The organism is Methanococcus voltae, assembly GCF_017875395.1.
GTDB lineage: Archaea > AGJL01 > Methanococci > Methanococcales > Methanococcaceae > Methanococcus > Methanococcus voltae_C.
In genome coordinates this window covers 1-57,671 of record NZ_JAGGMO010000006.1, presented here as the reverse complement: position 1 = coordinate 57,671, position 57,671 = coordinate 1, and the positions used below count along the sequence as shown (strand labels likewise).

Annotated in this window: 42 protein-coding genes; 31 read left to right on the top strand and 11 right to left on the bottom strand. The window is 29.2% G+C overall.

The genetic code is table 11. The features are described 5' to 3' along the window. Window positions 1-306 precede the first annotated feature (306 nt). The gene (locus J2127_RS06895) at window positions 307-1,770 is read left to right on the top strand and encodes a methanogenesis marker 14 protein (protein WP_209732834.1); all 1,464 of its coding nucleotides are present in this window, start codon (window positions 307-309) and stop codon (window positions 1,768-1,770) included. Window positions 1,771-1,888: 118 nt separating this feature from the next. Here J2127_RS06895 and J2127_RS06890 read toward each other — a convergent pair whose 3' ends face one another. Further along, on the bottom strand, window positions 1,889-3,175 hold the full coding sequence (locus tag J2127_RS06890) for a transglutaminase-like domain-containing protein (protein WP_209732833.1): 1,287 nt from the start codon (window positions 3,173-3,175) through the stop codon (window positions 1,889-1,891). 111 nt (window positions 3,176-3,286) lie between these two features. Further along, complete coding sequence (locus J2127_RS06885; protein ID WP_209732832.1) at window positions 3,287-4,414, bottom strand: EFR1 family ferrodoxin; 1,128 nt, start codon at window positions 4,412-4,414, stop codon at window positions 3,287-3,289. A gap of 390 nt (window positions 4,415-4,804) precedes the next feature. Here J2127_RS06885 and msrA point away from each other — a divergent pair, with 390 nt between their 5' ends. After that, entirely contained in the window at window positions 4,805-5,326 is a 522-nt protein-coding gene (gene msrA / locus J2127_RS06880) for a peptide-methionine (S)-S-oxide reductase MsrA (RefSeq protein ID WP_209732831.1), read from the top strand. Window positions 5,327-5,427: 101 nt separating this feature from the next. Here msrA and J2127_RS06875 read toward each other — a convergent pair whose 3' ends face one another. Next, window positions 5,428-6,795, bottom strand: a complete 1,368-nt coding sequence (locus J2127_RS06875; protein WP_209732830.1) for an MATE family efflux transporter — start codon at window positions 6,793-6,795, stop codon at window positions 5,428-5,430. 286 nt (window positions 6,796-7,081) lie between these two features. Continuing rightward, window positions 7,082-7,726 carry a class III signal peptide-containing protein gene (locus J2127_RS06870; protein ID WP_209732829.1) on the bottom strand — a complete coding sequence of 215 codons (645 nt, stop codon included), beginning with the start codon at window positions 7,724-7,726 and terminating at the stop codon, window positions 7,082-7,084. Between the two features lie 514 nt (window positions 7,727-8,240). Between J2127_RS06870 and J2127_RS06865 the strand changes: the two genes are divergently transcribed. The 20 genes from J2127_RS06865 to J2127_RS06770 all read left to right on the top strand — a co-directional run bounded on the left by J2127_RS06865 (window position 8,241) and on the right by J2127_RS06770 (window position 34,429). Beyond that, window positions 8,241-9,194: a hypothetical protein gene (locus tag J2127_RS06865; RefSeq protein WP_209732828.1), complete on the top strand. Its 954-nt coding sequence runs from the start codon at window positions 8,241-8,243 to the stop codon at window positions 9,192-9,194. 268 nt (window positions 9,195-9,462) lie between these two features. Then, the gene (locus tag J2127_RS06860; RefSeq protein ID WP_209732827.1) at window positions 9,463-9,960 is read left to right on the top strand and encodes a MarR family transcriptional regulator; all 498 of its coding nucleotides are present in this window, start codon (window positions 9,463-9,465) and stop codon (window positions 9,958-9,960) included. 327 nt (window positions 9,961-10,287) lie between these two features. Continuing rightward, window positions 10,288-10,980 carry a class III signal peptide-containing protein gene (locus tag J2127_RS06855; protein ID WP_209732826.1) on the top strand — a complete coding sequence of 231 codons (693 nt, stop codon included), beginning with the start codon at window positions 10,288-10,290 and terminating at the stop codon, window positions 10,978-10,980. Window positions 10,981-11,317: 337 nt separating this feature from the next. Beyond that, entirely contained in the window at window positions 11,318-13,342 is a 2,025-nt protein-coding gene (locus J2127_RS06850) for an ATP-dependent DNA helicase (RefSeq protein ID WP_209732884.1), read from the top strand. Window positions 13,343-13,556: 214 nt separating this feature from the next. Further along, complete coding sequence (locus J2127_RS06845; RefSeq protein WP_209732825.1) at window positions 13,557-14,519, top strand: RsmD family RNA methyltransferase; 963 nt, start codon at window positions 13,557-13,559, stop codon at window positions 14,517-14,519. A gap of 647 nt (window positions 14,520-15,166) precedes the next feature. Next, entirely contained in the window at window positions 15,167-17,200 is a 2,034-nt protein-coding gene (gene fdhF / locus J2127_RS06840; protein ID WP_209732824.1) for a formate dehydrogenase subunit alpha, read from the top strand. 115 nt (window positions 17,201-17,315) lie between these two features. Continuing rightward, complete coding sequence (locus J2127_RS06835) at window positions 17,316-18,449, top strand: Coenzyme F420 hydrogenase/dehydrogenase, beta subunit C-terminal domain (RefSeq protein ID WP_209732823.1); 1,134 nt, start codon at window positions 17,316-17,318, stop codon at window positions 18,447-18,449. 666 nt (window positions 18,450-19,115) lie between these two features. Further along, window positions 19,116-20,000 (top strand): rRNA adenine N-6-methyltransferase family protein, encoded by an 885-nt coding sequence (locus J2127_RS06830; protein ID WP_245326503.1) that lies wholly within the window; start codon window positions 19,116-19,118, stop codon window positions 19,998-20,000. 214 nt (window positions 20,001-20,214) lie between these two features. Further along, complete coding sequence (gene nifH / locus J2127_RS06825) at window positions 20,215-21,051, top strand: nitrogenase iron protein (RefSeq protein ID WP_209732822.1); 837 nt, start codon at window positions 20,215-20,217, stop codon at window positions 21,049-21,051. Window positions 21,052-21,358: 307 nt separating this feature from the next. Further along, on the top strand, window positions 21,359-22,399 hold the full coding sequence (locus tag J2127_RS06820) for a protease inhibitor I42 family protein (protein ID WP_209732821.1): 1,041 nt from the start codon (window positions 21,359-21,361) through the stop codon (window positions 22,397-22,399). A 212-nt stretch (window positions 22,400-22,611) separates the two neighbouring features. After that, the gene (locus J2127_RS06815; RefSeq protein ID WP_209732820.1) at window positions 22,612-24,147 is read left to right on the top strand and encodes a radical SAM/SPASM domain-containing protein; all 1,536 of its coding nucleotides are present in this window, start codon (window positions 22,612-22,614) and stop codon (window positions 24,145-24,147) included. Window positions 24,148-24,614: 467 nt separating this feature from the next. Beyond that, complete coding sequence (locus tag J2127_RS06810; protein WP_209732819.1) at window positions 24,615-27,425, top strand: right-handed parallel beta-helix repeat-containing protein; 2,811 nt, start codon at window positions 24,615-24,617, stop codon at window positions 27,423-27,425. 362 nt (window positions 27,426-27,787) lie between these two features. Beyond that, window positions 27,788-28,150, top strand: coding sequence for a NifB/NifX family molybdenum-iron cluster-binding protein (locus J2127_RS06805; RefSeq protein WP_209732818.1), 363 nt, complete (start codon window positions 27,788-27,790; stop codon window positions 28,148-28,150). 73 nt (window positions 28,151-28,223) lie between these two features. Then, window positions 28,224-29,135, top strand: a complete 912-nt coding sequence (locus J2127_RS06800) for a P-loop NTPase (protein ID WP_209732817.1) — start codon at window positions 28,224-28,226, stop codon at window positions 29,133-29,135. Next, on the top strand, window positions 29,132-30,055 hold the full coding sequence (locus J2127_RS06795; protein WP_209732816.1) for an ATP-binding protein: 924 nt from the start codon (window positions 29,132-29,134) through the stop codon (window positions 30,053-30,055). The genes J2127_RS06800 and J2127_RS06795 overlap by 4 nt, the downstream gene beginning before the upstream one ends. A gap of 285 nt (window positions 30,056-30,340) precedes the next feature. Continuing rightward, window positions 30,341-30,694, top strand: coding sequence for a hypothetical protein (locus tag J2127_RS06790; RefSeq protein ID WP_209732815.1), 354 nt, complete (start codon window positions 30,341-30,343; stop codon window positions 30,692-30,694). 123 nt (window positions 30,695-30,817) lie between these two features. Continuing rightward, window positions 30,818-31,150, top strand: a complete 333-nt coding sequence (locus J2127_RS06785; protein ID WP_209732814.1) for a NifB/NifX family molybdenum-iron cluster-binding protein — start codon at window positions 30,818-30,820, stop codon at window positions 31,148-31,150. A 262-nt stretch (window positions 31,151-31,412) separates the two neighbouring features. Next, on the top strand, window positions 31,413-32,492 hold the full coding sequence (locus J2127_RS06780; protein ID WP_209732813.1) for an ATP-binding protein: 1,080 nt from the start codon (window positions 31,413-31,415) through the stop codon (window positions 32,490-32,492). Between the two features lie 89 nt (window positions 32,493-32,581). Further along, window positions 32,582-33,595, top strand: a complete 1,014-nt coding sequence (locus J2127_RS06775; RefSeq protein WP_348635422.1) for a VWA domain-containing protein — start codon at window positions 32,582-32,584, stop codon at window positions 33,593-33,595. Between the two features lie 66 nt (window positions 33,596-33,661). Continuing rightward, entirely contained in the window at window positions 33,662-34,429 is a 768-nt protein-coding gene (locus J2127_RS06770; protein WP_209732812.1) for a sugar phosphate isomerase/epimerase family protein, read from the top strand. Window positions 34,430-34,680: 251 nt separating this feature from the next. On the opposite strand, the gene J2127_RS06765 is transcribed toward J2127_RS06770, so the two are convergent. Continuing rightward, window positions 34,681-36,051 carry an ABC transporter substrate-binding protein gene (locus tag J2127_RS06765; protein ID WP_348635421.1) on the bottom strand — a complete coding sequence of 457 codons (1,371 nt, stop codon included), beginning with the start codon at window positions 36,049-36,051 and terminating at the stop codon, window positions 34,681-34,683. A 355-nt stretch (window positions 36,052-36,406) separates the two neighbouring features. On the opposite strand from J2127_RS06765, the gene J2127_RS06760 reads away from it, so the two are divergent. Both J2127_RS06760 and J2127_RS06755 read left to right on the top strand, forming a co-directional pair. Beyond that, entirely contained in the window at window positions 36,407-37,450 is a 1,044-nt protein-coding gene (locus tag J2127_RS06760) for a FecCD family ABC transporter permease (RefSeq protein WP_209732811.1), read from the top strand. 26 nt (window positions 37,451-37,476) lie between these two features. Continuing rightward, a complete protein-coding gene (locus tag J2127_RS06755; protein ID WP_209732810.1) occupies window positions 37,477-38,643 on the top strand; it encodes a FecCD family ABC transporter permease in 1,167 nt (388 codons plus the stop codon). Window positions 38,644-38,768: 125 nt separating this feature from the next. On the opposite strand, the gene J2127_RS06750 is transcribed toward J2127_RS06755, so the two are convergent. The 3 genes from J2127_RS06750 to J2127_RS06740 all read right to left on the bottom strand — a co-directional run bounded on the left by J2127_RS06750 (window position 38,769) and on the right by J2127_RS06740 (window position 42,722). Next, a complete protein-coding gene (locus J2127_RS06750) occupies window positions 38,769-39,584 on the bottom strand; it encodes an adenosylcobinamide amidohydrolase (RefSeq protein WP_209732809.1) in 816 nt (271 codons plus the stop codon). A gap of 94 nt (window positions 39,585-39,678) precedes the next feature. Beyond that, window positions 39,679-40,923, bottom strand: coding sequence for a nitrogenase component 1 (locus J2127_RS06745; RefSeq protein ID WP_209732808.1), 1,245 nt, complete (start codon window positions 40,921-40,923; stop codon window positions 39,679-39,681). Window positions 40,924-41,048: 125 nt separating this feature from the next. Further along, on the bottom strand, window positions 41,049-42,722 hold the full coding sequence (locus J2127_RS06740; RefSeq protein ID WP_209732807.1) for a nitrogenase component 1: 1,674 nt from the start codon (window positions 42,720-42,722) through the stop codon (window positions 41,049-41,051). 435 nt (window positions 42,723-43,157) lie between these two features. On the opposite strand from J2127_RS06740, the gene J2127_RS06735 reads away from it, so the two are divergent. The 4 genes from J2127_RS06735 (at window position 43,158) to J2127_RS06720 (ending at window position 49,051) form a co-directional block, all read left to right on the top strand. Then, on the top strand, window positions 43,158-47,333 hold the full coding sequence (locus J2127_RS06735; protein ID WP_209732806.1) for a cobaltochelatase subunit CobN: 4,176 nt from the start codon (window positions 43,158-43,160) through the stop codon (window positions 47,331-47,333). A gap of 91 nt (window positions 47,334-47,424) precedes the next feature. Continuing rightward, complete coding sequence (locus J2127_RS06730) at window positions 47,425-48,393, top strand: radical SAM protein (protein WP_209732805.1); 969 nt, start codon at window positions 47,425-47,427, stop codon at window positions 48,391-48,393. A 97-nt stretch (window positions 48,394-48,490) separates the two neighbouring features. Then, window positions 48,491-48,631, top strand: a complete 141-nt coding sequence (locus J2127_RS06725; protein WP_209732804.1) for a hypothetical protein — start codon at window positions 48,491-48,493, stop codon at window positions 48,629-48,631. A 102-nt stretch (window positions 48,632-48,733) separates the two neighbouring features. Then, complete coding sequence (locus J2127_RS06720; protein WP_209732803.1) at window positions 48,734-49,051, top strand: YbjQ family protein; 318 nt, start codon at window positions 48,734-48,736, stop codon at window positions 49,049-49,051. A 77-nt stretch (window positions 49,052-49,128) separates the two neighbouring features. On the opposite strand, the gene J2127_RS06715 is transcribed toward J2127_RS06720, so the two are convergent. Continuing rightward, window positions 49,129-50,187, bottom strand: a complete 1,059-nt coding sequence (locus tag J2127_RS06715; protein WP_209732802.1) for a hypothetical protein — start codon at window positions 50,185-50,187, stop codon at window positions 49,129-49,131. Window positions 50,188-50,877: 690 nt separating this feature from the next. Here J2127_RS06715 and J2127_RS06710 point away from each other — a divergent pair. Further along, on the top strand, window positions 50,878-52,995 hold the full coding sequence (locus J2127_RS06710) for a transglutaminase-like domain-containing protein (protein ID WP_209732801.1): 2,118 nt from the start codon (window positions 50,878-50,880) through the stop codon (window positions 52,993-52,995). A 135-nt stretch (window positions 52,996-53,130) separates the two neighbouring features. On the opposite strand, the gene J2127_RS06705 is transcribed toward J2127_RS06710, so the two are convergent. Together J2127_RS06705 and J2127_RS06700 are read right to left on the bottom strand one after the other, a co-directional pair. Continuing rightward, complete coding sequence (locus J2127_RS06705) at window positions 53,131-54,075, bottom strand: nucleoside recognition domain-containing protein (RefSeq protein WP_209732800.1); 945 nt, start codon at window positions 54,073-54,075, stop codon at window positions 53,131-53,133. A gap of 162 nt (window positions 54,076-54,237) precedes the next feature. Next, window positions 54,238-55,191, bottom strand: coding sequence for a nucleoside recognition domain-containing protein (locus J2127_RS06700; protein WP_209732799.1), 954 nt, complete (start codon window positions 55,189-55,191; stop codon window positions 54,238-54,240). Window positions 55,192-55,458: 267 nt separating this feature from the next. Here J2127_RS06700 and J2127_RS06695 point away from each other — a divergent pair, with 267 nt between their 5' ends. Together J2127_RS06695 and J2127_RS06690 are read left to right on the top strand one after the other, a co-directional pair. Beyond that, on the top strand, window positions 55,459-55,875 hold the full coding sequence (locus tag J2127_RS06695) for an ATP-binding protein (protein WP_245326501.1): 417 nt from the start codon (window positions 55,459-55,461) through the stop codon (window positions 55,873-55,875). A 459-nt stretch (window positions 55,876-56,334) separates the two neighbouring features. After that, window positions 56,335-57,671, top strand: a 1,337-nt coding sequence (locus tag J2127_RS06690) for a HAMP domain-containing protein (protein WP_209732798.1), incomplete at its 3' end; no start/stop codon positions are given.

Genomic DNA, 57,671 nt, shown 5'->3' with positions numbered 1-57,671 from the left:
AGCTTATCGTATATAAATCTATTGAATTAAATTTATTCATCGCCCTCTAATTTTATAAATCGGCAATATTTTAAGATTTTTAATTTAAGATTTTTAATGTAACTATTTTAAAATTAAATTAAATAGATATTTATACTTTTTAAACCTATTTTATTATGTTATTATATATTATTGTCGTTTAAGTATATACTTAAATATAAATTATTAAGTATACCTTATTTGATTATGTACGATTAATTAAGAATTAAGAATTAAGAATTTTCTAATTATTTTATTTTCTATATAGCGGTATTTGGAAGTGATACTATGGGTATTATGGACTCTATAAAATCCATATTTAACAAATCTAAAAAAGTAAATTACTCAATGTCTAAAACAGTTGATTTAATGGACTTAAATCCCCGACAAGTGGGTCCAAATCAACACGTAAAACCTTATTATGTTGTAGCTTCTGTTGAATTAGGTAATACGACCACCAAAGCGATTATAACAGCAACGGATATGGAAGAAGGTATTACCTACTTAGTAAGTAAAGATGTAAGAATGACCAGGGACGTAAGAGGCCCTAATAAAGGCGAAAATGTATTCGGTACTACAATTTGGGGCATAGAATTAACCAAAGAAGCTGTATCCGATATGGTTAGGGATGTATTACTAGGAGCTTTAGAAAAGGCGCATTTAACACCTGACGATATTCATTTCGTAGTTAGAAGTACCGGGGTTACTGCAGGCTTTGCATCTCCTGAGGAAGTTGGAAATATGATAGTTGCACTTGCCGAAGGTTGCAGAAACGCAGGAATTCCAAATTCAAAGATGACCCCAATCATGACTAAAAAGCAACTCCCAGAAAAATTGCAGGATTACTGTTTAGTTGATAAAGTAATGTTTGATGGTGCAGTAACTGGTGTAGTACCTCCAAAAGGTAAGGAAGCCGTAGCAAACGAGATGGAAGGGGAATTGGTAACTGCAGGTTTAAAATCTGGTTCAAAATGGACAAATGTGGACTTTAGAAACCCATGTATATCCATTGATTTCGGTACCACACTCGCAGGTAGGGTTATAAATGATGAATTACCTTATGCAAAAGTTGTCGGTAATTTATGTGGTTTAGCGGGCGCCATTCCTGACGCACTTGTTCGGGGTACTGGACTCGTAAGTAAAAAAGGTGGAGCCGTTTTAGATATCAAAAATAAAACTGGTAAAGTAAATAAACAACTAGCAAAAGAATACTCTGACAAAGTTCATGAAATTGTAAGCGTTGAACGTGTACCTATGGGGCGTACAAGATACGGTACAGTACCATTGGATACAGAAGCCGCTGAAAAAGCAGGTACTTACTTAATCGGGTGTGATGTAGGGGAAAACGGTAGTGATTTAATAAAATTAGAATCCATTGGTAAAGAATTATACGAAAAATCAAATATTAACACATTACTTTACTGTTTGGATTTAGTATCTGCTAGAGTGGCTTGTAGGGTCATAAAAATTGCTAAAGACAATGGTTTAGTTAATGAAAAGTCTGCAGTAGGTATAACTGGAAGGGCAGGTATAACCGGGGAAAAACCTGAGGTTTTAATCGAAATGCTAAAATCTTTGAACATATGGGATGAACCAAACGACCACGTCGTATTTGTTGAGGATGGTTTAGCACTGGGTGCAGGCGTAATGGCAAGATGTATGAATTGTTTAGGAACCCCAAAACACCCAATCGGTGGAAATAGGGGCGGTCCATGTATCTTAAAACAAAGAATTCAACGCCAAAAAAGATAAAATATAAAATATAAACCATAATATATAATCTATAATATATAATTTATAAACTATAATTTATAAACTATAATTTATAATTTATAAATTAGAAATTAAAAAAATAATATTATTTCTTTTTTTATTCGGTATAATCTTTATTATTAATCCATATGTTGATTAATAATTCATTTTTATTGATTTCACTCTTAAATATTTCGATATTTGATATTTTAGAGATGTTACTTCCAAATTTTTTCCCAATTTCCAAATAAAGCATTCTTAAAATGCTGTATTCTATAACCTCATCAATTTCACGAATATAGTACTTCAAGGTAATGTTAAAATCTGGCTTTTTATTTAAAATTGGTTTTGGATTACAATTTAATAATTTTAAAAGCTTATTTGACATATCATCATAATTTAATTCTCGATATAAATTTGCATCATGGTCATAATCTCTATAAATCGTATTTATGTCTTCTAATTCTATTTTCAAATATTCGTCATGATTCGGATTTTTAGAATCCAAATTACGGTTCATATGGTTCATATTGTTTAAATCAGTAACGTCTATAAATTTTAACTTATAAGCGTCTACATTTTTACGACCGACCTTATATAACCAATCATTTAATGATAGTATGGGTAGCCTTTGGTCTAATACATAGTATTTATTATTTAATTTTAAGCCGGTTGCAACGTGTCCAATTATCGTAAAGTAATATATATCTTTAAAACCTGCTTTATTCAATAACATCGCAGTTATTTTTGCATATTCTCTGCAAATGGCTACTTTATATCGTAAACTACTTTCAATAGGTAAATTTAGCTTAAATAGTGATTTTATAGTATGGTATGCTAATATTTTATCTCTTGAAATTAACCTATATTTGAGATATACATAAGTCATTATTGCCAATATACCTCCAATACAGGCAGAATAAAGGACTACTGAGTCCAAAAATCCAAATATATAATACAAATAGTAATTGAACAATATTGAAGCGATAAATATACCAACTATAAATTTATTGTACAAATTATTCGTATAAGCTAGATACAATACCAATAGTAAGAACATAATCGAATATACTGGATACAATAGACTGCCATAAATTCCAAGTAATAGTGCGGAAATAATGGTTAGTATATTGGTAATCGAGATACTTGCAAGCCCCAAAAATAGTATCGTAATAATTGCAAATACTATTCCCCTTTCAAAGGTGTATTCGATATTTAAATTTTGAAATTCCAAGATATTTGATAAAATTGCCTTGTCATACATGCTATTTTTGGGAGCATCATGATTATGGTTATTATTTAAATTAATTATATTATATATTTTGTTTAATTCTTCCATATTTTCGTCATTAACACCCATTTGACCATTTAAATACATTTTTTTCAAATTTTTAGTAAATCCCATGATAGCCAACCCCCTATAATGACACAATACTAATAATAATACTAATAGTAACATTTATAATATGATTTCAAATTTAAAAAAATAAAATAAAATATAATATATTTTAATGTCTTAATGCTTTATTATCCCGTTATTGGCTTCAATTAACTCCTTAATCTCAACTCGTGGGTTAAAGTAGCTTTTTCTCTTAGCACTCTTTCCATATATAATAGCACGAGTTGGGCAAGTCTGTATACAACCCATACATTCTTGACATTTATGTTTATAGATTATTCTATCGTTATTTTCCAATTTTTCGTTATCTACTATCTCTATATTATTAACCGGGCAGATTTCAACACAGGTGCCACAAAGATTACAAGCTTTTGATATTTTGAACTTTTCATCAAATTTATACAGGCTCTTTTTCCAGAATGGATAGAATGCTCCAGTTGATATTTTAGCAATTAGTGAGTCCATTGCATCATTTTTTTCATTAGATTGTATTAAAGTTCCTAATTCTTTGATTCTTATGTCCGTATCATCTAAAATTTCTATTATTTTAGATTGGGCGGGTGCATTAAACGCTAAAATATAATTACTAGGCATTTGAATCGTATAACCTGCATTTAATTGTTGTTTTTTCTCTTTTAACAATTTATCTACGTGGTAATGGACACCTCCTGCCATTTTTCCGCAAGTGGCTATACTATATATTTTAGGGTTTCTTTCGATATTTAAACGTTTTATGAACCTTTCAACTATTTCGGGTACTCCAAAACCATAAACTGGGTATACAAATATGATTTTATCGGAACCACAGGTTATTTGCTCTTTTTTTATCTCATTTGCAATGGGAATAATTTTGGTGTTAGTGTTATTAGCTTTACTATTTTCATCCTCATTGCCGTTATTTTTGTTTGAAAGTACTTTAGCGAGCTCTCTTGCAACATAATAAGAATTACCGGTGCCCGAAAAGTAATATATGACATTTATTTCTTCTTTGAGGCTACTTTTTATTTCTTCTTTGATTTTAGCTAAATCTTCAACAGTGTTTGGTTTTGTTTTTATTGGTTGCATTTTTTCAATAGTTTCCGTATCTTTATCCAAATTATCCAAATTATCCGCATTATCCTTATTATCTATATTATCTTTAGTATCTTTATTACATTTATCCTCGTTATTATTTTCGTTAATCTCGATTAATTTATCATTTTCATCGTATTCCTTAATTTTACCACTATCAACATCATTGTTCAAATTTTCACCCCTATTTTAAATCAATATCAAATATCAAATATCAAATATCTTAAATTGAATTAAATAATGAATTAAATAAAGTTAAATTAGTTTTATAGATAATAATTATTTATTGTCTAAGTTATTTATATGTACATTATTACGGATAAAGTATTGTAAGTATTAAGGTTGTCCAATTTAGCTAAAAATATCTATTTATAAGTATGGATTCATAAATATATATATGAATATATACTAATTAATTTTAAGTACATCCATTATTTTGAATATAACTTAATTTATACTTAATTTAATATAATATACTTAAATTAACTTAATCCACATAATTAATTTATTTAGCCAATACCTATCTTGTTAAGTTGTTAATATACACATGGTGCGGGTGATTATATGGGTGTTGAAACTAACTTAAAAATAAGTAATCCGAATTATGATATTGCAATATTTGGAATGGGCTGTTTTTGGGGTTCCGAGGAATTATTTAGAACTGTTGAGGGAGTTTTAGATACTGAAGTAGGATACATGGGCGGTAAAACCAAATACCCGACTTATGAAGAAGTATGCAAAGGTGACACAGGACATATCGAAGTAGTTACCATAATTTATGATATAAACATAGTCAATTACGGGGATTTATTAGATACATTTTGGATTAATCACGACCCCACCACCCTAAATCGGCAAGGATGGGATAGAGGCGAGCAATACGCATCTACAATATTTTACACGACGGAAAAACAGTATAAATTAGCTAAAAAGTCTTTAAGAAAAATGCAAGACACCCTTAAGGACATGAAAATCGATAAAAAGATTGTTACACGAATTAGAAAAGCTGGAGAATTTTATAAGGCTGAAGAATATCACCAAAAATATTTAATGAAAAAAAATAAAAAATTTTTAGAGTTATTTTAAGTATTATATTCAAACTCTAAATTTATCCTATTTTGGTATATTTTATTTATTTACTATTTTAATTATTATTTTAATTATTATTTTAATTATTATTTTAATTATTATTTTTCTTTTAACTGGTATTTAAAGGCTCTATGTATAAAGAAAGAACCTGTAATCAATGTTAATAGTCCAGAAAGCGGTTCTGCATACCATACACCTATAACGCCCCAGTACATTGGTAATATATATAATAAAGGCAGTACAAATCCAAAAGATTTGAATATTGCTAATGTATTGGCTACTTTACTATCCCCTACAGATTGGAAATAGATGATTATTAAGAATACTGGCCCCAATACTAATGTAGCAAATGAAAATATGCTTAATCCTGTCGTAGCAGTTTCAATTAACGCCATGTCCGTGGAATTAAATATGTTAATTAAATACGTAGGGAATAGGTTGTATAGTATAAACGAAATTATACCTATAACGGCAGATAACGCCCCTGTGATTTTTAATATCTCTTTTACCTTGTCAAATCGTTTAGCCCCATAGTTATAACTTATAAGTGGCTGTACACCACTACATAATCCCATAACAGTCATAAATAGGATTATAAATAAGTATATAACAATACCGAATGCGGAAACGTACAAAGAACCGCCATATTTTAAGAATTGGGTACTGTAAACCAAAGAAACGATTGCAGAAGAAAATTCCATTACAAATGGCGATATACCGGTTAAAAGTACTAATTTTAAAATATTTTTGTCGTATGTTTTAAAATTAAGTATATTTTTCACTCGATAACCTAAATTTTCTATTTTTAAGTTAGATTTTTTTGTTATAAAGTGATGCAAAAATATTATTGCTCCGAGTGTTTCCCCCATCAATGTGGCAATTGCTGCACCTGCAACCCCCCATTGAAATACAATTATAAACAATGCATCAAATACGATATTTACTAAGGCACATATAATCATTACTTTCATAGCTTTTTGTGGGAATCCATCGTTTCTAATGATGGGTTCGAGTCCGACGTTAAATAATGAACCCATTGAACCAATAAGTGCAATGCCTAAGTAAGTTAACGATAAATTCAATAAATTTCCTTCGACTCCGAAGCTCGATAGTAATGGTTCTATTGCCAATAATCCAACAACTGTTAGGACTACGCCTAAGAGTAATAAAATACAAAAAGCATTTTTAAATATTTCCTCAGCTTTTTTAGGGTTCTGTTTGCCCAAACTAATAGATATATGTGCAGAAGCTCCTACTCCAATCATAATTGCAAAAGACAATATCATTAATTTTATCGGGAACGAGAGTGTAATGCTCGCAATAGCTTCAGAACCCACCCAATGACCTATAAATATACCGTCTATAATGGTATATACTCCATTAATTACGAATCCAATTATCGCGGGGATACTATACCGAGCTATTAATTTGGGAATCGGTGTAGTATTCAAGTCGTAATTAGTCATAAGTTCACCTGTGTGTAAAGTAATTTCTTACTAATGTAAATTAATATTTAGGTAATCCCTAAATAATAGTACTAAGATAAGACTTTTCGGTATAAATACCTATCTAAATAAAAAAATTTGGAAAAAATAATAAAAATAATATGAATTAAGTAAGTTAAATGGCAAAATGTTTAATTTAAAATTATATATTGGATAATATCACTTATATTAAAAAAATAATCAAATATAATGATTTTAAATTTAATTTTAACTATTTAATAGTTAAAAAAATAGAATTTAAAAGTTTTTATTCTTGGAATTCAAGTATTCCATCATAATCATGCGGTAAAGTATACAATATAATATCTCCGTTATTGAATACTTTAATATGTAAGATTCCATCTTCTGAGTAAGTAGTGGCTTCAAAACTTCTTTCTTGGTAATCCTTTAGTTTTTTGTTATTTATTGCAATTTGGTAATTTTTATTGTATAATGGATCTAAGGATATTTTTTTAATATCATAAAGTATGTAATGATTACCAAAATACCTAATTGACGAACCATCACTAGCTATTAAATCCCCATCTTGTATCGTATAAATGACACCATAAGTATCTGTCGCTTGGAAATTAGAATTTGACGAAAGGGGGCTATATATTAAACAATTTTTAATTCGTATCTGACCTTCATATTTTTCTTTTGGATCTAAGTCAGAATCTTCATCATTATCATCGGTTTCATTAGGGTCTCCAGTATCTATATTACTAGAGTTACTGGGGCCACCCACGGAATAACCACTTATTACAGAGGTATTGGCTAAGATGGCAGATGTTTCTTCAACTCCATTAATGTATGTATATCCTAATATTGATACAGAACCTAATACAACCAAGGTAATAATTATCATTTCAAGAGATATTTGTCCTCGTCTCAAAGTATCACCTTGTAACATAAATTCACTATAATTAATATGATATATATTTATGATAATATATATTACCTACGCCATATATTAGACTATCGAATGCAAACATAACAACAATATAAAAAACGGGTATTTAAAATCCTAATTAATTTTTAATTAATATTTTTTAGATATTTTAGAATTTAAAGGTTTTAATTTTTTTAATTTAATTAATAGTTATGATACAATTAAAACTATATATAGTCCTAGATACATAATATTATAATACATTTATAAAGTAATATCCTCGAATAATAATCATAATACAAAAAAAGAATATTTCGTAATTATTTTAATTACTTTAGATATATTAACTATTTTAAACAATTTAAACAATTTAAAGTTGAATATAACTTTAGCATATATTTATTATAATGTAACATGATAACTTTAGCAGATATAATCATAAATTAAAATAAATTAAAATAAATTAAAAATGAAAACTTACGAATAAGTATAAATAAATATAGATTATTGAATTATCCCCAAAAATGATGATACTATGAGCATAGAATATATTTATGGTTTTTTTTGCATAATTGCAGGACTATACTTTGAATTAAGAGGAAAGAAATTTTATGATATCTTTTGGATATCCATGCTTTATTTAGGCGCTATAATTCACTTTAACAGTATTGAATTTTTAGGAATATTGGTATTAACAATTGCAAATTACATGAAAAGTCACACCAAAATACTTGCAAATTTGGGTATACTTTTATTTATTACGTCTTTTGTAATATCCGGTTCGTATTACGCATTATCGTTAATAATGTATTACTTTATTGCTTTGGCACTTTACCATGGTAATTTGATGGATGGACAAGAAACAAAGTATTTAATAGGGTTATCCTATTTGGGAGGTTTCCTTATTTCTTCATCAATATTTTTGGATTCTGTGCTTTTTGTAATCCCTATTCCTATCTATTTCCTAATTGCAAATTACAAAAATGATCCGTCTGATTATGACGACCTTAACTTACAAAGTTTTGCAAGGTTGGCAACATCTATTAAAAAAAGCGAGAAGGATATAAAGCCTACGGATAATGTAACATGTTACGATAAGAAGTCTTTGATAAACGCAGGATTTAAAAATAAGGCTAAAAATCCATACATGAATAATTTAAGTAATTTAAATAGTCTTAACAATACAAATAGATTAGAAAATTTTGATTCAAATATCGAAAATGAAACAAATTTCAATGAAGATAATAATACGATACATAGAAATAACGAAAATTATATTGATATTTCAGAAATTGGCGAACTATCAACTAGCATGAAGCATAAACTTAGCTATGATAACGCACTATTGCAAAATACACAAGGCTATGACAAAAAAGTATGGGTTACGCCTCACATTCCATTTATGTTATTTATTACAATGTCTTACATAATATTTTGGTTTGTAAAAAAACCTATATTATTCCTACTTATAGATAATTTAGTTCATTAAGTGACGGAAATAAAAAATAAATGGTACGATAACCATATCTATGACTAAAACATATAACTAAAACGTTAAATAACAAATGAGTATATGATTATATATTAATTAAATATGTGTTAAATATATGATGAATCAAATGGTTATATTATTTAAAATTATTTAAAATTATTTAAAAAATTAAAAGTGGGATAATACGGCTAAAAATAATAAACTCATAACCGAAGAAAATAAGGTTATTAAAGATGTTAATTATAATGTTACGGTTCACGAATCAATGGTGGAAGATTTTGGAATATTTTTGCATATGCTAATGGGTCGACAAATTGAAATATCTAAAAAAAATTTTCCAAATATTGAAGAAGAGTATTCGAAGCTTACAATAATACAGTTGGATTATTTATATGCAATAAATACGTTAAATAGTCCTTCTTTTTCAGATATTGCAAAACATATGAACGTTGCGAATTCTTCTGTAACGGAAATGTACCATAGATTGCATAAAAAAGGCTACGTGTGTAAATCGCGGTCTGAAAAGGATAAACGGGAATATCAAATTCATTTAACGTTTAAAGGCAATAGATTAATATATAAGGATTTAATGGCTTCAATATGCTTATCCAAGGAAATTTTCGAGAAAGCTCCTCAAGATAAGTTATTGGGTGTATATGAGCTATTAAAAGAATATCTTTACACCATTAAATCTGAAGAGATTGAACAGTATTTTGTAAAGTACAGCGAATATAAGAATGTTGAAAACAATTTTTTAGATTAATTTACCAGCCATATATTTTTATTATATTTTTATTATATTTTTATTTTATTATATTTTATTTTTATTATCTTTTTTACTTTATTTTTAAATATTCTAATTTTTTAATTTTTCTAGTTTTTTATATTTTTAAAGGTTTATATGATAAGTTATATATAATATTTTTAATAAAGTAAAATAAGTTGGAATCATAAATATTTAATTGTTAACATACTACTAATTTACTAATTACGTATTTTGATAAACATTGTATATTTTTAATATGATTGTTATATGTTCGTATATTCATACATTATATTTTATAAATTATTACATTTTAAGAGGGTTAATTTGAAACGAGGACAAATATCTCTTGAAATTATAGTATTGGTGGTTGTAGCGATTGCTGTGGCGTCTATAGCAGGTTATACTTATGTTTCAGGAGTTAAGGAATCTATGGCTCCAGTAAATAGCACGAAATTTGTCGACGGTTTTTTTAATCAAACAGATGATTTAATCTCTAATAATGATACTATCGAGAATCCTGTAAATAATACAAATAATACAAATAATACAAATCCAGGTGGTGATATACCAACACCTCCGACAAATAACACCAATAATACTAATGATACTTTAGGGCCGCCTTCTGCTTCATACACTGGAACATTATGGATGGGTCATTGTAAAATCTATGATTCTTCGAATCCTGTTGATAGCAAGTTTAAGGCAGTGGATAGCAATGGTATAACCTACACTATTGTGGAAGGAAACGTCATATCTAGCGATGGTAGGGTATTTTCTAAGAAACGTGATACACTAATACCAAACATCGTAGAATTTACTGCAGAACCTATTCCAACTTGGGTTTATGTAGTAATTGTGGATATTTGGCCAGTATCTATCAGGCATATGGATGATAAGTTTGTAGCAACATCAACTACCGGCTCTGGATATATCCATATTTCAAACTTTAATGATGGTAATCTCTACGTAGAAACAAATCCGGCCGAATATCATGGTACTATCAAATTCTACGAATAAAATATCTTTTATTTTTTTATTATTTTATTTTCATATCTAAATCTTTTTATGTATATTTTAAAACAATTAGACAAATTTTTATACGATATATTCAATATTTATTTAATCTACATTTGCATAATACTTTATTATTTAATGCAAATGGCTTATTTGATAACTTAATTAATATGCTAATTTCAATATTTTAATTATCGGTGATTTAATGAATTATAACAATAATTTAGATACATATACAAAAAATTCCAATGATTACGGCTCTAAATCTTACAATTCATCTAAAAATTATGATTTTTACGAATTTAAGGAATATATTAATGATAAATTCCCGTACAATAGTATGAGACCTCAGCAAATAACTTTTATGGAAAATATATATAATTGCATTGTAAATAATAGGAAAAATGAATTAGATAATGCTTTAAAGTCAAAAGATCATAATTCCAATGACAAACCCGAATCGGGTTCAAAACCATCTAATTTAAAAATTCATAAAAATTTAGTGGTTGAAGCACCTACGGGGGTAGGAAAAACATTATCATATCTTATACCTTCGTTATATTTCGCAGAACGGGGTAATAGGATTATAATACTCACCGAAACAATAGATCAACAAGAGCGTATATTGGAAGATTTAAATTCATTAAAACATGATTTAAAAGTATCATTTATGATGGGAAAAGGTAATTTCTTCTGTAAATCAAAAGGGGACAAAGCAAATCGTCTATACTGCCAATTAAATAGACACTGTAGGTACAGACCAAATCGAAAGCCAATTTGTGAATGCGGAACAAAAAAAGAAGAATTACGATTAAATGACGATTACGTTAGATATTATTGCCCAATATGTGCTTGTGAGTATCAAAAAGTAAAAATAGATTGTTTAGACGCTGATATTGTAATTATGAACAACAGTATCTATTACTACTTAAAAGAGGAAATCGACAAAAAGAAGAAGACTAACATAGTAATTGTAGATGAAGCCCATAAATTAGAGGGTAGTATTAGGAATTCGGCTACAATAACCATTAATCCAAAAATGGCACTTGGAAGACTTAGATATATGGCTTATAACTATGCACCGCTTAGGATTAGAAAAGCAATTGATAGGTACGGTTATGGAGATGAAGGCGCTTCAGATAAACAATTTTGGGAAATAATAGAAAATTACGTACACACTTTTGGAAAAGACAAAGATTTCAAACAATTTTTGGTACACAATGGTGAAAAAATCACATCTTTCGGAATGAAGGAAGATGTAGCAATTTTAGGCACATTGCTTGAAGGATATTACGAAATTAGCGATATTCAAAAGAAAATTAAGAAATTTGAAGAAAATGTTGAATTAGATAGAAAAGACTTTAAATTTAAAATAGAGAATAATGCTTTAATTCCTCTAGAGTTGCAGTTCATAACTGAAAAAAGAATAAACGATATGCCACTTTCGGACTTTATTGATGATGTAATGGGATTAAGAAACGTAAATAGTAACTACGTAATTTATAGAAACGAAAATAAGGTTTTATGTGAACCAGTACTAGTATCTTCCATATTGAAGAATTTATACGACGGAGCGTCAGTAATACACTGTTCTGCTACCTTGGGTGATTTAAATGTACACGGAATGAAAACAGGAATGGGTAAAACCACTAATTTAATACTAGATAGTCCTTTTTCCAAAGAAAGGCGAAAGATAATTGCATTATCAGATGGCGTAGACATGAAATTTAAATCACGCGATGATAATATAACAAATCGTAAAAATTCTAATGAAAATCTGTATAATTTGGTAAAAGCTTGTAATGGTAACACCTTAATACTTTTTAAAAGTTTTGGAGACTTAAATTCAGCTTACAATTACTTTTTAATGAAAGGGTATAAAAACAATATACATTGTTACCAACAGGGAATGGATGGTAAAGAGGCCAAAAAATTAAAAAGTGACTTCGAAAAATACGGCGGTTTGTTACTTGCAACGGGTAGATTCGCCGAAGGTGTTGATATACCGGGAGAAGCTCTCACTGCAGTAATAATCGATAGTTTACCGTTCCCAGTACCTACGCCACTTTTAAATAAAGAGCAAAGTTTAATAGAAAATAAATTACAAAGAAGAGTCCCAAATGCACATTGGCGGGCATTTTTAATGACTTCTTTCCATATAATGTCTAGAACGGTTGTCCAAATGATAGGTAGATTAATAAGAACTGAAGAGGACTATGGGGTTGTAGTAGTACAAGACCGCAGATTTGCTGAATGGGTGGGCAAAGAAATGGTAAGTCGTAAATATCTTAAAAATGGATTTATGACGCTTACAAAAAAAGATGCAATCAATTTTATTCCGGAATTTATGAATAAATACCGATAATTACTTTTTTACTTTTTTTATAATTTTTTGTTTTGATTTATTTTATTTTATTTTATTTTTATTTATATAGTTTCTCAATTGATTTATTTAATAATATAAATATAACTGTTTTTACAAAATTATAGTAATTCAATATTTAATGTAACTTAATTTGTATTATTGATTTTTTGTATTATTTATTTATTAATTTATTAATTTTTTAGGGTGGGAAATTATGATATCGAGGGGCGAAATCATACAAAAAATAAAGTCATATAAACCGTGTGACGAGTGTAATACTCCAATTTCAAAGACTATTCCAATAAAAAATCTTAATTTAACCGAAAGGAAACGAAACTGTCACTGTGGGCGTGCTCAGATAGATGACGTAATGTTAGATGTGGCTAATGTAATAATAGACTATAATGAGTTACCAAATGGTATAACTAAAGATACAATAGCGTTAAAAGATGTTGGTATGCCGATGATTGAAGCAGGTTATCCTTTAAAATATGCTCCTGTTTTATCAAAAAATGACTTAGTTTTGTTGAATAATTACGTATCAAAAGAATGTGCAAACGAAATTATAAAAATACCAGAAATAAAGTCTGTTATATCAAATTTAAACGAAAATTCAACTGATAAAAAAGAATACACGCGTATAAAAACCGTAAATAATTCGGAATATACAAATAATTTAATTGCAGGGGATGACTTCCGATGTGATATCTTCCCGGTGAAATCATTATCCACATGTGTAATATCCTGTAAAAATCAATCAAAATTACATATTGAATTTCCTAGGCCATTTAACCCAAAAATAAATAAGATAGAGCGATTAAATTTAAAGGATAAAGTGGTATTGGATGGTTTCTGCGGTTGTGGTACGTTAGGAATGGTAGCTTTAAAAAAAGGTGCAAAAAAAGTCATTTTTTCAGACATAAATAAAATAGCACTTTATGATTTAGAGTACAATTTAAAAATAAATTTTGGTGAAGAAATCTTTGAAAATAATAGAGTTGAAATAATTCATTCGGACTTTATGAATTTAAATTTTAGCGATATAAATTCTGATATTAATAAGTCTAATGTCTCCAATTCGATTGATATATGTTTTGTAGACCTTTTTCCTAATATGGAACCCGAAAAATTTTTAGAAAAAGCTAAAAAACTATCAAAAGATGTAATTTTAATATAATACTTTTTAAAACTTTTTAATATTTCAAAAAAACAAATTTATTCATTTTTAAAGTTAAATACGCTTAATAATCTATTTTTATAAAAAAATGGTTAACTATATATACTTACGTTGTATATGATAATAATCATATATAGTTACATCTTGTATTTAAACCTTTTTTTTTAAATTAATTCGACATTTGGATATATTATAAATAACATATGTGAGGGTAGTGTCCCACAAGACCACTATATTCACACATATATCGTATGTGTTTAAAATAACATTTGATGAAGAATATAAAAAAATAATGAAAATAGAATAAAATACAAAATAACATCTAAATTAATTAATCTTTGATAAATAACAATTAATAAATTGCTAAAATTAATTTAACAACCCATATGTGAATTATTTTCTTAAAATCTTTTAAATTAGTTAATTCAAAATACTATAATGGATAATACGAACCTTAAAAATATAAAATAAAATAAAAATAGGCATAAAATATTTTTATATTGTAATTCAATCCCTAAACGAGTTGTAATATAAATATATAAGGTCATATGCTTTATTAATGTTTTATTTTTACGTATTATCGTAGGTTATACCTTCGAATTTTTAATTTAACTTTTTTAAGAACTATTCATTTAAACGGTGATATAGTGACTGAATTTAAAGTAGTCCATACTGTATGCCCTTACTGTGGTACTGGTTGCGGTATTGACTTAGTAGTTAAAGACGGCAAACTTGTAGACACCCACCCTTTTAAAAGACACCCTGTAAACCAAGGGAAAGTTTGTATAAAAGGAAACTACTGCTACGAGTTTGTACACAGCGAAGATAGACTTACTGTTCCTTTAATCAGAAAGAACGGCGAATTGGTTGAATCAACTTGGGAAGAAGCATTAGACTTAATCGCAAGTAAATTAAAAGGATACAACCCTGACGAAGTAGGTTTCTTCTCCTGTGCTAGAGGTGCTAACGAAGAAAGTTACGCACTCCAGAAATTTGCGAGAGTGGTCATGAAAACTAATAACGTAGACCACTGTGCACGTATATGACACGCTCCTACAGTTACAGGACTTGGCGAATGCTTTGGTTCTGGTGCAATGACCAACTCCATCGGAGATTTGGCAGAAGCAGACGTATTATTTATCTACGGCTCCAATACTTTTGAAGCACACCCATTAGTTGCAAGAAGTATCGTGAAAGCTAAAGATAATGGAGCAAAAATTATAGCAATTGACCCTAGAAGAACACACACTTCAAAAATGGCAGATATCCATATGAAGTTAATTCCTGGTTCAAACATTGATTTAATGAACGCTATAATGAACGTTATCATTACAGAAGGTTTAACAGATGACGAGTTCATCAAAAATAGAACTGAAAACTTCGATGAATTAAAAGAAGTAGTTTCAAAATACACGCCTGAAGAAGTTGCTAAAATTTCAGGAATACCTGCAGAAACTATCAGAGAAGCTGCAAGATTATACGCAAATGCGGATAAAGCAGCGATCATGTACTGTTTAGGTGTTACTGAATATACATTCGGTGTAGATAACGTTAAATCATGCTGTAACCTTGCAATGATTACTGGTAACCTCGGTAAAAGAGGAGCTGGTGTTAACCCATTAAGAGGTCAAAACAACGTTCAAGGTGCATGTGACATGGGTGCATTACCCAATGTATACCCAGGTTACCAAAAAGTAGGCGAAATGACCTCAAAATTAGAAGAATTATGGGGCGTTGAAGGCTTAAGCCCAGAAGTAGGTTTAATGGGTCCTGAAATGTTCGAAAGAATGGGTAAAGGATTCAAATACTTACACATCGTGGGTGAAGACCCAATGGTAGCAGATGCTGATATAAACCACGTTGAGCACGCTTTAAAAGAGTTAGATTTCCTTGTAGTTCAAGATATCTTCTTAACTGACACTGGAAAATTAGCTGACGTAGTTTTACCTGCTGCTTGTTGGGCTGAAAAAGATGGAACTTTCACAAACACTGAAAGAAGAGTTCAAAGAATCAGAAAAGCTGTAGAAGCTCCTGGTGAAGCTGTTCCTGATTGGGTAGTTGTTAAAGAACTTGCTCAAAGAATGGGATACGGCGATAAATTTGCTTTCGAAAGTGCAAGTGATATATTCGACGAAATGGCAAAAGTAATCCCACAATATGCGGGAATGTCATTCGAAAGATTAGGTATCGATGGTTTACAATGGCCTTGTAAAACTCCGGACCATCCTGGAACTCCATTCTTACACGAAGGTAAATTCTTAAGACCTAACGGATTAGGTAAAATTTGCCCTGTTGAGCACAAAGACCCAGCAGAAATGGCAAGTGAAGAATATCCATTCATATTAACAACTGGTAGAATCATATTCCACTATAACTCAGGAACTATGACCAGAAGATGTGAAAGCATCACAAAAGAAATCGATGAGAACTTCATTGAAATGAACATCGAAGACGCTAATAATTTAGGTATTAAAGCTGGCGAAACTGTTAAAGTTTCATCAAAAAGAGGCGACGTAAAAGCTATTGCGAGAGTATCTGACGATATTGTAAAAGGCGTAGTATACATGTCATTCCACTTTAATGAAGAACCTACTAACAAATTAACGAATTCTGCATACGACCCAGTTTCAAAAACCGCAGAACTTAAAATATGTGCTGTAAATGTTGAAAAAATTGAATAATTGAAAATATAATATTGATTATTCAATTTAAAATTTCAATAAATTATTCCACACATATTTTAATCTAAATAATTTACTCATATTTTAACATAATATCAAAATCAAAGGTGATAATATGGATTATCTTCTAATTAAATCAACTGACGAAGATATTTTAAAATATGGTGAATGTGGTGGAGCTGTTACTGCATTATTCAAGTATCTTCTAGATAGTAAAGTGGTTGACGGAGTTTTAGCACTCGAAAAAGGAGCAGACGTTTATGACGGAGTTCCTACGCTTATCAACAATTCAGAAGAACTTGTTAATAGCTGTGGTTCCTTACATTGTGCTCCTACAATGTTTGGAAGCCTTATTCATAAGCACTTGAATGATATGAACCTTGCAGTAGCTGTAAAACCATGTGACGCCATGGCAATAATAGAATTAGAGAAAAGACACCAAATAAACAAAGACAACGTTTATACAATTGGTTTAAACTGTGGTGGAACTGTTCCACCAATGGTTGCTCAACAAATGATAGAATTATTCTATGAAGTAGACCCATTCGACGTAATCAAAGAAGAAATAGACAAAGGTAAGTTTATCATTGAAATGAAAGACGGAACCGAAAAAGCTATTAAAATTGATGAGTTAGAAGAAAACGGCTACGGTAGAAGAGAAAACTGTCAAAGATGTGAGCTTAAAATCCCAAGAAACGCAGACCTTGCATGTGGTAATTGGGGAGCTGAAAAAGGTTGGACTTTTGTAGAAATTACATCTGAAAAAGGCAGAAAATTAATTGAAGATGCTGAAAAAGCAGGTTACATTGAAACAAAAGAACCATCTGAAAAAGCATTGATTATTCGTGGAAAAATCGAACAATCAATGATTAAGCTCGGTAAAAAATTACAAGCTAAATACTTAGAAGCTGAATATCCAACTGATGAAAAGTGGGATGAATATTGGGATAGATGTGTAAAATGTTACGGTTGTAGAGACGTATGTCCAGTATGTTCCTGCAAAGAGTGCGTTTTAAACCAAGATATCCTCGAAAAAGGTATGATGGCACCTGAACCTTCGTTCTTCCAAGGTGTAAGGTTGTCTCACGTTGCAATGAGCTGTATAAACTGCGGTCAATGTGAAGATGTCTGTCCTATGGAAATACCTATTTCTAAATTATTCCATAAGTCACAGTTAAAGTTAAGAGACGCTCTTGGTTACGTTCCAGGTGTAGATCGTAAAATGCCATTTTTTGGTAATAGCAAGTAAATATACCTAAATATCGAATAAAATAAAGATAGTACAACATAAATCATAAATATAATGTTTGGATCGTATAGTTTTATGATCCAAACCAATTCCCCCAATCTCAATCATATAATTCATAATATTGGTAATATTAATAATATGTTGAAAATTATATTATAAAGTTATTAGACATAAACCTAAACTAAATATTGCCTAATAAGTCACAAATTAGTAATCTACAAACGGAAATTAAATAATTTTAGAAAATATACATATTTAGCACACTAATATATATAATATACAAATATATCTATTTTTTTTGTGAATTAATTTTGTTTTAGTTAGTTATTATTGGGTATAATCCATTATAATTTGTTGCTTTATTTTTAGTTATATTTTTAGTTATATTTTTAGTTATATTTTTAGTTATATTTTTAGTTATATTTTTAGTTATATTTTTAGTTATATTTTTAGTTATTTTACTAACGTTTGCCCAAATATCATATAAGTAATTATTAATAGGAGTAAATTAAACAATATCTAAGAGTAATATTAATTTATCAAATAGTATTATTATCATTATAATATTATTATCATTATAATATTATTATCATTATAATATTATTATACTAACTTACCTAATTCAATTAAAATATTGTTGTTGAAGTTTGACATACGGGTGTAATTATGAACTCAAATTCAAATGATAAAATGGATTTAATAAATTTTAACTGGTCAGAGTACTGGATAAATAATTATTCAGGCATTAACCATAAATCTAAGGAAGATTTAGTAGATTTTTGGGATAAATTTTCAGAAAATTATGCAAAGCACATTCTTACAAATGAAAATTTAAATGGAGATATAAAAAGAAATGTAGAAAAATTTAAAGAAATTTTTAAACTCGATAAAAATACGACTATTTTGGAGATAGGCCCAGGACCAGGTACTTACACAATACCTCTCGCAAAGATTGTAAAAAACATCACTGTTATAGAGCCATCAACCGGAATGTCGGAAATACTTTTAAAAAGAGCTAAAGAAGAAAATATCGATAATATAACAGTTATTAATAAAAGATGGGATGATGTAGAGTTACATAAGGATTTTGAAAAACATGACTTGGTATTTTCATCGTATTCATTAGTCGTGGAAAACATGGGTGAAAGTCTTTTAAAAATGAACGAATCAAAAAATAAATATTGTGGAATTCTAACTTTTGGAAATTTGCCAGTCCATAAAGACATATATGTTAAAATTGGCGATTTATTGAATATCGAAAATACTAAAAAGGGCGACTTTGGTCTTAATTATATTTTAATAAACAATATATTAAACCAATATGAAATCTATGCGAACATAAATATTCACGAAAAATCATTTTGCCAGTATTTCAATAACGTAGAGGAAGCTTTTAAAAAATATAAATCGGGATATACTAAAACAAGAGATTTGGAGCTGTCTGAAAATCAAATTAACGATATTAAAGAACTTTTAGAAGGTATACTTACAAAAACCGAAGATGGCTGGACATACAATACAGAATCAAAAGAAGCTTTCTTATGGTGGTAATATTAAAATTCAATTACCTATTTTTTTTATATTATTATAACTAAAAGTAACTATAATTAAATTTAAATAAACATATTTTTATAATAATTAAAGTAACTTTTATTAACGTTATTGATATTATTCGTATTATTAATATTATTATATAATATAACTTACTATTAATTTTGATATTAAAATAGAGTATATTAAAATAAAATAGATATAAGGTGTGATTATGAGGAAATTTTGTATATACGGTAAAGGTGGAATCGGAAAATCCACAAACGTTGGCAATATGGCGGCTGCTTTAGCAGAAGACGGTAAAAAAGTTTTAGTAGTGGGTTGTGACCCTAAAGCAGATTCTACGAGAACATTAATGCACGGAAAAATAAATACCGTTTTAGATACTTTTAGGGATAAAGGTCCCGAATATATGAAAATTGAAGATATTGTTTACGAGGGTTTTAACGGCGTTTACTGTGTTGAAAGTGGTGGTCCTGAGCCAGGTGTTGGCTGTGCGGGACGTGGTGTTATCACTGCGGTTGATATGTTAGATAGGTTAGGTGTTTATGACGAACTAAAACCTGATGTAGTTATTTACGACATCTTGGGAGATGTAGTCTGTGGCGGTTTCGCAATGCCACTCCAAAAGAAACTCGCAGAGGACGTGTATATTGTAACAACTTGCGACCCTATGGCTATTTACGCGGCAAATAATATTTGTAAAGGTATCAAAAGATACGGAAACAGGGGTAAAATAGCACTCGGAGGTATTATATACAACGGTAGGAGCGTTGTAGATGAGCCAGAAATTATCAATAATTTCGTAAAAGGGATAAACTCTCAAGTTATGGGTAAAGTACCTATGAGTAATATCATAACAAAAGCGGAACTTAGAAAACAGACTACAATAGAGTACGCCCCTGACTCTGAAATTGCAAATAAATTCAGAGAACTTGCAAATGCTATTTACGAGAATAAAAAAACTACTATTCCAACTCCATTAAGTGAACAGGGTTTAGATGAATTAACAGAAAGTATTGAAGAATTAGTTAGAAGAAAATATGAATAATTTATTATTTATTTTTTACTAGTTATTTACTAATTATTTAATATTTATTTTTTATTTATTTATTTTTAAATTATTATCTTTTTTGGCTTATTTTTATTTTTTATTTTATTTTTTATTTTATATTTTTATCCAAATTATTTTAATCAATTAATTCTATACTTTACATATTTAAATATGCAAATCTAAAAATATGACAAATTATATAACGGTATTATTTTATAATATTTAATGGGCTTAAAAGAGGATTGACGGGACATATTTGCCTAATTGAGAGGTTCAAATAATATAAATTAAATAGGGGGAAAAGATGGAGAATAAGAAAATTGGAGATATAAACACAAAAGCAAAAGAAAGGTTTAAAGTTGACCTTTATACAAATGGGGGTATTCCATATGTGTGGGGCATATCGTATATTCCTGATTTTGTAACTTTCGTGGACAAAACTATAACCGTTATTGACCAAAGACCTGGTGGGCGGGTAAAAGTAACATTTGAATTTTTAGCAATGGAAAAAGGTCAAGATTATTTGGGATTCAAACTTGTACAACCTTTTGGGGATTTTGAAGTGGCAGAAGAAGTTTCTTATGCTTTAATCGTTGAATCAGCAAGTACTAGCCGAGCTAAAAATGAAATGAAAAGTTTAAACGCTGCTATAGGGGACAGCAAATTCTTAAAAATTGCTCCTGAAGCACTGAGCACACTTGTAAATGAAAAAAACATTCAAGCCTATAAGGACCCTGAAACAGGCGGTATAATTGTAGTCTATGGAGCACCAACGCCACCAGACCCTGTAACAGATTATGGAGTACCTTGTTTGACTGCAAACGCTGATACGATACCTCCATTACTATATGGAATACCTTGTCTATCTGCACAAACAAATATATGTATTCCACCTTATGGATTTTCAAGACAATTTTACGACCCAATTGTAGCATATGGCGTAAATTGTGCGCCTAATACGGCAGTTGCAAATGTAGGAAGTACACAAACACAAATGTTGTATGCTGCGCCTATGGTAATAGAAAGCAAGGAAAATTGTCTACTTAAATATGGTACACCATGGGGCATCTCTAGAAATTCTGAAGAATGTATTTTAAAATACGGAGTTCCAATATTTGACTGTGAAAATGCACAAGGCGATGATTGTATACTAAAATACGGATTCCCTGTGCGTATTGAAAAAACTACTGAAGATTCAGAACGTTGCGTTGTAAAATACGGAACTCCAAGTGGTATTGCTAAGAATGCCAATGAATGTAATTTGAAATACGGATTCCCAGTGGGTTTCATTGAACATCCAAACTGTATAGTTAAATATGGATTCCCAGATGGGACGTACAAATAATAAAATAAAACTTTAATTAATTACTTATTAACTACCATATTTTTTAAATTTTAAATTTTAAATTTAAATTTTTAAGTTTAATCTTTCTTATTTATTTAATAATATATACTAAAATAATAAAATAATAAGCTAAAATATACTAGAATGGTAAAATAATAATAAAATAATAAAATAATAAAATAAATGATAATCAAGATTATTAGGGGGATATTTTGGAATATAAACCAATAACGGCAGTTTGGGAAATTACTATGGCTTGCAACATGCGATGTAAACATTGCGGTTCAAGTTGTAAAGAGCCATTACCTGATGAATTATCAACAGCGGAAGCAGTAAAGTTATCTCAAGAGATTGGGGATTTGGGGTTGAAATGGATAACTTTATCCGGGGGAGAACCTTTAGTACGAAAAGATTGGCCAGTAATAGCCCAGGAATTAACTGATAATGGTGTTATCCCAAATATGATTACTAACGGTTGGCTTTTTGATGACGATATCTTAAAAAAAGCTGAAAAGACCGAAATAGGCACCATGGCTATAAGCCTCGACGGTTTAAAAGAAACTCATGATTATATGCGTATGAATGGTTCATACGATAGGATTATGAATGCTTTTGAACTTATGCGAGACTCTAGTGTTACCGCAGGTGCAATAACAACAATTCATAACAAAAATATAAATGAACTTGAAGAACTTAAAAATGTGTTAATCGATAAAGGGGTAAAACTTTGGCAAATGCAGATAGGTTTACCGATGGGTAACTTTGTAAACCATCCTGAATTAATTATGAAGCCTGAAGACGTTAACAGGATAATTGATTTTGCACATGACTCTTTAAAAGACGATATTGTCATATTCCCGGCTGATTGTATAGGTTATTATAACCTTAAAGAACTAGAAGTTCGTAGAAAAGCTTATCCCGCAGAATACGACGTTACGTGGAAAGGTTGCACTGCAGGTAAGCGTAGTTTTGGTATATTACATAACGGTGAAATTTTGGGTTGTACATCCATTAGGGATCGAGAATACATCGAAGGAAATGTCCGTGAAACTTCATTAAAAGATATTTGGGAGAATAATGATAATTTTTCATGGAGTAGAAATATGGAAAAATCCAAATTGGGCGGACTATGTAATGAATGTATTTACGGGCAAATGTGCTTAGGCGGTTGTCCAAATACAAGATTAACAATGAATGGTACGATTTATTCAGAAAATAATTATTGTTCATACGTTGTAGCAATGAATAAGGCATTAAAATGGTTGGATAGTATAAATGATTTTGATACTTTAAAAAGTATGGCTGGTAACTTTACTCGTGCGGGCGATTATCAAATTGCTAGTATGGTATTAGACAAGGCACTTTCTATTAATCCAGAAGACACCGAATTATTAAGTTATCAAGGCTTCGTAAGTTTTATGTTGGGTAACTACGAAAAGTCAAAAATGGTTAACGAAAAAGCTCTTTCAATCGCTCCTGATGACGCATATCTTAATAAAGGCATGGGTTTATCCCTTTCAAAATTGGGCAAACTTGACGAGGGTATGAACTATCTAAATAAAGCTATGGATTTAGCAGATGAAACTTATTTAGACCCTTATTACGATACTGCAGTTACATTGATAGAATATGGTAAATACGAGGATGCTTTAAATGTTATAAAAAAAGCTACGGATAAATATCCTCAATTTGAACCTACGGGCAGGTCGTTAAAAAATATGATTAGGGGCCATAAATCAATGACTTAATTTTCTTTAGTTTATCTATTATTTTTTATTTCTTTTATTTCTTTTAATTATTAGTTTATTTGTATTTTATTTATATTTCTATTCTTTTTATTTCTTTTATTTCTTTTTATCCCATCTTTTTTATTTTGTTTTATAGGCCATACTTTTTTATCTTTTAATTTTTTAGTATTACTTTTAAATATTTTTTAATCCTAAATAACTTAATCATAGTCTAATTATTATTAAATTAATTATTTAGTATCCAATATTATAAAAATGTATTTTTATCGTGTTATTTATGAAAATATTAGTTTAATATTGCATATTTGCTTTTATGTGGATATAATGGCAATAAATAAATATTATAAAACATAGATATGAAACTATTAAATTATATTATAAATCTAAATAAAATAGACTATTATTTAGCATATTAACTAATCAACTAATCATTTTTGATAGGTGAAATCATAACAATCAATAAAAAATTGTTTTTAGTAACGATGTTTTTTCTGTGTGTTTTTACAGTAGGTAATGTACATGGAGTTACGGCTACGCCACAAACATACGTACTAAATGCAGAAAACTTAACGAGTACGTATACAATTACCTTACCGGGAGTTTACGTAATAAATTGTAATCTTTCAGATATAAACGTTCCAGGTAATTTAATTAATATACGTGTGGATAACGTAGTAATCGATGGAAATAACAACTGGTTAAATAATACTAAAGGGTTATCGTCTACACTTATTTATGTTGACGCTGCAGGTGCAACAATTAAAAATGTTAAAGCCAAAAACTGGGCAATTAATGTTTTTGCAACTAAAGACGACATCACGGTAGTTAATAATAAATTTTTGGATACCATTAACTTTGCAATACTTACCGCGGGTGCTTTTCCAGGTTTAGAGAATATGAACGTTTCCAATAATATTATAAATAATGTATCATATACGCCAATAAAACTTCAATCATTTAAATATGCAACAATTTATAACAATACCATTACTAACTTTGGCATAAATGGAATTGAGGGATTTAATAGTTATTATATTAATATAACTCATAATACAATAGTGAATAATAGTTTTACGAGTATAGGATTGGGAGGAGATGGTTTTGGAATATCTCTTTCAACACATGGTTCAATAATTGCATACAACACAATACAAAATAATTCTTATGGGGGAGCTTTATACCTTAATACGGGAAATTCTCCTGAATATAATTATATATACTCAAATAATTTCATAGACAATAGAAGAGCTGCTAAAATTGATTCTTATGAAGGTAATGAATTTTACAGTCCAAAATCTATAAGTTATACATATAAAGGTCAAAAATATGACGGTATAATGGGTAATTATTGGGATAATTGCACAAGCCCTGCAGACACAGATGGTAATGGAATAAGAGACGGAAATCACTCTTTAGTTATAATGGGCGTTCAAGAAAATGATACTCATCCATTGGTTGAAAAATGGGAAAATTATTTCAGTAGTGGTAGTGTAACACCCGTAGAAAATAAAACAAACAAATCCTCAATAATTCACATCAATAGTTCAACATACGATAATAATAGGACAATAATTGGTCCTGGAACTTACATATTGGATGAAGATATCACAGATATTACAAATGGTATCGTAATTCAGTCAAGCGATGTAGTAATCGATGGAAATAACCACAAACTTGGTACAGATTCAACTGCTTTGGACGTTATACAAGTTTACAAAAGCGGTAAAATCTTCGATAACATTACAATCAAAAATTTGAAAATAGAAACTCCATTAAATTACAAATGTAATGGAATTATGATAAATTCTTCCGTAAATAATCTTACAATTGAAAATTGTGACATAACATTACATAATGGTACTTACGGAATTGGATTTAGTCCAAATGACGTAGAAAAATCTTTAAATTCACCTATAATCAATAATAACAATATCATAATTAAAAATGGTATAGATATTGTAGGAATTGGTACGGATAAAATAAACTATGTAATAATAAATACTTCAAATAATTCAGATTCAAGAATTTCAAATAACAATATAATTATAAGTGGAAATCATAGCAAAGCTATTAACTTTGGATATTCAAACGTACCAATGGAAAATTTAAACATATATATGGATGTTTTAAATAATTCGGGTGAGTTAATTTTTATACAAGATATAGAAAATACTCATATAAAAGACTGTAATTTCAAAATGACGGGTAAAAATAACAGTACGGGAGTATTGCTATATACTGTTACATTAAAAAACATGTTAGTTAGCAATTCCACGTTTAATATTACCACAGACGTATATGGTGTATGTGTATGGAATTGGCACGGTTCAGATAATATAACACTCGTTGGAAATACATTTTTCGGAGTAGATAGTAAAGACCCTAATAATATCCCCGCATTTGGATTTACGATGGTAGGTCCAATTACAAATAGTACAATATATTTAAATGACTTCTTGGCTGGTCACATGGTTGCCTGGGGGGCTTTAATAAACTGTACGTTTGAATCACCAAACAGTATCAGATATCAATACAAAGTAGATGGCAATGTATACAACAGTAAATTTGGTAACTATTGGTTTAACTTCAATGAATCAGTGGGAAAAGAAAATCCTGTAGATAATGGTAAAGGATTCACAACAAAGCCATATTTTATTAGGGCATTTACTGATAATTATTCAAGATATGCTACATTAGATAATTACGTATTAAATTATAAGGGAAATAATAAAACAGATTCCAATAAAAATACTAATAATAACAATAATAAAAATTCTGCTAAAAAAATGATTAAAAAAGCAGAACAAGAAGGAACCAAAAACGGTTTTAATTCAAAAAACATAAGGGACACCGTAACAAATTCTAGAATTATTGCAGATGACAAATTTGATAAATCAATTGCAGAAGATAATTTAAAGGAAAATATCCAAGATTCTGAAGATGTAGGACAAGAATTAGACGAAAGCCTGGATACACTTACTGATGATGTGATAGTTGTTGGAGGTCCTGTAGTTAACAGATTTGCAGAAACACACAATAATAAGTTCTTAAAGCCTATAAACAATGAAAACCCTGGAGAAAATAAAGGAGTTATTCAAGTTTTAAAGGTTCAAGATGTTAGTTCAAACATTGTAGCAAGTCACTACGTGATTTATATTGCAGGTTCTGACAGATATGGAACACAAGCAGCTTTAGAATACTTTAAAACATTAAATGAATTGCCAGAATCACCAATAACTATCCAATGGACAAATGAGGGACCAGTTTTAGTGGAGTAACCTTTTGATGAAACTTTTTCTAAAAGTTTCATGGACAAATGAGGGACCAGTTTTAGTGGAGTAACCTTTTGATGAAACTTTTTCTAAAAGTTTCATGGACAAATGATGGACCAGTATTGGTTGAATAATTTTTAGTATAAATTATAATTAAATAATTTCTTTTTTCTTTTTTCAATAATTTTATTATTAATTTTATTAATCCAACATTAAATCATTAAATCATTAATCTTTTAACATAATATCAATATAATATCAATATAAAATCTATTTTTGCACATATGTGCATAATTATATATATGACAATTTACAGACTAAAAACTGAATATAATAATAAAAATAAAAATAGAAAACGAAGTGATATTATGAAAATATGTATTACAAGTACAGGGAAGGACTTAAACAGCAATTTTGAACAAAGATTTGGAAGAAGCTCATATTTTATAATTTATGATACCACCGCCAAAGAATTCGAAGCAGTGGACAATGGCAATACTTCATCAGCACACGGGGCAGGCATTGGTTCAGCACAATTGATAATCGAAAAGAAGGCAGAAGTTTTAATAAGTGGTAATATAGGTCCAAATGCTAAATCAGTTCTTGAATCAGAAGGTATCAAAGTATTGAAAGGTACTGAAAGTACAGTTAAGGATAATATCGTTAAGTTTGAAGAAAATGCTTTGGAAGAAATAAAAAAGGCAGGAATGCCACATCAGGGAATGAAATAATCAAACTATCGTTAAAACTCTATAAATTAATAATATAATCACTAAAAAAATAAACATGAAAAATTGTGAAATCATGAAAATTTCAATACTAAGTGGAAAAGGGGGAACGGGCAAAACGACTATTTCCACTAATTTAAGTTATTACATGGCTTTAAAGAATTATAATGTACAATATTGGGACTTTGATATTGAAGAACCAAATGGCTTTATATTTTTAAATCCCAAAATCGAAAAAAACGAAACCGTAACTTCAAAAGTGCCGGAAGTAGATGAAAATTTATGCACAAAATGTGGAGATTGTGCAAAGTACTGTAATTTTAACGCTTTAGCAATTACAAAAAACAAAGTAATGATTTTTGAGAAATTATGTCACGATTGCGGACTCTGTTATGAAGTATGCCCAGTAAATGCAATTAGTGAAATTTCAAGATCCATTGGTAAAATTAAAATGGGTTACTCGAAAAAAGCTAATCTAAAAGCTACAAGTGGTTTTTTAAATATACAAGAGCCTACAGGGGTTCCAATAATTAAAAAAATGAAAGAAATCATGGATTTTAGTACTTCAGGTACTTCAAATACTATAACGTCAAATACTATGGATACGATACACATATTAGATGCACCTCCAGGTAGCTCTTGCAACGTTTTGAACACCGTAAAGGATTCTGATTTTTCACTTTTAATTACAGAACCTACAAAATTCGGATTACACGATTTAAATATAGCAGTAGGTGTTTTAGACTATTTAAACATTCCCTACGGTGTAATAATAAATAAATCTAACGAATATGATAATATAATCGAAGATTACTGCAAAACTAAGGATATTGAGATTATTGGGAAAATTCCTTTTTCAAAAGAAATTGCCAAAAATTATTCAAAAGGAAATCTTTTAATAATGGATACCAAACTTACTAAGTCAAATTTGTTTACCAAAAATATGGATATAATTTTCTCAAACCTCAAAAGGAGGTTAAATTTATGAAGAAAATAGTAGTTTTAAGTGGAAAAGGGGGGACGGGTAAAACAACAATTTCTTCATCTTTTGCAAGGCTTATGAATAATAAATATCACAAATTAAATATTGCAGACTGTGACGTTGAAGCCCCTAATCTTCATTTAATGTTTAAAAATGAATTAATTAATCAAGAAGAATATTATGGTTCAAAATCGGCCATTATAAATTACAATATTTGTAATAATTGTAAATTATGCTATGAAAGATGTAGATTTAACGCAATAGCTATGAAAGATGATTTAGTCACCATTAACGAGTTGGATTGTGAGGGTTGTGGACTTTGTGAATATATTTGTCCAGTAGATGCAATATCTTTAAATGATGAATTAACGGGATATATAAACGGCTCCAAAATTGGAAATGGGTGTTTATCATATGCTAATTTAAAAATAGGTGCAGAAGGTGCAGGTAAAGTTGTAACGGAAGTTCGAAAAATGGCTGAAAGTTACAATTTAGATGAGAATACAGACGACAATCAAAATTCCAATTTCCCGTATCTATTAATTGACGGTTCACCGGGAATTGGCTGTGTGGTTATTGCTTCATTAACCGGCTGTGATTATGCCATTGTTGTAACTGAACCTACGCAATCGGGTTTAAATGATTTAAAAAGGGTTTTAGAATTGATTAAATTTTTTGATATCCCTTGTTACATTATTATTAATAAATATGACTTAAATGAAGAAAAAACAAATGAGATAGGGGATTATATCAAAATTGTAGGAAATTCTACAAATGATATAGTAGTTATTGGAAAAATACCGTTTGATAAATTGGTAAATGAATCAATACAGAATGAAATACCTATCGTAGATTATAAAAATAGCGAAGCGGGGCTTGCAATAATCAAAGCTTGGAATGAGCTAATATCAAAAATCCATAACTAATATAACTAATAATTAAATAACTAATATAACTAATAATTAAATAACTAATATAACTAATAATTAAATAACTAATATAACTAATAATTAAATAAAAAATTTAAATTAATTTATTTTTAATTTTATTCATTATTTAAAATCTTCTAGATTTATTTTTTTTGAATTTTGAGATAATATGGTAAAATTTATATGCAATGAATAATATATTATATTTTACACATATGTGTAAAATAAATATTAGATTTATTTACTAATTAAATTGTAAAATTGAGTAGTATTGGTGAAAATATGGACTTTAGATTGCACAGAAACTGCATATGTGATAAATTAGGCCTAGAATCTTCAGAGAGGGGTTTAGGTGTTAGACGATTGCTTGCAATGGGCATGACGATTGATGAAATTAAGGAAAAATTTGCTACTAAAAATAATACAATTACTGAAAACGTAGAAAGCACTGCAATCACTGAAATCTTTGACGATAGCGAAATAATCGACGCAAGAGGATTTTACGGTCGAAATTTCAATAGTGCTACGGGTAACCGTGGTTTCGGAAGAAGATGTGGTGCAGGTCGTGCAGGTCGTGGTTTTAACAAACCCGGCAGAGGAGCTGGTTTAGGTAGTGGTTTCGGAAGAAAATTTTAATTTTTTGAATTTCCTTACTTTAAATATAACCATTTAATGAATATTTAATGAATATTTAAGTAATATCTAATTACTACTTAATTACTACATATTTTTAATTTAAAATAAAAAATCGGTGAAAAAATGAAATTAGCAATCCCTATTATAAATGAAAAAGTTTCAGAACACTTCGGAAAATCAGAATACTTCATTTTATACGAAATTAACGAAAATAACGAAGTAGTAAGCTCCAAAAAATTAGAAAATACACCTTGCGGTGACGGTACCCATTCAGGACACGGTAGCACCGTACAATCATTAATGGTAGAAAATCCAGACGCTGTTTTATTTATAAACATGGGTCAAAGAAGTTTAACTGCTTTAGATGGAAAAACAAGTTTGTACAGAGCAGAAGATTTGGATGTAGAAAACACTTTAAAAGAATTTTTAAACGGTAATTTACAAAAAATCCAATAATTAATTACTAATTATAAATTTATCTTTCTATCATAGTTTTTTATTTCTAATTTTAATTTCTTATTTTTTTATTTTTAGATTATTATACCTTTATTTAGTTGTTTAATATTTTTAATTCCCCTATTAAAGTAAATTTTATTTTTATTAAACTTATGTTAAATTTATATAATAGTTCATATAATTACTATTTAAAATAATTTACAGTATTTACCCTAATTTTAATACTAAAAAAGTTTACCAACGGCATATGGAGGCGAATCAAATGGCAAAAAATTTCCATTTCCCATTCACTGCAATAGAAGGACAAGAACAGATGAAAAAAGCGCTACTTTTAAATGCTATAAACCCCTCAATAGGTGGCGTTTTGATAAGGGGTGAAAAAGGAACTGCAAAATCTACAACTGTTAGGTCTTTAACTGATATATTGCCAAAAATGGAAGTTATGGACGGCTGTATATTTAGCTGTGACCCAAAAGGTAACATGTGCGATGAATGTTTATCAAAAAATAAGCCTTATAAAACAGCTTTTAAGGAAATGAAAGTTGTTACATTACCCATAGGCAGTACTGAAGACAGAGTAATTGGTACAATCGATATAGAAAAAGCAATAAAAGAAGGTATCAAATCATTAGATAAAGGTATTTTAGCAGATGCAAACAGGAATATATTATATTTAGACGAAGTAAACCTTTTAGATGACCACATAGTGGATATATTACTTGATGCAGCAGCTATGGGTTGGAATACCATTGAAAGAGAAGGTATTAACATAAGACACCCGTCTAAATTTATATTGGTGGGCACTATGAATCCTGAAGAAGGGGAGTTAAGACCTCAGATATTAGACAGATTTGGGTTAATGGTTAATGTTGATGGCTTAATGGACGTTAAAAAAAGAGTAAACGTAATTAAAAAGGTTGAAGAGTTTAATTTAAATCCTAAAATGGTTTTAGAAGAATATTCAAAAGAGCAAAACCTTTTAAAAGAGCAAATAAGCAATGCGAGAAAAATTTTACCAACCGTTAAAATTGAAAATGATTTGCTTGAGTTTATCTCACAAATATGTATTGAAATGAACATTCCTACAAATAGGGCAGATATTACAGTCGCAAGGACTGCGAAAACGATTGCAGCACTTAACCAGCGCGATTATGTTGTAATAGATGATATAAAAGAGGCTTGCGAGCTTGCATTACCTCACAGAATGAGAAGAAAACCATTTGACCCGCCTACCTTAAATAATGAAAAATTAGAGCAATTTTTTGATGATTTTGAAAACGAAGAAAACCAAGATAACGAAGATAATAATGAAAATAATAGTGAAGACGATTCAAAAAACTAGATGAGCCTGAAATTCAAGAAAATGATGAAATTCAAGACAATAATGAAGAAGAAAGTGAAGAAGAAACCAAAAACAATGAAACTGATAATTTGGAAGAAAATAATAGTTTTGAAATTCCTCAAAATCAAAATATGGATGAAAATTCAGAAACTGAAGATGAAATTCAAGACAATAATGATAATGATAATGATAATGATAATGAAAATTCCAATAATCAGAATACTTCAAATAACAATTTTGAGGAACAATTTGGAGCTTCAGGCAAAATTAATCCAAAAATACTGGATATAAAATTAAATGATAGAATAGAGAGGTACTCTAGCGGTAAACGAGTTAGTAGTTACAGCTCTAAAGGTAGCTATGTAAAATATAAATCTAATTCGAACAACGATATAGCTTTTGATGCTACAATAAAAGCGTCAGCCCCATATCAAAAGTTTAGGCGAGAAAATAGTACTAAAAATCTTTCATTGTATATCGAATCCGAAGATATGAAATATAAGGTTAAGAAAAAAAATATTTCAACACATATCATGTTTGGAGTGGATGCAAGTGGGTCAATGGGAGTTTTGAAACGTATGGAGGCTTCAAAAGGTGCAATTGTATCCTTATTGATGGATGCTTACCAAAATAGGGACAAAGTGTCTATGGTGGCATTTAGAAAAGATAAAGCCGAACTCGTAGTTCCCTTTACTTCTTCTGTAGAGCTTGCAGAAGCTAACCTTATCGGATTAAAAACAGGCGGTAGAACCCCTCTTTACGACGCTTTTACAAAAGCTTATGAAACTTTTGAAATAGAAATGCGTAAAAATCCAAATATGATACCTGTTTTAGTAATGATTAGTGATTTTAAGCCGAATGTAAATATAAACAAAAATTATTTCTCGGAAATTTGTGAAATTGTTGAAAAATTACTTGAACGACATATCAATTTGATATTTATTGATACTGAGAAAAAATCTTTTGTAAAAATTGGTATCGGGGAGAAAATTGCCAAAAAATACGGTATAGATTATTATAATATTGAGAATTTAACCGATAATGATATTTTAGGCACGTTAAATTCATTAAATACTTCAGAATCTAAAATTGTTAATAGTTAATCTGTTATTGACTAATAATACTAATAATACTAATAATAATACTAATAATAATTAAAGGGGGAAATTATGATAGGTGTATCTTCAAGTTTATTCCACGAGACAAAATATACATTGGATGAAGCTTTGGAATTTCTTGAAAAAAGGGTTAATTACGTAGAATTAGTTAGCGATAGCGACATAGGGGTTTTTAAAAACCCTGAACTTCCCCTATCTTATAATTTAGAATATACAATCCACTGTCCTTTGGAAGATATGAATTTAGCTTCTAAATATGAGAATTTAAGGAAAGTTAACGTTGATATAATTGAGCATCTCATAAAAATAGCCGATAGTACAAATGCAAGAGTTATTGTTTTACACCCTGGTTACAATGTTTTTGACAGTATGCGACCCAAGGCGGTTGAAGCGTTTTTAAAAACCATTGAAGATATGAATAGGTTACAAAAAGAGCATTCCGTACAACTTACAATTGAGAATATGCCAAATTATGAAATGATGCTTTTTAAGACACCGGATTCAAATGTTATCGATAGTTTTGGAGACGTTGGAATCACTTTTGATATGGGACACTCATATTTGAATAATAACATAGACGAATTCCTAAATGGCGATAGAGAAATTTTTAATCGTATAAAACACGTCCATATTCACGACAACAATGGGGATTTTGACGAGCATTTAAATATAGGGGATGGTAAAATACCTTTTGAAAATTATAAAAAAGCTTTAAAGGACTTAAATTGTATAAAGATGATTGAAGTTCAAAGTAGACGATTAAATAATGTTGAAGAAATTGACAAAAGTATTTTTGAATTAAAAAAGTTACTTGATTAATAGCATATCTTTTATTTTACCATTATTTTTTATAATATTATTTTATTTTTTATTTTAAACATTGTTTTAAAAATTTAAAAAAAAGAAAAATATTTTATTCTATATTATTCTATTTTATTTTATATTTTTATTATATTTTTATTATATTTTTTATATTAATTACCCATATTAATATAATATATGAATTTAGCTATTATCTACTATTTTGTATTTATTTTGGTATTATTCGACCATAGGTATTATAAAGTCACTTACGCTGTGTAAGGTACTGCAGTACCTGCTTCAGGATCAAAGTGTAACAAGTATTTAGTTGTTTTACCATGGTAAAGTTCAGGATGTGTAATTATTGCCATATCTTCAAGAACTTTTGAAGTTTTTTCTAAACCCGTTTGATAGAAGTCATCTGAGAAACAGAATATTCTACCGTTTTGATATGCTTTGTATTCTGTATATCCCGTATACTGTGTTTTAAAGTTACCTAAGTAACCGAGTGTTGATGAAACTACCCAAACATCTGCATTTTTATTCCTATCAAAGAATGTTTCGTAGCCAATACTTGCACTACCAGTTCCAGTCTGGTCTAAGAATGTATATTGTGTGTTACAGTCTTGTACAAGACCTTTTACAACATAACTTTGTGATTTAGGGACGTATGTACCCCATGATGATGAACTACCCCAAGCTACTAAAGGAGTAGCATCTGCGGTTTGTGTAACTCTTTTAACGTTCAATGCTTTTTTCTCTTGCTCGTTAAAGTATTTTGAAGCTAAATCTTCTTTATCATAGAATGCTGCAAACATTTTTACCCATTCGCATCTACCTAAGAATGTTTGTTCAAGGTATTCTGCATCTGAAACCGGTAAAACATTAGCTTTATCACAAGCTGTTGAAAATGCGTTATTACTCCAAGGGTCTGGATATACGAATGATAATTGAGAATCACTCAATGCAACTATCTTATCTTCCACGGGGGCACTTGAAGAACCTAAGTCTACAATTGTACCACTATTAAGACATGATTCAATTTCTGGGTAGTACCAGTCGTATCCACCACCATAGGTTATACCTTTGATTGAACCGAAAACGCTTCCGTCATTATTTAAAGGATTCATTAAAGCTATCTGTGTTGAACTCATTACTAATGCTTTGGTTAATGGTATATCAACACTTAAATCGTATTTTGAGCCCCAGTTGTCACCAGTAGGATCGATCTGGTCAGTATGTTTTAATAATATTTTTTTACCGGTTGAATCGGTTAATATTTTGTATTCGTAGCTTTCGCCATTGTATGGATTTACTTCGTAGCCTCTAGCATCGTAGTATTTTAAATCCATATTTATTGCATGCGTAATTGAATTACTCATGTCGTCATAATAGTTAAACAAATAAACAACGTCTGAAACAGATATTTTATTATCTGCGTTAACGTCTGCATCTTCTATGTCTAAATTTCTGTTATTAAACAAATAAACAACGTCTGAAACAGATATTTTGCCATCTTGGTTAACATCTCCGAGCCTGTAATCGTAATTACCACTTGCGAAAGTGGACGGGATTACCATAAGCACGAATAACATTAAAAGCCCAATCTTAGCTTTTAAATTTATATTCAAATTAATCACCTTTTAATGAAATGATATCAGCTGTTAATTTTTAATATAATTTTATTTTAGTTATTTTGTCGTATTTTTTACTTCAATAGTTATTTATACGAGTATACCAATTATCGTATTATACTATTATAGTTATTTTTAATATATTTAAACAAAACTTTATTTATTTTCTAAATATATAAATTTATGTTTTTAGAATTAAACTAAAGTCGAGATTTCAAAACCAATAAATATCAACAGGTATAATTATTATTAAATTAAACTTTAATATTTTAAATTTTATTGTAATAATTTATAATACTTCATAATAATTTGTAATGCCATGCCTGCAATACGTACGATAGAAATATATTTCGGTGAAAAATTGAAAAAATTTACAAAATTATGTATTTTACTTAGTTTCATATTGTTTTTTGTTATTTTGTTAAGTCTTATGCTCGGTACAATACCCATTTCTATTTCAGACATCATAGCCTATATTTTAAATGGTACTACTGGAAGCAGGACTACTGACTTATTACTTGCCAAAATGAGGGCGACTAGGACAGCAGGTGCTTTATTGGCAGGTATGGGTATTTCATTAGCGGGAATACTAATGCAGAGTTATTTTAGAAATCCCTTGGCAGACCCGTATTTAATGGGTGCTTCAAGTGGTGCAATGCTAGGTGTTGTGGCGTATGGGATTATAACGTTGTCGTTAACCTCGACACTAGGCACATCTTCGTTTAGCATGGTTTTATTTGCATATCTGGGTACTTTGGTAGTAATGTCTTTAGTTACCGCTATTGCCAAAATAACCAGGCAAGTTTCAACCCTTTTAATATCTGGAATAATGGTAAGTGCTTTAGCATCCGGATTTACAACCATTTTAATATATACTGGTGATATACTAGGGGGAGATGGCGAAAAACTACATGGAATTATTAGTTGGGGTATGGGGGCTGTTAACAACCTCTATTGGAACCAAATAGGTGTTATGGCACTTTTAATAATACCTTTCATGATATTTTCAATATTGGCACTCTCCAAAAATATGGATGCAAATGTTTTGGGGGATAATTATGCAACAAGCATTGGAATAGACCTTAAGTCATTTAAAAGAAAGTTATTATTAATATCGTCCATATTAACAGCTACAGTAGTGGCTTTTACCGGACCTATTGGATTTATTGGTATGTTTTGTCCAATAATAGCCAGACTGATTAATAAGTCTGCAAAGCATAACGAATTAATTCCTTTATCTATCTTGTTGGGCCCAATATTTTTAATAATTGCAGATATTTTAACACGCCCTGGTGTTTTTTTATCGGCAAATGCAAATGCTTTGCCACTCTTATGTCCATTATCGATTATGGGTGCCCCTATTGCAATATATATGTATACAAAATCTAAAAATTTCACGATGTAATGCCTTTAATATAATTGGTGACAAAAATGGATGAAGAAAATAATTTAAAAGATAATTTAAAAGATAATTTAAAAGATAATTTAAAAGAGAATATATTGGATAAAACTAACAATACATTAAATAAAATATATAAGAAAAAATCTTATAAATATCTGGTATTGTTATTTTTATTAATAATCTGTATCATATTGTTTATAATATCTATTTATTATGGGGGAAACGCAGAATCCGTATCTGTAGGTGATATTACTCAGGCAATATTACATCATACGACCGGCGAGGTTTACAAAGATGTAATTATAAAAGAAATAAGGTTTCCTAAGGTATTTGGTGCCATACTCGTAGGTATGGCATTAGCAGGCAGTGGTTTAATGTTGCAGGTTTTATTTAGAAACTTACTGGCTTCTCCATACACTACGGGAATATCAAGCGGAGTTTTACTAATGGTTTCATTGGTACTTTTCGTAAATTCATTTTCGGAATTTTTTAAGGCTTTTATGGGCTACGAAACACTAATAGCGGGTTGGATTGGTGGTTTACTTTCCACGTTAATCTTAATAGCAATAGCTCATAAGTCGTCTGAATCGAATAGTATAATTATAATATCATTACTTGCAAGTTACATGTTTTCTGGTTTAACATCTTATTTAATCAGCAATGCTCCTGTAGACTCAGTTAAACAATATTATGGGTTTTCAATGGGTGAAGTATCGAAATTAACTTTAGACAGTTTATATCCGATGACTTTTGCAATGATAGTGTTTATAATATTGGGTATCTACCTTGTAAAGCCACTTAATGCGTTATTATTTGGTGAAAACTACGCAAAAAGCTTTGGGGCAAATATTAAGCAAATTAGGATTAAAATTTTATTGACTACTTCATTTGTAGTTGGTTTGATAATTCCTTTAGTTGGTTTAATGGCTTTTGTAGGTATTTCAGGACCTTATTTGGCAAGACCGATTATAAAAACCTCGGATAATAGGTATCTACTACCTGCTAGTATGTTAGTTGGCGCAATTTTGATGTTGGTGTGTTACTTGATATCTTTAAAGTATTATTTACCGATAGCATTGCTTACAAATACCAATTCTTTGACTATATTGCCAATAGGTGCCGTATTGGATATTGTAGGGGGTATAGTAGTATTATACTTAATTATTAAAGGGGAGAAAAAACTTATAATTCAATAAAAAAAGATAAAAAGATAATAAATAATAATAATAATAATAATAATAAAGATAAAAAGAATAATATAAAACTAAAATAATTAAAATAAAAAAAGAAGAATAAAAAAAGAAGAATAAAACAATTTTAATTATTCCTCAAAATCATAATTCAATTCATCTTGAAGTATCATAGCTTCTCTTACACTTCTTTTTACACATTTTGCTATCATTTCACCTAGCTTGGTGTGTCCTCCAGTATATCCAACTTTTGAACCATTTCCTCCAACTATGATTACGCTATCGGTACCCGTACCGGTTGATTGTAATTCAGGATGTTTTGTACTTTTTACGCCCAAATCTAAAAATACATTGGTTTTAGCTTCCGTAATTGAAATAATAGCTTTTGCCATAGCTCCTTCGGTTAAATCTGCGTTTGTAATGACGATTATGTTTACAGTACCGACTTTCTCTTTTTTAGTAATTGTACCGTCTTCGTTTATACAGTATGTTTCAAAATCTTTTTCGATATAATCTGCCCTTTCATCCCCAAGTCTTATGGCATTACCCAAAGCTCCTGCGGTTGAAAGTGCAACAACGTAAAATTCATCAAATTCTTCGTAGTGTATGGATAAATTATCCATATTTGCCCCAGTTGCTAAAAGTGCTATTTCTTCTTTGGATATCTCAATTTTTTCAAATATCTGTTTTCGGTAGTCTTTGTACGAGTGCACTTTGTCCCAGAATGGCACAGGGATTGAGTTATTACCTACGTAATCTACAGTAACCATTCCATCAGTTGTTGAAAGAACTTTCCTAGGATTTTCAAATTCTACAACTAATGTTTTGGTTTTTTCACTTTCATCTTTAATTTCAACGGTGTGTTTAAACCTTTTAGCCACCCAATCGTCTTTTTTAAATAACTTTTCTATTTTTACGCTGTCATCAGTTATATTTTGATAATGCATGGTTACACCTTTTAATCTTAATCTTTTAAGTTTATACGATTATACTTAAATTTTAAATGGAATTATAATTAAACTTTATGTTTAATTTATATATTTAAATTTTATATTTAAATTTACCACATCTACTCAAAGCAGAGTTTAAAATGTCTTCTACGAGGCATAATGCTCCGTTTATACCTGCGTAAGGTATATTATCTGATAATGATACATTATCGAATACTGGGTATGTGTATCGTATAAGGGGTATGTCTAAGTCGTTGGAAAGTCCTTTTTCAAAGCTACTGCCAAAAATAATTGTACTATACGAGGATAGAACGTCTGTTTTATAGTCTTCACCATAGTGAGCGACTACTTCAATATCCATTCCCAGTTCCTGATTTAAAAATTCTGCCATAGATTCAGCTTTAAAATCACCTATAATTGATACAGGCACTGAATAAAGACCATTCATATATACTGAAACCCTTTTATAAGGTTCGTAATCCACGAGGCTATTATATTTTGATTCAAAAGATTCTTCATCAATATACCTATTATTTTCTAATTTGGAAATTATTGATTTTACAAATTTTTTAGTTCCTTCAATTCCATAAGGGTAGTTTACAGAAACATAGTCTATATCATGTTCTTTTTGCATAATTTTGGCAAATTCAAAGCCTTGTCCAATAACAACGTTTAAATCTGCGTTAGGGGAATTTAAAAACTCTGAATAAGTACAATTTGAAAGTACACAATTGACATCAATATTGAATTCCTTTAAAATTCGTTTAATTTCCTTTAAATCAGCTTCAATTTTGTAATCGTCGATACAAAGACCAATTAAGTTTATAGAATTGATACTAGTATCTTTTTTAGTATCTTTTTTATTATTAATTTTATTAATTTTATTTTTACGTTCAATTTTTTCATCAAAATTCTTTGAAATTAATGAGTATAGCTTTAAAAGTCCGTCTTCGTATCCTTTTTTAGCATCTCCCTTAAAAGCTTCCGCATTTATTATAACGTAATCTTTTTCAATCTCTACATCCTCTACAATTCCACTTACATCGTCCCCGATTATAGATGGAATATCTCCTACGAGCAATACTAATAAGGGGTTTTTAACAGTATCATAATTGGCATCCATTGAAATTAAAGTCTCTTTTAATGTATTTTCCCCACCAAATACGATTTCTTGTTCGTGCATAATACTAGATGACATTCTCAAATCATTTAAGTTTTGAGAAGTTCCATATATCATAGTGCCCCAATTACAGCCTACAGGGGCGTGATTTAAGATTATAGCATCTTTAATCCCGTAACACGCCCTAAAAGTTCCAAAATATTTACCTGCGTCCATACTATCACATATTATCGAGTTATTAAAATTTAGAAATTATTAAAATTTAGAAATTATTTTAAATTATTTATCAGTAATTCATTAATATCTATTAATATCCATTAATATCCATTAATTTTGTCAATTTACTCTGATTTTATTGCCCAAATTTCTCTCCATATTTTCATGGAATTACGAGGTACTTCTTCGTCTAATAGCGGATAATGAACTTTATCATAATCAAAATTGGAAATTATCAATTTTGAATTGTCCACTTGATATTTAGAGTTTTGTTTAATTTTAATTTTACGAACCATATATTTTGAAAACTCAGTTAATAAATCAAAACTTGAACGGTAAAGGAATGACGAAACAAGGTGCAAATTAATTATTGGTATATTTTCAATATATGGTAAATGTCTATCCCCCAATATATAATCCACATTTTCAGCAATATCGTTCAATTCTTCTATTTCAGGATTTAATACGATTTTTATATCGTAATTCCATTCATCAAACAATTTTTGAATACTTTCAACGGTTTCGTTAATTGTTTCATCAGATATATTTAAATTTTTAAGTGATTTAGTGTCCAATAATACATATTTAATCGGTAAACCATAATCTTCCAAATATATCTTTAAAATATACGGGGTTGTAAAGAATCCAGATGTATATACGGCATAGTTATATTTACCTAAGAATTCAGAGTAATTTTTTAATTTAAGAACTGCTTTTTCTTTTTCTTCTTTAACAATTTGTTTTGCGCTGGTTAACTCTTCATCGTTCAAACCTACTTCTTCAAATATTTCGTTAAAGAATTGCTCTGTACCTTCAATTCCATAATGGTAAAACCATTTTTTAACGTATTTTATGCCAAATTCCTGCTTCATACGTTCTGCCCATCGTATATTACCCATAACAACGTTTAAATCTGCGCTACTTGCATTTTTACAATGTTCTAAGTTTGTAGGTATTAAATTTACATCAATTGAAGCCCTTTTCAAAATTTTAGAAATATTTTCAACTTCTAATTTGTTTACAAAGCCCTGTAAACCGATGGATTCTATATTAACAACTTTTGAACCATTAACTTCATTTTTATCATTTTTATCATATTTATCATATTTATCATTTAAGTGCTGTTTTTTATTTTCAAGATCATCTTTATCATCTTTTAACGTATAAAGCTGTTTAAAAAATGAATAGAGCGCCTCCTGTTTTCCACAGCCTCTTATTTCATAATTTGGCACATCTTTTGGGTTTTTCCATGCTTTTGTATAGTCTTTCATAACTCGTTCAAAGGCATTCTTTGCACGGTGTGAAAAGCCTTCAGAAGATACATGCACTAATTTACAGTCTTTTAATATATTTTCATCGTTTAATGTTGCAATAACTCCGGTTATATCGTCCATTATTAAACCAGGTATGCAAGATGGTAAAACAGTTATTATTTTTGGATGGTATTTTTCATAAACTTCGATTATTTTGGCTCTTAATTTTTCTTCACCACCATAAATTACGTCTTTTTCAGTCATGTTTGTACATTCGACGTCGTAAGCCGGATCATACATTGTTCTAGGCGATAGACGCTGATTAAAGGCACAATGCGAACATCCATGAACTATTACCTTCGAATTTTCAAGTTCTACGGCAGTATTTAAGGCACCTGAAAGTTTACAGTTTATCCCGTATTTATGATATTGCCAGTTTGAATGTTGCCGGATACCATTAAAAAGATGGTCTCTAAGTGTATAACTTAAAATATCTTTTTTAATTCCCTTTTCCGTATTTCCGTCGTTTGAATTATCTTTTTTCATAATATACCCTATTTTAAATTAATTAATTAATTAATTAATTAATTTAATTAATCTACCTAATATGCTAAGTTATTAAGTTATTAAGTTGCTAATCTACTTAATTTACTTAATTTACAATAATTTTAGTTTATTTTTATTAACACTTGTTCGAGTTATTAAATTTTATTTTATATTTTTGAAAGTTTAGTTTATTAGTTTACACTTTGTAGATTATCGCATATGGTATATAATATTTTACATTCGAGGTTATCAATTTTTAAAAAACTATATATTGGATTAAAAACATTAAATCTGTTAAACTTATTAAAGATATTTTTAATAGTATTTAAGATATGTTTATAAATTATAAATGTATTAATCAAAATATAACTTAATATCATCATTATAAAATCTTAAAATCTTATAAAATCTTATAAAAATTGCTTTGGTGAATTTATGATAAAAATAGGCTTTGTATCAACTACAGACAGTGATGATGCCATTTTTGTAGAGGCTTTGAATCAAATAAAAAATGATTTAATAAATAAATGTAATTCTGACGAAAATAAAGATAATAATAATGAATATAAAAATAATATCAATTTAAGTGATTATTTGGAATTTAAGGTTTTTCCCTATAAAAGTGATGAGGAAAAATACCTTGAATTTAAAGAATTTTCAAAGAATGCTAACATTGTATTTACTAAATTAATGGGCGGTAAAGATTCATTTTCACAATTTGAAGATTTTAAAGAACATTTAAAAAATTACAACGTACCATTTTTACCATTACCTACTATAGGAGAGTCACACCCTGAACTTGATGAAGCAGTAACCGTTTCAAATGAAGTAAAACTTGAAGTAACGAAATATTTAGGCTTAGATGGGATAAAAAACTATAAAAATTTAATAATTTACCTTTCAAAAAACTTTGGAAAAGTTTCAGATAATAAATCAGATAATAAATCCACTAATCACTCAGCTAATAAATCAGATAATCTACTAAAAAATCCAATTCTGGCATTAGACTTTGAAAAGCCAAAAGCTGTACCTTGGCAAGGCATAACCTGGGATAATAAATATTTTGAAGAAACAGAAGATTATTTGGAATATGTAAAAGAGAAATACGATTATTCTGAAGAAGAAATGCAAATTAAACCTAAAATAGGCGTAATTTTTTATAGAAACTTTTATATTTCAAACAATAGGCAACATATCGAATTTATATGTAATAACTTATTTGAAAAAGGTGCCCTCCCAATTCCTGTATTCTATGCTAGCTTAGAAAACGATTTAGGCTGTATCGGGATAAGGAAAACCTTTGAAAAGTATTTCTATGCCAATAAAATTGAGAAATTTGGGGAAACCATAATTGACGCACTTTTGAATACGAGCATGTTTACACTCTCAATGGGTACAAGAACTGATTTAATAGAGGGAGAAGCCGAATTTTTGACCAATTTAAATGTACCAATAATACAAGCAAATGTACTTTTAAATGATTTTAAACAGTGGCATGAGTCTATAGCGGGAATGAGCCCTATGGATTTAGTCATAGGGGTTGCAATGCCTGAATTTGATGGTTGTATTATCCATTTTCCGATTTCTAGCTCTGAAAGACTTGGATATAATGAATTAAACACCGAAATAAAAAAATACATCCCTATTGAAGATAGGGCGGAAAAATTAGTCGATATGACAATTAATTATTCAGTTCTCAATAAAAAACCAATCCCTGACAAAAAAATTGCAATAGTATTCCATAATTATCCACCAAGAAATGATAAAATAGCATGTGCTCACGGTTTAGATAGTCCAGAAAGTGTTTTAAACATTTTAAAAACTATGGAAAACGTGGGTTATATTGTAAATACAGAATATGAAAACGGAACAGAACTTATAAAGCAAATGTTAAACTGTGCAACTAATGATTTAAGATATATGACTGAAGATAAGATTAAAAATGCAGTTGGGAAAATTAGTCGAGAAGATTATAAGGAATGGTATGATAACTTATCTGAAAAAGTCAAAAAAGAACTTGTTCGAGATTGGGGTGACATACCGGGCGAAGTTATGAATTTTGATGGTAATTTAATTATTCCGGGAATTTTGGAAGGTAATGTGTTCATTTCAGTACAGCCTCAAAGAGGTTACAGTGATAATAAGGAAGCATTATACCATTCCGTAGATATAGTACCACCTCATCATTATTTAGCGTATTATAAATGGATTAAGAACGTATTCAAGGCAGATGCGGTCATGCACATTGGTAAACATGGTACTCTCGAATGGCTACCTGGCAAAGGTTTGGGACTTTCAGAAGACTGTTACCCAGATGTATGCTCTGAATTACCGAATATATACCCTTACATTGTAAATAACCCTGGAGAAGGTACTCAAGCTAAAAGAAGAGGTTATGCAACAATAATTACGCATTTAATACCACCTATGACCATTTCTGAAATTTATGACGATTTAATGACTCTTGAAAGAAGTATTGATGAATATTATGAGTTAGATGGTACGGAAAATAAAGTAAATGATGTAGCAGACGTAGATATCAATAATAAAGGAGACATTATTGATACTGACAAAATAATGACTGATAAAAAGAAATTCTTAAAACAAGAAATCATTGAAAAGATAAGGGAATTAAAACTTGACGAAGATTTAATGGATTCTAAAATTTTAGATGATTTTGAGACAACCGGTAGAAAAAATAGCGAGAGAACGACAAACAAGGAAGAAGAATCAAATTCAACCGATGAACGATATGTAAATTATTTAAATAGCATAGATAAGGAAGAATTTGATGATTTTTTAACAAAAATACATAATTACTTGGAAGATTTAAAAACGAGACAAATTAATGATGGTTTACACATTATGGGTGTGCCATTATATGATAACAAATTAAATAACATGTTATTTATGATAACTCGTTGGCAATATCAATATTTAGAAATTCTTTCAGGTTGTATGGGTTACAATTGGAATGAATTAAATGAAGATAAAGGTAAAAATCATTTTATAATTGATAAAATCTATGAAATTGGAAGTAATTTATTATTTGAATATGAAAAATTAGATTTCGATAAAAATAGGGTAAATGAATTATATGATTTCTGTAAAAACCCTGAAAATTTAGAAAACCTAAATAATTTAGATAATTTAGAAAACCTAAATAATTTAGATAATTTAGAAAACCTAAATAATTTAGAAAATATGGAAAATATGGAAAAAAAAGACATTCCATACCATATTTCACTTACAAAAGATTTAAAAGAGGTATTGGCAACGATATCCGGCATACACGAAAATCTTATGAAAGTAGATGATGAGTTGACAAACACCGTGAGAGGAATTGCGGGTGAATACATACCTCCAAGGATTGCAGGGGCTCCTACAAGAGATACGAGGTGTATACCTACCGGAAGAAACTTTTATTCTTGTAATCCTGAAGAAATACCTACTAATTCAGCAAATGACTTGGGAATTAAGCTTGCAAATCAATTAATAGACAAATACGTTGCAGAAGAAGGCGACTACCCCGAATACTTAGGTGTAGTTGTTTGGAGTTCACCTACTATGAGGACGAAAGGAGACGATATCGCAGAGATATTGCATCTCTTAGGTGTTAAACCAGTCTGGAAGAATAAAAAAGTGATCGGTACTGAAGTTATACCTTTAGAAGAGCTTAAAAGACCAAGAATTGACGTAACACTAAGAATAAGTGGTTTGTTGAGGGATACATTCCCTCAAATTATTTATTTGATTGACGACGCGATTAAAGTTGTTGCAAAACTCGATGAACCCGATGAAATGAACTTTATTAAAAAACACTACAAAGAAGAAATGGCTGAAAAAATAAATAGCGGAATGTCCGAAGTCGAAGCTGAAAAAACAAGTCTATATAGGATTTTTGGAGATAGGGCAGGCACTTACGGTGCAGGAATCGCTGAATTAATAACCGAGCAAAATTGGGAAACCGTTGAAGATATGGGAAAAGTTTATGTTGAGTGGGGTTGTAATGCTTATGGACGAGATTTCTACGGTGTAGTTGCAAAAGACGAGTTTATAAGACAACTTTCAAGAATACAGGCTACCGTTAAAAATGAGGATAACCAAGAAGGTGATATTCTTGAAGGTGACGACTTTAACAGTTACCACGGCGGTTTAATTGCAGCAGTTACTCATTACTCCGGTAAACAGCCTAAAAGCTACATTGGTGACTCTTCAAATCCAAATAAATTAGAGACAAAACACTTAAAAGAAGAATGTAAGCAGATATTTAGGACAAAAATTATGAATCCAAAATGGATTAAAGGAATGAAGAGACATGGTTATAAAGGAGCTGGGGATATGTCTAAAATGATAGATAATACATTTGCATGGGATGCTACGTCTAATATTGCAGATGATTGGATGTATGAAACTATTGCTAAAACTTACGTCTTTGATAAGGAAATGCAAGAGTTTTTCGAAGAGAACAACCCATATGCTGAGTTAAATATCATTGAACGTTTATTTGAGGCAGATGCACGAAACATGTGGAATGCTTCCGAAGAAACCCTTGAAAAATTGAGACAAAGATATTTGGAAATCGATGGGGATTTAGAAGAGAATATGTAATTTTAGCTTAATTTTAATTTATAAATATAATTGTATAATTAAAATAATAAAACACGATATTAAAACATTGAAGGAAAATTGAAGGAAAATTATGAAATATTTAATCTTAAAAGTAACCAAAAATTGTAATTTACGTTGTAAATACTGTTACGCAAATTTATCGAATTTATCAAATGAGGACTGCGAAACGGGTGATTTGAATAGTGCATGTAATATGAATTTTGAAACTGCTAAAAAAGCAATAGATTATTTGTTGGATATCGATAAAGATTTAAAAATACAATTTACCGGAGGCGAGCCTCTTTTAAATTTTGAACTAATTAAAGAAGTTGTTAATTATTGTAATTCCAAATATAATTCAACTAATGAAAATTATAAGTACAAAATAAACTTTGCAATTCAAAGCAACGGCACTATTATCAATTCTGAAATAATAGAATTCATAAACACTAATAAAATCGGTTTAGGTATTAGTTTAGACGATTTAAATAATGAATTTAGAGTATATGCAGATAATAAGCCCTGCAAAATAGATGTTTTAAAGAATATGGCAGTATTTAAAGCTAATGGCATACATTTTGGGGTTACTTCAGTAATTACATCAAATAATTTAGATGAAGCGGTAATTGAAGAATTAATAATTTATTTAATAAGTATGGGCGTCCATAGTATAAGTTTTGATTTTTTGAAGTTAAAGAATAAAGATAAATTTGAAGATAATGACGTTTTCGAACCTGATTATAATGATTTTATTAAATTAATAGATAAATTGGATGCTAAAAAGTATCCAATTTCTATAAAAAATCTAAATCGAAAAAAGAAATATAAAATGAATAAAACGGGCAATGATTTTGAAAATTATTGTTATTTAAATTCTGGCGATTTACTGTATGTAAATGAATGTGGGGATATTTATTCTTGCCCTACCCTTGAAGGAATTAAAAATATGTACATTGGGAATATAAACGATATAAATGATTTGAATTCTGATGAATTTAAACTTCCTAAATTTAAATCAAAAGGTTGTTTTGCAAGAAATTACCTTAAAACTAACGATTAATCCATATTTTTCATATTATACCCATATAATATACGTAGATATTTATATGCTTTAAAACATAGATAATACTAGGCATGTAAAAAGAAATAGTGATAATATGACCGGTGATGAGTTTACAAATATAATCATAGGCTTTTACGTATTTGCAATTTTTATTGCAATTATACTATTGGGAAAAGTCATTTGGGATAGGTACAAGAATAAAGATGATTCTAAATACGATAAAATTAGAAAATAAATAACTAAAAAATCATATTTATGATATAATAAAATAATAAAATAATAAATAAAAAATAATAAAATAATTATTTAAATATTAAAAGTACTATTCAGGTGAATTATGTTAATAACAACACAGAATAAATTTGTAGACCACGAAATTGAAAAAACATTAGGAATTGCAAAAGGAAATACTGCAAGAGCTAAAAACATAGGCAAGGACATAATGGCAGGATTTAGGAATATCGTTGGTGGAGAAATACCAGAATACACTGAAATGATAGCAGGCTCTCGTGAACAAGCAATGGACAGAATGATTGAAGATGCTGAAAGAATGGGTGCAGACGCTGTCGTTTGCATGAGATTTGAAACATCACAAGTTATGCAAGGAGTTTCAGAACTCTTATGTTACGGTACTGCAGTAAAATTGAAAAAATAGAAAAAAGTTTTATTTTTATTTATTTATTTATTTATTTTTTTTAACCTTATTTTTTAATTTTATTTTTTTAGTTTAATTTAAGGTCCTAGTGGTTCAATAGTGTAGTTAAAGAACATTGCCCAGTTTCTACCGTAGAACTGTTGACCGTCTCCCCATCCGGTTTCGCAATGATGTGGGTCACCATATATTGGTTGACATTCGTAATTAGCTCTTACTGCATCAATATCGTAATCGAATAAGTAACTTCCACTACTTCCTGTGGATTGGTCGATTACTTTTACTTTTTCAGCACATTGGCCGTAAGGTAAGTTTAATTCTACGCTATTTCTGAATGTACGACTACCTATTGCGTCACCTTCGTTATTTACGAAACTTGTTGAGTTATGCCATTCTCCGTCATAGTATAATTCTAATCTAACTCTTTCTTCCCAACTTGGGTTGTGTCCATTTGTGATTTCGTAAAATTCTAAATCAGGTCCTGGACCATCACAAATTGTGTTATTAAATTCTATTACAATAGAGCCCCCACGCCCTAAACTAGTAAACTTATCTAATCCACCATCAGAATCCCTTTCTCCTAAGCAGAAATCTGGATTATATCTACTTACCGGGTTACTTCCCTTTTCACCTGGTTTGTAGTCTTCGTAATCAACTACCCATGAGTTGTAAACTGTTACACACTCGTAGTCAAGTGCACATTCACAAACTACGGCGTGAACTGCAACCGTTACAGGCTCACTACTATTGTAGTCAGGAATTTCTGAAATAGGTATCTGGTAGTAGTGAATTTTAACTCCTTCCTGATAGTTATGGTATTCGAATTGTCCAGGTATTGGATTTCCTGTGAATGTTATGTATGGATACCAACCATCGTCAGGAACATCTTTCTGTTTTTCATACATATCACTTGGTAAAGTAGGTTCTACACCCACTATCTGAACGTGACTTTCATTTAGACACCAGCCTGGGCTAGTGGCTATTGTAACATATACCCAAGTATTGTCATTTGATACTGTGACAGTACCTGCATCATACATTCCATTACCTGCAACCAACTCATAATCCGTGGCCGTAGCAAGTGGTATCAATGAAAAAATCATTGCAAAAATCACAACATTTATTAGACATTTTTTCATAAATTACCCCCTCGTTTAATTTATGATTTTAAAATTTTACGCATATGGAATTTACAATTTATACTTTACAATTTTATGCGAGAAATATCTCGAATATTATATATTCTGTAATTTAATAGTTGATAATTACCAGTACGTCTATATAATATCGGTTTTTGAAAATAGCTAAATTGATGAATAGATATATTTATGTGATAGATACTATTCTAATTAATGTTATTTTTTTTAAGGTATATATAATTAAAGTATTTTTAAATAATTGTAGGTTAATCAACACAATAGTATTTATTTAATACCAAATTGGTAATGTTACATACTTACATTTGCTTTAAAAGGAAATATATATCAGTTAATTTGTAATACATTAATAATTTATGCATTTTTTTTAATATTCTCAATAATATATCTTTATTTAATCCTAATCATCTGTAATTATATATATTTCAATGTATAGATAATTAATTAAGTGGGGGTGATATTATTAGACCTGTAAATCAGAGTAATCGACAATATGTACCTACTATACCTAATATATCGAAAATACCCAGTGAAGATTTCATAAGGCTTAAAAATAAATTAAAAGCGAAAAAAAACGTAAATAGTTCAGATAGTGTAAATAATCTAAATAATCCGAATAATCTAAATAATCTAAATAATCTAAATAATCTAAATAATTTAGAAAATATCGATATGATGCTCAAAGAGGACCCCGATAATATTTGCATGTTAAAAGAGAAAGCTAAACTATTAATAAAATTTGAAAATTATGACGAAGCTGTCTCTGTATTGACCAAAATATCGGAAATGTGCCCAAATGACATTTTGGTGCATATATATTTTGCGGTTATTGCATATGCTACTAAAAATTACGGACTTTGTCGTAAAAGGATTGAAGAAGTAATAAATATAACCTATATTGGGGAAAATTTGAAACAGGGTTCCAATATAGGCGATACTGAATGTGAAGAGTGCGATGTTTGCATAGGGAAGTTATACCTAAACAACCGGAAGGACTATGATAATTTCGTTGATTTAAATGAATATCTTGATTACTACATTTCAGAATTTGAAGATAATTTACCAGAATTTAAAAATTTTTATGAAGGTGAAGTTTATTCTCAGAGAATGCAAAATTCATTAAAAACTCACAAATATGGTTTAGCTCTTCAATATGCAAAAAAACTATTTAAAATTACTAAATCTGAAGAACACGCTAAATTAATTGAAGATATATCTATTAAGAAATTGGAACACGAAAATAAAAGTTTTCTTCTTAAGGACGTTGAATATTTACAAAAAGATATTAAATATGGAATTTATTTTAAAGATTATGAGAATACCTTAAAAAATATTGATAAATTGCTAGGTAATAAAGATTATTTGGTCTATATCGATGTTCCATATTATAAGAGATTAGCTGAAAAAATAAATTTTGAGCAGGAAAAAATTAACAATGGTTTAAAAAACAATCTTATTAGAACTTATAATGATGAAGAATTAAGTTACCAAAATGTAGCTATTTTAAGTACAAAAGATGAAACTAGTGCGGATAATGGGCATACTACAGAGAATAATCGTAATAAAGATAATGAAAATAATTTAGATATCAAATATAAAAAACAAAGTAAAATTAAAAAAACGAATAATAAAACCAGAAATTCTTCAAAATCTTCAAAATCTTCAAAAAATCCATTAATTATTGAAAAATACTTTTTTAATACCAAAAATACCAAAAACGATAATCAGGATTTAAATAATAAATCGGATAATAAATTTAAACTTTCAAAATTACCTAATTTCAATCAAATTTTATTTTTTGGGGGTATCCTATTAATTTTAGTAATGGTATCCCAATATGCAATTAATTCTTTAGATAATAACATAATGCCTACTGACATGAATACGTTCAATAATAAGATAGTAAATAGTGAAATAACGCCTTATGGAACCTATTTAGATTACAATACAAATGAAAAATACGAGGAATACGACTATCTCTATTCATATCTGCAACCTAGGTATGCAAATGAATTAAAAGGTATTAAAGAATTGAATGATTTAAAATCAGATAACGATTTGATAACTGCCACAAATTTGCTTACTTATGAACGTAACAATTTTAAATACCTACCTGCACTCAATAATTCAGATTACGCGCCAAAAACTCCATTGGAATTTTACCGGGCTCGGGAAGGTAATCATCTAGATTACACGATATTCAATTCTGCTTATTTATTTAGTAACGGCATACCAACTTACATATTGATATTAAAACAAAAAGATGGTAGTAAATCCTCTTTCGCAGTTATTGAATATAATAATACTTATTATACAATAGATACCAACTCATCACTTACTAATTTTGAAAATTATATCGATAACTCCCAAAAAATCGAATATATCGAAATTTACCACGTAATTCCCGAAGAAGAGTCTACAAAACTTTTAGAATTATATGCTGTAGAAGAAATGTTAGCTAACGAATACATACCTTCAGGTATCGAAAACGTCGCTACATTTAATTTAATCAACGATTTAAAGCAAAAAAATATTAAAGTCGATGAAAACTTGCCAAACTATGAATACAACCTTACAAAAATGGAATTAGCCAATTATTCAAAAGTTGAATCAAAGAAATATTACTTTGGGGACATATGCCTCGAATTAAGATGTAGCTATGTGGTGTACGTTGAGAATGAAATATTGAATTATCCAAATTATAAAACAGTATATACTGTTTTTGAAAAAAATAGTGATGAAAATAAGTACAAATATCCGTATGTGCTTAAAATATACTTTGGATATTAATTGCTACTTATTTACTTATTTTTAGTTTATTATTTTTTAATTATTTTTATTTAGTTTATTTATTTTAATTATTTTTTTATTATTTTTTTATTATTTATTTTTATTTTTTAATAATACACTATTTATGCTCAAAATTTAAAATAAAAACAATAAAAACAATATTCCAAACAAATCACCTAGGAATGCAAATATTGAATTTATAATAACTATTTTAGTACCTAATTTAGTTCCAAATATCGAAATATTGAAAGGTAGTGAGTATCTAGCATATTTAGTTGAAAAACTTATTACATTTGCAAAAAGTAATCCAATTAAAATTTCTTTACCTGTTAATACGCTATTTTGCAGAAATTCTGATGCAAGTACTAATGAGGCCGAGAAATTGGCCAAGTTAGTAATTACTAATATTCCTACACTTGGACTTATGCCCATAATTTGAGTAAAAGGCTCCATGACAATATTATAATTATCTAAATATCCCATTTCGGAAATTAACATAACAATAAACATTGTAATGAACATTACTGGTACAATACGCTTTACAAGTGTTGTTGTTTTTTCAAAAGACGTTTTAATATTCTTTTTTCTATCGATTTTTTTAAATTCAAAGATATCTTCACGTGGTTTTGAAACTTTTTTTAAGTATAATATACCCACTAAAGTTTTAAACAAGGCTATACATAACCTTATAATCGTATAATAAACCCCTACGATACCCAATAGTGGAACTACTACAGCAACATAATATGTTAAGATTTCTGATGCGTTTGAAGGAAAGGAATTAGCCAAAGAAGCCCCTATGGCTTCCTTTTCATTTACTTTTCTGTCTTTTAAACCGTCTGCCAATAAGCTATAGCCTACTGTGGGGTCGAAAAAACATACGAGCATGGAATAGGTAACTATCTCGTTTATATTAAGCTTTTTAGTAAATGGACTTAAATATTCGCTTATTTTTTTCATCAAACCTGCATTAATTAAATAATTCATAATAAATACGGTTATTATGATTGTAACAGATATTCCCAACGTATAACGTAAGGAGCTGTATGCAGATGAATAAAAAATTTCAAGATATTCCATAAAATACCCCTTGATAATTTTCCATAAAGTTTATAATTCTAATATAAATTATGATTTTTAAATTATGATTTTAAGATTATAATATCATAATTAATTTTTAGTTTAGTATTTATTTTACAATTTAATTTTAATTTAATTTTAATTTAATCCAATTACCAATATTTATTGCCACAATAGTAATCCTGCTATTATTATGATATCCAAGATAAAAGTCACGACAGCATTTATCATCACAACTTTAGTACCCAATTTAGTTCCAAATATCGAAATGTGCATGGGTAATGAGTGTTTCGCATACCTAGTCGATAGTGAAAGCACATTCGCAAACATCAACCCGATTAAAACTTCACGAGGGTTTAATATACCACCGGTTAGGAATCCCCCTCCCATAACCATTGCAGCTTGCACATTCACAAGGTCGGTTAATATGATAAGCCCCACGTTTGAGTCAAGGTTTAAAACTGATGTGAATGGGTTAATCAACAATTTTAAGTATTCAAATAAGCCCAATTTTGAGAAATATATGACAATAAACATTGTAACGAACATTACGGGAAGCATTCTTTTTGAAAATCTAACTGTACTATTCCATGATTTTTTTAGATTGTCTTTTATTTTATTCTTTTCATTTTTTTTCGGCGTAAAATCAACCGACTGAGAAACAAAGCTTAAATAAACTAATCCAATCACTGTTTTAATTAAAGCCACTCCCGAACGTAATATTATGTAAATTATCCCTGTAAAACCTAATATTGGTATTGCTACAGGTATGAAAAATGTAAATATGTGTGAAAATATTGAAGGGAATGAATTAGCAAGTGAAGAACCTATTAATTCTTTTTCCGTTAGCTTATTATCTTTTAAACCTTCTGCAAGTATTGAATATCCTACAGTAGGGCTAAAAAAACAAGTTATTATCGAATAAAGTGAAAGTTGATTCATCTTTAAATTCTTGGTTACAGGGTATAAAAAGTCACTTAATTTTTTCATAACGCCGGTATTTATTAAATAATTCATTATAAACATTGAAGATAGAACTATTATTGATATACTAATCGTATAACGTATAGAATTAATTAAGGATTCATATAAATCCATTATATTAAATTCAAACATTGTAACACCGTTAATTAATTTTTAATTATTAACATATTAGAGTATTTTAGTCAATTTATGGTCAAAAATGCAAACATAAATATAACTTGAATATATATAAACATAACTTTAAATATTCTCTAGTATTATTATAAATATATCAATAATTTTGGTGATATTATTCTTGAAACTAAAAATAAAAATAAAAATAATTCTTCAAATGATATTTTAGGTAATCAGAACAATCTAGATAATGTAAATAACATAATTAATAACGAAAAAGAACTTTTGAAAAAAATAAGGCAATCAATGATTTTAAACACGGAAATTAAGAAAATTGCCGAAAAATTGGATTTAAATGAATTAAAAGAAGCATACATCGAAATTTATAAAAATTTAAGAGCTTATCATATATCAACTTATCAGAATTTTTATGAAGCAATTAAGGAAATTCAATATCCTGAATATGATAATTTAAAAAGGGAAGATATTAAGTGGTATCCTAAAATAGATTATGAAAAATGCGTCGATTGCAAAGAATGTATAAATTTCTGCCCCAAGGGGGTATATACACTTAAAAACGATACCATCATTGTCGAATATCCGTATAGTTGTGTTATAAATTGCACGGGTTGTGTTTCTCATGCTTGTAACTTTGGCGCTATTAGTTTCCCTGAAAAAATTAAAAAAACGATAGATGACTAATAAAATTAAAATAAATAATATACTTAAGATAACTAAGATAATTAAGATATAAATACCCTGTAAATAACCCTAATATCCATAATTCTCTTTTTTTTAACTATATTTTACAATTTAATCCATTAAATATCTTTTATTCTATAAATACTATATTTATATCCTTTATATCATATTGCCAAATGACATAAGGCAATATTTTTTTTAGATTTAGTCGGAACAATCCTTGTTTATTCAATAACTATCGAAAATAGGGTTATTTCAATAATTATTTATAGTTTTAGAGACTTATTATTAATGTGACGATTTGATATCGACAATATTTCTAAATTAAATATGTCAAATTAAATATTTCTTAAAATTAGGGTTTAATATAAACTGGTATTACTTGAATATTTACTTATTTTAAATTAAATTAGATTAAAATATGGCTATTCGATATATATGGCTAATTAGGAGATAACTATGAAAATCCCGAAGTTAAAAAAAATGAATATGAAACTATTTATTGTGATTTTGGCAGCATCTTTAATCCCCCTTGCTACCTTGGGCATAATCACTAATCAAGTAGTTTCTGAAAAATTAGACCACAATATGATAAGCGACGTTAATCAAGATGTTTTAGCTATTCAAAATATGTTTGATGAGCATTTAGTAAACATAAGGTCTGCAATTACTCCCATAAATTCAGGACCTTTGATAAAGTCTATTGAAGAAAAAGATTACAATGACTTATATGCCAAATCGCAGGACTATAAGTCTAAATTGGATTATATAGATTATGTGGCATTTTGTGATGCCGAAATGAATGTACTGTCTTCTTCACAAGGTAAAACCGAAGAAATGAATTTAAAAGAACTTTTGAGTGCTACAATAAGTTCTGGTAAATATGCTTCATACGAAAAAATGAGTACCTCCACAGCAAACAAAATTGACCCTGATTCCATAGTTTCGGGTGTTGATGGCGTACTCTGTTCAGTTTCTGCAGTACCCTTAAGTAGTAATGGAAAAGTTGTGGGATACATTGTAGGTATTGACATGTTGAATAAAGACAGATACATGTTAGATAAAATTCAGCAAAATACTCACGAGTTACCTGAACTTTTATTAGGTGACAAATGGGTAGCAATGGGTAAAGATAGTACTCAATCATTACTTGGTAAAACTGTAGGTCCTGAAGCCTATGAAAAAATAGTTAACGGAGATACAAGTTCTTACAAGGAAGATGTGGCAGGTATTACTTATTATGACTCTTTAATTCCACTTAGAAATGCTAGGGGTCAAATTATAGGTACTTGTTACGTGGGAATGCCTGCAAATACCATGGCTGGAATAATGGTAGATATTCAAGTTACAATGCTTGTAGTTTGTATGTTGAGCATAATTTTGGTATTGCTTATCGCTTTCCTCACAAATAGATTTATTGTTAGACCATTGATTTCGCTATTGGATACAGTACATGAATTTGCAAAAGGAAATACTAGTGCTAGAACAAATATTACAACTGGCGATGAATTACAGGAATTGGGTGATTCATTTAACGAAATGGCTGGTAGCGTAGTTGAATTGAATAAAACTTTGGATATGGATAAAGCTAAGTTAGCAGAATTATTGGAAGAAGTTAGCAATGTAATGCATAGAGTTGCAGAAGGTGACTTAACTGCTAGAATGAAAAATTCAGATGATGAAAATAGTTTAGAATATGCAATAAACTCCGGAGTAATTAGCACCGGTGATTTGATTTCTGAACTCAAAGAGCAACTTAGTATCTTAGATAATGAAGTGCACAACATTAGAAAAGA

Bases quoted from the DNA above. Each gene is read 5' to 3' on its own strand.
- J2127_RS06700 (WP_209732799.1), bottom strand. From the start codon at position 55,191: ATGTTTGAATTTAATATAATGGATTTATATGAATCCTTAATTAATTCT.
- J2127_RS06770 (WP_209732812.1), top strand. From the start codon at position 33,662: ATGATAGGTGTATCTTCAAGTTTATTCCACGAGACAAAATATACATTG.
- msrA (WP_209732831.1), top strand. From the start codon at position 4,805: ATGGGTGTTGAAACTAACTTAAAAATAAGTAATCCGAATTATGATATT.
- J2127_RS06860 (WP_209732827.1), top strand. From the start codon at position 9,463: ATGGTGGAAGATTTTGGAATATTTTTGCATATGCTAATGGGTCGACAA.
- J2127_RS06785 (WP_209732814.1), top strand. From the start codon at position 30,818: ATGAAATTAGCAATCCCTATTATAAATGAAAAAGTTTCAGAACACTTC.
- J2127_RS06725 (WP_209732804.1), top strand. From the start codon at position 48,491: ATGACCGGTGATGAGTTTACAAATATAATCATAGGCTTTTACGTATTT.
- J2127_RS06745 (WP_209732808.1), bottom strand. From the start codon at position 40,923: ATGGACGCAGGTAAATATTTTGGAACTTTTAGGGCGTGTTACGGGATT.
- J2127_RS06875 (WP_209732830.1), bottom strand. From the start codon at position 6,795: ATGACTAATTACGACTTGAATACTACACCGATTCCCAAATTAATAGCT.
- J2127_RS06895 (WP_209732834.1), top strand. From the start codon at position 307: ATGGGTATTATGGACTCTATAAAATCCATATTTAACAAATCTAAAAAA.
- J2127_RS06800 (WP_209732817.1), top strand. From the start codon at position 28,224: ATGAAAATTTCAATACTAAGTGGAAAAGGGGGAACGGGCAAAACGACT.
- J2127_RS06755 (WP_209732810.1), top strand. From the start codon at position 37,477: ATGGATGAAGAAAATAATTTAAAAGATAATTTAAAAGATAATTTAAAA.
- J2127_RS06805 (WP_209732818.1), top strand. From the start codon at position 27,788: ATGAAAATATGTATTACAAGTACAGGGAAGGACTTAAACAGCAATTTT.
- nifH (WP_209732822.1), top strand. From the start codon at position 20,215: ATGAGGAAATTTTGTATATACGGTAAAGGTGGAATCGGAAAATCCACA.
- J2127_RS06830 (WP_245326503.1), top strand. From the start codon at position 19,116: ATGAACTCAAATTCAAATGATAAAATGGATTTAATAAATTTTAACTGG.
- J2127_RS06870 (WP_209732829.1), bottom strand. From the start codon at position 7,726: ATGTTACAAGGTGATACTTTGAGACGAGGACAAATATCTCTTGAAATG.
- J2127_RS06845 (WP_209732825.1), top strand. From the start codon at position 13,557: ATGATATCGAGGGGCGAAATCATACAAAAAATAAAGTCATATAAACCG.
- J2127_RS06790 (WP_209732815.1), top strand. From the start codon at position 30,341: ATGGACTTTAGATTGCACAGAAACTGCATATGTGATAAATTAGGCCTA.
- J2127_RS06720 (WP_209732803.1), top strand. From the start codon at position 48,734: ATGTTAATAACAACACAGAATAAATTTGTAGACCACGAAATTGAAAAA.
- J2127_RS06715 (WP_209732802.1), bottom strand. From the start codon at position 50,187: ATGAAAAAATGTCTAATAAATGTTGTGATTTTTGCAATGATTTTTTCA.
- J2127_RS06865 (WP_209732828.1), top strand. From the start codon at position 8,241: ATGAGCATAGAATATATTTATGGTTTTTTTTGCATAATTGCAGGACTA.
- J2127_RS06740 (WP_209732807.1), bottom strand. From the start codon at position 42,722: ATGAAAAAAGATAATTCAAACGACGGAAATACGGAAAAGGGAATTAAA.
- J2127_RS06820 (WP_209732821.1), top strand. From the start codon at position 21,359: ATGGAGAATAAGAAAATTGGAGATATAAACACAAAAGCAAAAGAAAGG.
- J2127_RS06890 (WP_209732833.1), bottom strand. From the start codon at position 3,175: ATGGGATTTACTAAAAATTTGAAAAAAATGTATTTAAATGGTCAAATG.
- J2127_RS06750 (WP_209732809.1), bottom strand. From the start codon at position 39,584: ATGCATTATCAAAATATAACTGATGACAGCGTAAAAATAGAAAAGTTA.
- J2127_RS06705 (WP_209732800.1), bottom strand. From the start codon at position 54,075: ATGGAATATCTTGAAATTTTTTATTCATCTGCATACAGCTCCTTACGT.
- J2127_RS06850 (WP_209732884.1), top strand. From the start codon at position 11,318: ATGAGACCTCAGCAAATAACTTTTATGGAAAATATATATAATTGCATT.
- J2127_RS06730 (WP_209732805.1), top strand. From the start codon at position 47,425: ATGAAATATTTAATCTTAAAAGTAACCAAAAATTGTAATTTACGTTGT.
- J2127_RS06795 (WP_209732816.1), top strand. From the start codon at position 29,132: ATGAAGAAAATAGTAGTTTTAAGTGGAAAAGGGGGGACGGGTAAAACA.
- J2127_RS06735 (WP_209732806.1), top strand. From the start codon at position 43,158: ATGATAAAAATAGGCTTTGTATCAACTACAGACAGTGATGATGCCATT.
- J2127_RS06835 (WP_209732823.1), top strand. From the start codon at position 17,316: ATGGATTATCTTCTAATTAAATCAACTGACGAAGATATTTTAAAATAT.
- J2127_RS06780 (WP_209732813.1), top strand. From the start codon at position 31,413: ATGGCAAAAAATTTCCATTTCCCATTCACTGCAATAGAAGGACAAGAA.
- J2127_RS06710 (WP_209732801.1), top strand. From the start codon at position 50,878: ATGATGCTCAAAGAGGACCCCGATAATATTTGCATGTTAAAAGAGAAA.